Origin of the sequence: Pseudomonas sp. GV085 (assembly GCF_003050925.1) — a bacterium.
In the GTDB taxonomy this organism is placed as follows: Bacteria; Pseudomonadota; Gammaproteobacteria; order Pseudomonadales; family Pseudomonadaceae; genus Aquipseudomonas.
Window position 1 is genome coordinate 1 of the sequence record NZ_QAOV01000019.1, and the last position, 57671, is coordinate 57671.

The 57671-nt window shown below is 61.4% G+C and carries 47 protein-coding genes and 1 pseudogene; 30 read left to right on the top strand and 18 right to left on the bottom strand.

All coding sequences use genetic code 11. From position 1 onward, the window contains the following. The first annotated feature begins 342 nt into the window (after positions 1 to 342). On the top strand, positions 343 to 1230 hold the full coding sequence (rhtA, locus tag C8K63_RS27560; RefSeq protein ID WP_108219566.1) for a threonine/homoserine exporter RhtA: 888 nt from the start codon (positions 343 to 345) through the stop codon (positions 1228 to 1230). Between the two features lie 169 nt (positions 1231 to 1399). After that, positions 1400 to 1681 carry a hypothetical protein gene (locus tag C8K63_RS27565; RefSeq protein WP_108219567.1) on the top strand — a complete coding sequence of 94 codons (282 nt, stop codon included), beginning with the start codon at positions 1400 to 1402 and terminating at the stop codon, positions 1679 to 1681. A gap of 14 nt (positions 1682 to 1695) precedes the next feature. Here C8K63_RS27565 and C8K63_RS27570 read toward each other — a convergent pair whose 3' ends face one another. Next, complete coding sequence (locus tag C8K63_RS27570) at positions 1696 to 2256, bottom strand: TetR/AcrR family transcriptional regulator (protein ID WP_108219568.1); 561 nt, start codon at positions 2254 to 2256, stop codon at positions 1696 to 1698. A gap of 93 nt (positions 2257 to 2349) precedes the next feature. Between C8K63_RS27570 and C8K63_RS27575 the strand changes: the two genes are divergently transcribed. Next, positions 2350 to 3078, top strand: coding sequence for an SDR family oxidoreductase (locus tag C8K63_RS27575; RefSeq protein ID WP_108219569.1), 729 nt, complete (start codon positions 2350 to 2352; stop codon positions 3076 to 3078). 36 nt (positions 3079 to 3114) lie between these two features. Continuing rightward, on the top strand, positions 3115 to 3705 hold the full coding sequence (locus C8K63_RS27580) for a 2-hydroxychromene-2-carboxylate isomerase (RefSeq protein ID WP_108219570.1): 591 nt from the start codon (positions 3115 to 3117) through the stop codon (positions 3703 to 3705). On the opposite strand, the gene C8K63_RS27585 is transcribed toward C8K63_RS27580, so the two are convergent. After that, on the bottom strand, positions 3702 to 4700 hold the full coding sequence (locus tag C8K63_RS27585; RefSeq protein ID WP_108219651.1) for a zinc-dependent alcohol dehydrogenase family protein: 999 nt from the start codon (positions 4698 to 4700) through the stop codon (positions 3702 to 3704). The two genes, C8K63_RS27580 and C8K63_RS27585, sit on opposite strands and share 4 nt — an antisense overlap. Positions 4701 to 4804: 104 nt before the next feature. Here C8K63_RS27585 and C8K63_RS27590 point away from each other — a divergent pair, with 104 nt between their 5' ends. Then, entirely contained in the window at positions 4805 to 5725 is a 921-nt protein-coding gene (locus C8K63_RS27590) for a LysR family transcriptional regulator (RefSeq protein ID WP_177413313.1), read from the top strand. Between the two features lie 45 nt (positions 5726 to 5770). Here the strand turns inward: C8K63_RS27590 and C8K63_RS27595 are convergent, their stop codons facing one another. The 4 genes from C8K63_RS27595 to C8K63_RS27610 all read right to left on the bottom strand — a co-directional run bounded on the left by C8K63_RS27595 (position 5771) and on the right by C8K63_RS27610 (position 9993). Next, the gene (locus tag C8K63_RS27595) at positions 5771 to 7579 is read right to left on the bottom strand and encodes an aminopeptidase P family protein (RefSeq protein WP_108219572.1); all 1809 of its coding nucleotides are present in this window, start codon (positions 7577 to 7579) and stop codon (positions 5771 to 5773) included. 65 nt (positions 7580 to 7644) lie between these two features. After that, a complete protein-coding gene (locus tag C8K63_RS27600; protein ID WP_108219573.1) occupies positions 7645 to 8802 on the bottom strand; it encodes a cysteine desulfurase family protein in 1158 nt (385 codons plus the stop codon). A 205-nt stretch (positions 8803 to 9007) separates the two neighbouring features. Then, complete coding sequence (locus tag C8K63_RS27605; RefSeq protein ID WP_108219574.1) at positions 9008 to 9622, bottom strand: LysE family translocator; 615 nt, start codon at positions 9620 to 9622, stop codon at positions 9008 to 9010. Positions 9623 to 9723: 101 nt separating this feature from the next. Beyond that, complete coding sequence (locus C8K63_RS27610; RefSeq protein WP_108219575.1) at positions 9724 to 9993, bottom strand: hypothetical protein; 270 nt, start codon at positions 9991 to 9993, stop codon at positions 9724 to 9726. A gap of 291 nt (positions 9994 to 10284) precedes the next feature. On the opposite strand from C8K63_RS27610, the gene C8K63_RS27615 reads away from it, so the two are divergent. The 9 genes from C8K63_RS27615 to C8K63_RS27655 all read left to right on the top strand — a co-directional run bounded on the left by C8K63_RS27615 (position 10285) and on the right by C8K63_RS27655 (position 17287). After that, complete coding sequence (locus tag C8K63_RS27615; protein ID WP_108219576.1) at positions 10285 to 10743, top strand: VOC family protein; 459 nt, start codon at positions 10285 to 10287, stop codon at positions 10741 to 10743. A gap of 287 nt (positions 10744 to 11030) precedes the next feature. Continuing rightward, positions 11031 to 12233 carry a PepSY domain-containing protein gene (locus C8K63_RS27620; RefSeq protein ID WP_108219577.1) on the top strand — a complete coding sequence of 401 codons (1203 nt, stop codon included), beginning with the start codon at positions 11031 to 11033 and terminating at the stop codon, positions 12231 to 12233. After that, positions 12230 to 12772: a thiamine pyrophosphate-binding protein gene (locus tag C8K63_RS27625; protein WP_108219578.1), complete on the top strand. Its 543-nt coding sequence runs from the start codon at positions 12230 to 12232 to the stop codon at positions 12770 to 12772. Before C8K63_RS27620 ends, C8K63_RS27625 begins: the two co-directional genes overlap by 4 nt. Beyond that, a complete protein-coding gene (locus C8K63_RS27630; RefSeq protein ID WP_108219579.1) occupies positions 12769 to 13098 on the top strand; it encodes a hypothetical protein in 330 nt (109 codons plus the stop codon). The genes C8K63_RS27625 and C8K63_RS27630 overlap by 4 nt, the downstream gene beginning before the upstream one ends. After that, positions 13095 to 13667: a DUF6162 family protein gene (locus tag C8K63_RS27635; protein WP_108219580.1), complete on the top strand. Its 573-nt coding sequence runs from the start codon at positions 13095 to 13097 to the stop codon at positions 13665 to 13667. The genes C8K63_RS27630 and C8K63_RS27635 overlap by 4 nt, the downstream gene beginning before the upstream one ends. A 34-nt stretch (positions 13668 to 13701) precedes the next feature. Beyond that, the gene (locus C8K63_RS27640; protein ID WP_108219581.1) at positions 13702 to 14628 is read left to right on the top strand and encodes a metal ABC transporter substrate-binding protein; all 927 of its coding nucleotides are present in this window, start codon (positions 13702 to 13704) and stop codon (positions 14626 to 14628) included. Then, positions 14625 to 15485, top strand: a complete 861-nt coding sequence (locus C8K63_RS27645; RefSeq protein ID WP_108219582.1) for a metal ABC transporter ATP-binding protein — start codon at positions 14625 to 14627, stop codon at positions 15483 to 15485. Before C8K63_RS27640 ends, C8K63_RS27645 begins: the two co-directional genes overlap by 4 nt. After that, positions 15485 to 16384, top strand: coding sequence for a metal ABC transporter permease (locus tag C8K63_RS27650; protein WP_108219583.1), 900 nt, complete (start codon positions 15485 to 15487; stop codon positions 16382 to 16384). The genes C8K63_RS27645 and C8K63_RS27650 overlap by 1 nt, the downstream gene beginning before the upstream one ends. Beyond that, the gene (locus C8K63_RS27655) at positions 16385 to 17287 is read left to right on the top strand and encodes a metal ABC transporter solute-binding protein, Zn/Mn family (RefSeq protein WP_108219584.1); all 903 of its coding nucleotides are present in this window, start codon (positions 16385 to 16387) and stop codon (positions 17285 to 17287) included. It begins immediately after the preceding gene. Positions 17288 to 17489: 202 nt separating this feature from the next. Here C8K63_RS27655 and C8K63_RS27660 read toward each other — a convergent pair whose 3' ends face one another. The 4 genes from C8K63_RS27660 to C8K63_RS27675 all read right to left on the bottom strand — a co-directional run bounded on the left by C8K63_RS27660 (position 17490) and on the right by C8K63_RS27675 (position 21411). Then, the gene (locus C8K63_RS27660; protein ID WP_108219585.1) at positions 17490 to 17717 is read right to left on the bottom strand and encodes an MbtH family protein; all 228 of its coding nucleotides are present in this window, start codon (positions 17715 to 17717) and stop codon (positions 17490 to 17492) included. An 81-nt stretch (positions 17718 to 17798) separates the two neighbouring features. Further along, complete coding sequence (locus tag C8K63_RS27665) at positions 17799 to 19199, bottom strand: aspartate aminotransferase family protein (RefSeq protein ID WP_108219586.1); 1401 nt, start codon at positions 19197 to 19199, stop codon at positions 17799 to 17801. A gap of 209 nt (positions 19200 to 19408) precedes the next feature. Continuing rightward, positions 19409 to 20734: an ATP-binding protein gene (locus C8K63_RS27670; RefSeq protein ID WP_108219587.1), complete on the bottom strand. Its 1326-nt coding sequence runs from the start codon at positions 20732 to 20734 to the stop codon at positions 19409 to 19411. Next, a complete protein-coding gene (locus C8K63_RS27675) occupies positions 20731 to 21411 on the bottom strand; it encodes a response regulator (RefSeq protein WP_108219588.1) in 681 nt (226 codons plus the stop codon). The genes C8K63_RS27670 and C8K63_RS27675 overlap by 4 nt, the downstream gene beginning before the upstream one ends. Positions 21412 to 21565: 154 nt before the next feature. On the opposite strand from C8K63_RS27675, the gene dsbD reads away from it, so the two are divergent. Genes dsbD through dsbG form a run of 3 tightly spaced genes read left to right on the top strand, consistent with a single transcriptional unit; the run spans position 21566 to position 24899 of the window. After that, a complete protein-coding gene (dsbD, locus tag C8K63_RS27680) occupies positions 21566 to 23302 on the top strand; it encodes a protein-disulfide reductase DsbD (RefSeq protein ID WP_108219589.1) in 1737 nt (578 codons plus the stop codon). Beyond that, positions 23302 to 24156 carry a TlpA disulfide reductase family protein gene (locus tag C8K63_RS27685; protein WP_108219590.1) on the top strand — a complete coding sequence of 285 codons (855 nt, stop codon included), beginning with the start codon at positions 23302 to 23304 and terminating at the stop codon, positions 24154 to 24156. The genes dsbD and C8K63_RS27685 overlap by 1 nt, the downstream gene beginning before the upstream one ends. Then, complete coding sequence (gene dsbG / locus C8K63_RS27690; protein WP_108219591.1) at positions 24132 to 24899, top strand: thiol:disulfide interchange protein DsbG; 768 nt, start codon at positions 24132 to 24134, stop codon at positions 24897 to 24899. Before C8K63_RS27685 ends, dsbG begins: the two co-directional genes overlap by 25 nt. Positions 24900 to 24993: 94 nt before the next feature. Here the strand turns inward: dsbG and C8K63_RS27695 are convergent, their stop codons facing one another. Continuing rightward, entirely contained in the window at positions 24994 to 25806 is an 813-nt protein-coding gene (locus tag C8K63_RS27695; protein ID WP_108219592.1) for an alpha/beta fold hydrolase, read from the bottom strand. A gap of 114 nt (positions 25807 to 25920) precedes the next feature. Beyond that, positions 25921 to 38919: a non-ribosomal peptide synthetase gene (locus C8K63_RS27700; protein WP_108219593.1), complete on the bottom strand. Its 12999-nt coding sequence runs from the start codon at positions 38917 to 38919 to the stop codon at positions 25921 to 25923. 380 nt (positions 38920 to 39299) lie between these two features. Between C8K63_RS27700 and C8K63_RS27705 the strand changes: the two genes are divergently transcribed. Continuing rightward, a complete protein-coding gene (locus tag C8K63_RS27705) occupies positions 39300 to 39848 on the top strand; it encodes an RNA polymerase factor sigma-70 (RefSeq protein WP_108219594.1) in 549 nt (182 codons plus the stop codon). 132 nt (positions 39849 to 39980) lie between these two features. Here the strand turns inward: C8K63_RS27705 and C8K63_RS27710 are convergent, their stop codons facing one another. From C8K63_RS27710 to C8K63_RS27720, 3 genes are all read right to left on the bottom strand, one after another. Beyond that, complete coding sequence (locus C8K63_RS27710) at positions 39981 to 40994, bottom strand: GNAT family N-acetyltransferase (protein ID WP_108219595.1); 1014 nt, start codon at positions 40992 to 40994, stop codon at positions 39981 to 39983. A 75-nt stretch (positions 40995 to 41069) separates the two neighbouring features. Then, positions 41070 to 41888 (bottom strand): ABC transporter substrate-binding protein, encoded by an 819-nt coding sequence (locus C8K63_RS27715; RefSeq protein WP_108219596.1) that lies wholly within the window; start codon positions 41886 to 41888, stop codon positions 41070 to 41072. Between the two features lie 93 nt (positions 41889 to 41981). After that, positions 41982 to 42608: a TetR/AcrR family transcriptional regulator gene (locus C8K63_RS27720; protein ID WP_108219597.1), complete on the bottom strand. Its 627-nt coding sequence runs from the start codon at positions 42606 to 42608 to the stop codon at positions 41982 to 41984. Between the two features lie 177 nt (positions 42609 to 42785). On the opposite strand from C8K63_RS27720, the gene C8K63_RS27725 reads away from it, so the two are divergent. From C8K63_RS27725 to C8K63_RS27760, 8 genes are all read left to right on the top strand, one after another. Then, positions 42786 to 44588, top strand: a complete 1803-nt coding sequence (locus tag C8K63_RS27725; protein ID WP_108219598.1) for an acyclic terpene utilization AtuA family protein — start codon at positions 42786 to 42788, stop codon at positions 44586 to 44588. Between the two features lie 12 nt (positions 44589 to 44600). Beyond that, on the top strand, positions 44601 to 45470 hold the full coding sequence (locus C8K63_RS27730) for an SDR family oxidoreductase (RefSeq protein WP_108219599.1): 870 nt from the start codon (positions 44601 to 44603) through the stop codon (positions 45468 to 45470). 3 nt (positions 45471 to 45473) lie between these two features. Continuing rightward, positions 45474 to 47090 carry a geranyl-CoA carboxylase subunit beta gene (atuC, locus tag C8K63_RS27735; RefSeq protein WP_108219600.1) on the top strand — a complete coding sequence of 539 codons (1617 nt, stop codon included), beginning with the start codon at positions 45474 to 45476 and terminating at the stop codon, positions 47088 to 47090. A 25-nt stretch (positions 47091 to 47115) separates the two neighbouring features. Beyond that, entirely contained in the window at positions 47116 to 48273 is a 1158-nt protein-coding gene (gene atuD, locus C8K63_RS27740; protein WP_108219601.1) for a citronellyl-CoA dehydrogenase, read from the top strand. Beyond that, complete coding sequence (locus C8K63_RS27745) at positions 48270 to 49067, top strand: enoyl-CoA hydratase/isomerase family protein (protein ID WP_108219602.1); 798 nt, start codon at positions 48270 to 48272, stop codon at positions 49065 to 49067. Before atuD ends, C8K63_RS27745 begins: the two co-directional genes overlap by 4 nt. Before the next feature lie 108 nt (positions 49068 to 49175). Continuing rightward, the gene (locus C8K63_RS27750) at positions 49176 to 51137 is read left to right on the top strand and encodes an acetyl/propionyl/methylcrotonyl-CoA carboxylase subunit alpha (RefSeq protein ID WP_108219603.1); all 1962 of its coding nucleotides are present in this window, start codon (positions 49176 to 49178) and stop codon (positions 51135 to 51137) included. A gap of 70 nt (positions 51138 to 51207) precedes the next feature. Beyond that, a complete protein-coding gene (locus C8K63_RS27755) occupies positions 51208 to 51750 on the top strand; it encodes an exonuclease domain-containing protein (RefSeq protein WP_108219604.1) in 543 nt (180 codons plus the stop codon). 69 nt (positions 51751 to 51819) lie between these two features. After that, on the top strand, positions 51820 to 52104 hold the full coding sequence (locus C8K63_RS27760; RefSeq protein ID WP_108219605.1) for a pyrimidine/purine nucleoside phosphorylase: 285 nt from the start codon (positions 51820 to 51822) through the stop codon (positions 52102 to 52104). Between the two features lie 84 nt (positions 52105 to 52188). Here the strand turns inward: C8K63_RS27760 and C8K63_RS27765 are convergent, their stop codons facing one another. After that, on the bottom strand, positions 52189 to 52995 hold the full coding sequence (locus C8K63_RS27765; RefSeq protein ID WP_108219606.1) for an MOSC domain-containing protein: 807 nt from the start codon (positions 52993 to 52995) through the stop codon (positions 52189 to 52191). 216 nt (positions 52996 to 53211) lie between these two features. Next, entirely contained in the window at positions 53212 to 54147 is a 936-nt protein-coding gene (locus C8K63_RS27770; protein ID WP_108219607.1) for a chemotaxis protein CheV, read from the bottom strand. A gap of 463 nt (positions 54148 to 54610) precedes the next feature. Between C8K63_RS27770 and C8K63_RS27775 the strand changes: the two genes are divergently transcribed. The 3 genes from C8K63_RS27775 to C8K63_RS27785 all read left to right on the top strand — a co-directional run bounded on the left by C8K63_RS27775 (position 54611) and on the right by C8K63_RS27785 (position 57026). Next, a complete protein-coding gene (locus C8K63_RS27775) occupies positions 54611 to 55081 on the top strand; it encodes a hypothetical protein (RefSeq protein WP_108219608.1) in 471 nt (156 codons plus the stop codon). A 395-nt stretch (positions 55082 to 55476) separates the two neighbouring features. After that, positions 55477 to 56370, top strand: a complete 894-nt coding sequence (locus C8K63_RS27780; RefSeq protein WP_108219609.1) for a sensor histidine kinase — start codon at positions 55477 to 55479, stop codon at positions 56368 to 56370. Beyond that, complete coding sequence (locus C8K63_RS27785; protein WP_108219610.1) at positions 56367 to 57026, top strand: response regulator transcription factor; 660 nt, start codon at positions 56367 to 56369, stop codon at positions 57024 to 57026. Before C8K63_RS27780 ends, C8K63_RS27785 begins: the two co-directional genes overlap by 4 nt. On the opposite strand, the pseudogene C8K63_RS31310 reads toward C8K63_RS27785, so the two are convergent. Further along, positions 56988 to 57133 (bottom strand): annotated as a pseudogene (locus tag C8K63_RS31310) (lipid kinase YegS); the annotation flags it as partial. The gene C8K63_RS27785 and the pseudogene C8K63_RS31310 sit on opposite strands and share 39 nt — an antisense overlap. A gap of 173 nt (positions 57134 to 57306) precedes the next feature. On the opposite strand from C8K63_RS31310, the gene C8K63_RS31055 reads away from it, so the two are divergent. Continuing rightward, entirely contained in the window at positions 57307 to 57621 is a 315-nt protein-coding gene (locus tag C8K63_RS31055; protein WP_223530299.1) for a hypothetical protein, read from the top strand. Positions 57622 to 57671: the final 50 nt, after the last annotated feature.

A 57671-nucleotide genomic window follows, 5' to 3' on the forward strand; every position in this document is an offset into this window, starting at 1 on the left:
TTGCGCTTCAGATCTCTCGTCAGCGGGAGGCGAATTCTACAGCGTTACACGCTGCTGTCAACACCTCTTTTTCAACTCCCTTTTGGCTTCGATGACCTGAAGCGACCTGCTGCCGAAAACTGCGTAACTCTTTGTTTACCAAGGAGTTTTCCGTTTCGACTGCGCCGGAAGTGGGGCGAATTATAGGCCTCCAGAATCTGCCGTCAAGCGCCGATTCTGGTTTTCTACCGATATGTACAAAAACACTGCATATATATAGACGCGCCCGCGGGGAATGCGCAGTATATTGCCCAACACAAAAAGAAATACCCTTGATTCCTATATTTCGGACGATGCCACGTAATGAATGATCAGCCTCGCAGCCTGGCCTCTACCCTGTTCTCGGTTGGGCTGCTGCTCATAGCCATGGCATCGATCCAGTCCGGAGCCTCCCTGGCCAAAAGCATGTTCTCCGTTGTTGGCCCTCAGGGGACGACAACATTACGACTGATTTTTGCCAGCGTGATCATGATGCTGATACTGCGTCCATGGCGGGCAAAACTCACCGCAAGATCCCTGCGCACCGTCATCGTCTACGGGATGGCGCTGGGCGGCATGAACTTCCTCTTCTATATGTCATTGCAAACCGTCCCGCTGGGCATCGCGGTGGCGCTTGAATTCACCGGCCCACTGGCCGTGGCGATCTACGCCTCGCGTCGCGCGATCGACTTTTTGTGGATCGCCCTGGCTGCCGTCGGCTTGCTGTTACTGATACCAACGGGAGAAGCGACCGCAGGAATCGATCTGGTAGGCGCCGGTTATGCCTTGGGTGCAGGGGTCTGCTGGGCACTGTACATTCTGTTTGGCCAAAAGGCCGGGGCCGATAATGGCGTGCAAACCGCCGCACTGGGGGTAATGATCGCTGCGCTCTTTGTAGCCCCTATCGGTATTGTCCATGCTGGCTCCGCATTGCTGACCCCGTCACTGATCCCCGTGGCGCTTGGCGTCGCCGTCTTGTCCACTGCCCTCCCCTACACCCTGGAGATGGTCGCTCTGACTCGCATGCCGGCCAGAACCTTCGGCACATTGATGAGCATTGAGCCTGCCTTCGGTGCGTTATCGGGCTTGCTGTTCCTGCATGAATACCTCTCACTGTCGCAGTGGATGGCAATCCTGTGCATTATCCTGGCCTCCGTCGGCGCAACCATGACCATGAGCACTGCCGCCAGGCCAGCAGTAGCGGCAGATTGAGCGCGGATATGACACGGGTCTGGTATTTGCCGCTCAACTAGGCCATGTTTAGCCCCGCAACCCAAGGTCATGCCATGGACAAATCCAGATAGGGACATCGGTACGCGTCAAGCGAAAGCGAATGCAGCCAGACCCGGGCACAAGATCCGGGGACGCTATAAGGACAGTAATGAAACGATTTTTGATACTGGTCGCCGTACTTGCAATTGCAGGCTGCGCAGCGACCTCGAAAACACAGATCAAGCACGGCAAGAAAGGGCTGCACATCAACTGTTCCGGATTGTCTTCATCCTGGGACAAGTGCTACGCCAGCGCCGCCAACTCCTGCGCACCCAAGGGATACAAGGTCATCGCCAAGTCGGGAGATGCCGTGGAAGAGCCTGGTGATTATCCGTTTGGCCTCAATCCTGCTGGTTATACCAGCCGCAGCATGATCGTCATCTGCAAATAGGCAGGGTCGTCGTGTCAGGTTCTCGGACTTGCGATCTGACGGCCGATTTCCTCGTAGCTGGACTTCAGCACTGTGCGCTGGATATCCGGGCTAGCCAGCATGCGCGCCACGACCAGCGCGCCAATACATTGCGACAGAATCGCCCACGCCAGGCTGTCGCTTTGCAAAACACCCGCCCAACTTTCCTGAAGCCGACAAATCCAGTGCTCTGCCTGTTGGCGGACAGTCAGGTCGGAACGGGCAATTTCCGCGCCCAAGGCCGGTAGCGCACAACCGGTTTCCGGACTCTCGACGTGAGACATGCTCAGGTACTGTTTCAAGCAGCGCTCAAGCTTGTCACGATCCTGCCCGTCCCCCAGTCGCGCCAGACTTTGACCCAACTCACGTTCAACAATGGTTGCGAACAACTCGTCTTTCGACGAGAAGTGGCTATAGAAGGCGCCGCCACTCAAGCCAATCGCTTTCATCAGGCCGTCCACGCCCACCGTTGAAAATCCGGACTTCTTGGCCGATACCGCACTGCTTTCCAGCAGCCTTTGCCTGGTTTCCAGCTTGTGACTGGCCGAATAACGCATTGCCCTTCCCCTTGAATTGCTCACCTTGACGTCTGTCGAATCATAGCATAACGTTCGTTTAGTTAACGATCGTTTACCAAAAGGGATCTACCCATGAATAACAAGAAGGTCGTACTGGTCGTCGGTGCAGGTGATGCCACGGGCGGCGCCATTGCCAAGCGTTTTGCCCGGGAGGGTTTTGTCGCCTGCGTCACCCGCCGCAGTGCGGACAAACTCCAGCCACTGGTGGATGCCATCAGGGCCGATGGTGGCGAGGCCCACGGTTTTGCCTGCGATGCACGCAAGGAGGAAGACGTGATCGCGCTGGTCGAGCGGATCGAAAGCGAGATCGGTCCCATCGAGGCATTTGTCTTCAACATCGGCGCCAACGTGCCGTGCAGCATTCTCGAAGAAACCGCCCGCAAGTATTTCAAGATCTGGGAAATGGCCTGTTTTTCCGGTTTTCTCAATGCACGTGAAGTGGCCAAACGCATGGCCAGGCGCCAGCGGGGAACGATTCTGTTCACCGGTGCTACCGCCGGCCTGCGCGGTGCCGCCGGCTTTGCCGCATTTGCCGGTGCCAAGCACGGCATTCGTGCACTGGCGCAAAGCATGGCCCGAGAGCTCGGCCCCATGAATATTCACGTTGCCCATGTCGTCGTCGACGGCGCCATCGATACCGACTTCATCCGTGAAAGCTTCCCGGAAAAATATGCCACCAAGGATCAGGATGGCATCCTCGATCCCGAGCATATCGCCGAAAATTACTGGTACCTGCACAGCCAGCCCCGCGATGCCTGGACCTTCGAGCTGGATCTTCGCCCCTGGAACGAACGCTGGTAATTCCCCCAAAAAAACAACAAGACGAGCGCCTTGACCATGAGCAAAACCGTGGAGTTCTACTTCGACCTCGGCAGCCCCGCCACCTATCTGGCCTATACCCAGCTACCGAAAATTTGCGCACAGACTGATACCCGGTTGATCTACATTCCGTTCTTGCTGGGCGGAGTGTTCAAAGCCACCGGCAACGCCTCTCCGGTGACTATCCCGGCCAAGGGCCGCTACATGTTTCAGGATCTGGACCGCTACGCCAAACGCTACGGCGTGCCCCTGAAATTCAATCCGCACTTCCCGATCAACACCTTGATGCTCATGCGCGCCGTGACAGGCATGCAACTGCGCCACCCTGAACGCTTTGCCGCCTTCATCGACTGCCTGTTCAACGCCATTTGGGTCGACGGTCGCAGCCTGGATGAACCGGCAACCGTCGCGGCAGTATTGAGCGAAAACGGATTCGATCCACAAGAGGTGCTGGCCCTGAGCACCGATGAGGAAGTCAAAGCCCTGCTCAAGGACAACACCGAAAAAGCCGTGCAGCGAGGAGTGTTCGGTGCGCCAAGCATGTTCGTCGATGACCAACTGTACTTCGGCCAGGATCGACTGGACTTCGTACTCGAGGCCCTGAGTTAAACCTCGACCACCAACCGCCCCTTTGCCGCTCCTGACAAGAGCAGTACATGGGCGGCTTCTGCCGATTCCAGCGTGAACGAGTGCGGGTCAAGCAATGGCGCGATCTTGCCAGCTTCAATCAACTGCGCCGCCTCGTGCAGAATCTCGCCGTGATGCTCACGCCCCTTGCCGGTCAGGAGCGGCAGTAAAGTGAAGACACCGGAGTAAGTCGCCCCGCGAAAGGAAAGCGGTGCCAGGCTGTGCTGCCCCCACCCCAGGCAACTGAGCACATGACCGTGATACATCCGTGCCGCCTTGAATGACGCATCCAGCGTTTCACCCCCCACTGTGTCATAGACAATGTCGAAGCCCTCACCGGCCGTATGCTCGGCCACATAGTCTTCAACCGAAGACTTGCGGTAATCGATAAACGTCGCGCCGAACCCTTCGATAATCGACTGCTGCCCGGCAGAGCCCGTGGCAAAAACTTCTGCGCCAAAAGCGCGGGCGATTTGCACCGCGACATGGCCAACGCCACCGGCGCCACCATGGATCAATACCTTCTGCCCGGGCCGAACGCGAGCCCGGTCGACCAGACCTTCCCAAGCGGTGATCAGCACCAGCGGCAAACCGGCAGCCTCACGCATGCTCAAGTTGTGTGGTTTGCGAGCCAACAGTCGCGCGTCGACCACCGCGTACTCGGCCAATGAACCTTGAATACCACCGATACCGGTGGCCATGGCATATACGTCATCTCCCGGCAGCCAGCCACTGACGCCCTCCCCCAACGCCTCTACAGTCCCGGCCAGATCCATCCCCACTATCGCCGGTAATGGTTGAGCCGCATGGGTCGCCTGCCCGGAGCGGATTTTGCCGTCCAGCGGATTGACACCGCTGGCCTTGATCCTGACCAGTACCTGTCCCGTCTGCGGCACGGGCCGTGCAATGGAAACCAAACGTAACGGCGCATTGGCCGAGTCGACCATCAGAGCGCGCATATTCAGTGAGTCAGTCATTTCGCCATGTCCCATCAGAAGTGAATACAGGATCAATCTTGCCTCGCCCTATTCATGCCGATAAGACGCCATATCGCTATAGTGATCATGCCGATACAGCATCAATGAGCAATCCCGTGGACAAACTCAATGCAATGGCGATTTTCGTGCGGGTGGTCGAACGGGGCAGTTTTTCCGCCGTTGCCCGGGAGTTGCAGACCAGCCAGCCGACCATCAGCAAAATATTGCAAACACTGGAAACCCGATTGGGCGGAAAGCTGATTGCCCGCAGCACCCGCAAGCTATCCCTGACGGACGAAGGTCAGCGCTATTACAACGAATGCCGGACCATCCTCGCCGCCGTGGATGCGGCAGAACATAGCTTCCAGTCCGGTCGGGAAAAGGTCGCCGGACCTCTGAAAATCGGCTCGTCGGTGAGTTTCGGACGCCTGCAGATCGCACCCCGGTTGCCGGACTTTCTCAAACACTACCCTGACGTACAGATAGACCTGCAACTGAGCGATCAAAACCTGGATCTGGTCGGCGAAGGGCTGGACGTCACATTCCGGATCGGTGCCCTGAACGACAGCGGCCTGATCGCTCGCCATGTCGGCAGTACCCACCGTGTGACCGTCGCATCACCTGACTACCTCAGGCAAAACGGCCAACCGCAAACACCACAGGAACTGGGCAGGCACAACTGCCTGATGTTCAACCTGCTGAGCAGTCAAAACCTGTGGGTGTACACAAAAGACGCCCAACGCCACGAAGTGCGGATCAAGGGCAATGCGCAGAGCAACAATTCCGAGGCGATCCGCGAAATGGTGCTGGGGGGATTGGGGATTGCACTGTCACCGGTGTGGCTATTCAGCGAAGACCTGAGCGCCGGCCGGGTGAGCGCGATTTTGCAGGACTACAGTACGTTGTCGCTGCCAATTTATGCCGTATCCCTGGCGAATCGTCGCCAATCCGCCAGGGTCAAAGCCTTTGTCGACTATATGGCTCAGGCGCTGGATAAAGCGCCTGAGCTGCACAGGAACCAATAGCTGCGCACAAACAAATAGCTACACAGGAACCAAAGCTGCACCCGATCAGATAGCCGCAGTGCGAGTGTTCAGCCACTCAAGTGCAGCACCCTCGACCAACGGACTCAGACGCTCACGCACTTCGGCGTGGTAGGCGTTGAACCACTGTTTTTCCTCGTCCGACAGCAACGATGTTTCCAGGCAACGTGTGTCGATCGGGCACAGGGTCAGGGTTTCGAACTTCAGGAACTCGCCGAATTCGCTCTTGCCTGCCTCACGGTTCATCGCCAGGTTTTCGATCCGCACACCCCAACGACCCGGACGATAGGTGCCTGGCTCAATGGAGGTGATCATGCCGGGTTGCATCGCGGTTTGCGGTGCAGGTGCGGCCTGATAGGCAATGACTTGCGGACCTTCGTGGACGTTCAGGAAGTAACCGACGCCATGACCGGTGCCGTGACCGTAATCGACACTTTCCGCCCAGATGGGCGCGCGGGCGATGGCATCGAGCAGCGGCGACAGAATGCCTTTGGGGAACTGCGCGCGGGACAAGGCAATCACGCCCTTGAGTACGCGGGTGCAATCGCGTTTTTGCTCATCGGTCGGTGTGCCCACCGCCACCATCCGCGTGATGTCGGTAGTGCCGCCCAGGTACTGGCCACCGGAGTCGATCAGCAGCAGGCCGTCCCCTTCGATCACCGCGTGTTCTTCTTCGGTGGCGTGGTAGTGCGGCATCGCGCCATTGGCGTTGAACGCGGCGATGGTGTTGAAACTCAGCGACACATAATCCGGACGGCGCTCACGGGCGGCGGTAAGTTTTCCGTCGATGGTCAATTCGGTGATGCGCTCGCGCCCCAGCGCCGAGTCCAGCCAGGCGAAGAATTCGCACAGCGCTGCGCCGTCCTGCTCCATGGCCTGACGGATGTGTTCGGCATCGGCCAGGCTTTTTTGCGATTTGGCCAGGGTAGTCGGGTTCAGGCCTTCGATCAGCTTCACCCCGCTGTCGAGGTTGTCCAGCAACCCCGCCGTGACCCGCGCCGGGTCGACTTGCAGGCTCGCACCGCTCGGCACGACACGCAGAGCGGCGGCGACCTCGCTGTAATCGCGCAAGGTCACGCCGTCCTGTTCGAGGATGGCGCGCAGTTCGCTGCTGACTTTGCTCAAGGCAACGAACAGCGTGGCCTGTTGCTGATTGATCAAGGCGAAGGAAACAAACACCGGGTTGAACGACACGTCGCCGCCACGCAGGTTGAACAGCCAGGCGATGTCATCCAGGGTGGCGATGAAATGCCAGTCGGCACCCCGCGCCTGAAGGGTTTCACGCAGTTTGGCGAGTTTTTCGCCACGGCTGACGGTCGCCTGTGGTGGCAAGTGCTGATAGATCGGCTCGTTCGGCAGGCCTGGGCGGTCGTTCCAGACTCCGCTCAGCAGGTCGATGTCGGTGCGCAGACGGGCGCCACGTTCTTCAAGCTTGCTGCCCAGGGTCCGTGCCGAAGCCACGGCCATGACCGCGCCATCGACCGCGACAACGCCACCCTCGGGGGTTTGCTCGGCCAGCCATTCCAGCGGTCCGGGTTGACCCGGTTGCAGCTTGACCAGATCAATGCCGCTGCCCTTGAGCTCCTTGGTCGCCTGCTCCCAGTAACGGCTGTCGGCCCAGACGCCGGCAAAATCCGGGGTCACGATCAGGGTGCCGACCGAACCATGGAAACCCGACAACCACTGGCGCCCTTGCCAATAGCCCGGCAGGTATTCGGACAAGTGCGGGTCGGCCGACGGCACCAGCAAGGCGTGAATGCCCTCCCGGCTCATCAATTCGCGGGTTTGCGCCAGGCGCTGAGGCACCGATCCATTGATCGAAAGCTGCGTATTCATCGAGTCTCCTGCTAACCACTTCATCATTATTGTTGGGTGCCGATCAGCGCCGGCGCTTCGTCGCCTTATTGCCAGAATGCCGGAGCACTGGCGCAGGCTGCCTTGATCAGTTGAACCGCCTGGTCGATGTCCTGCTCGGTGGTGAAGCGCCCGAGGCTCAAGCGGATGGTGCGACTGGCCGAGCGGGCATCATGCCCCAGGGCCAGCAGTACATGAGATGGGGTATTGCTCGCGGAATTGCAGGCCGAGGTCGCGGAAAACGCGATCGAGGCCAGCAACGCTGCCGAGTTGAACTCACCTTCGCCGAAGGTCAGGCTCAGCGTATGGGGGATGCGCCGGGTCGGGCTGCCATTGAGCCGCACACCGGGAATGCTCAATAACTGGTCGAGCAAGCGTTCACGCAAACGCACGATGACTGCTTTCTCTTCATCGAAGGACGCTGCCGCCAGGGCGAAAGCCAAGCCCATGGCCACGATCTGATGGGTCGCCAGAGTGCCGGAACGCAAACCGCCCTCATGCCCGCCGCCATGGATCTGCGCCTGCAAACGCTGTTGTGCGCGCGGACCGACGTACAACGCACCAATGCCTTTGGGCCCGTAGAGCTTGTGCGCGGAAAACGACATCAGGTCCACCGGCCACTGCCCGAGATCGATCGCCACTTTGCCCGCGCCCTGTGCGGCGTCGACATGGAACAACGCCCCGCGATCACGCACGACCTGACCGATGGCGGGAATGTCGTTGAGGGTGCCCAGTTCGTTGTTGACCAGCATCAGTGACACCAGGAAGGTGTCTTCGCGCATGGCTTGGCTGACCGCTTGCGCTGTGATCAGGCCCTCGGCGTCCGGCACCAGATAAGTCACCGCGACACCGGCATCCTGCAGTTGCTTCGCAGTATCGAGAATGGCTTTGTGTTCGATCTGGCTGGTGATGATATGGCCGCCGCCAATGCCGCGGGCCTGAGCCACGCCTTTGAGCGCGAGGTTGTTGGATTCGGTGGCGCCGGAGGTCCAGACAATCTGCTCGGGCGTCGCGCCGACCAGTTCGGCGACCTGGCGTCGCGCCTGCTCCACCGATTGCCGGGCCTGCTGGCCGAATGCGTGGGAGCTGGAGGCCGGGTTGCCGAAATTACCGGTAAAGCCCAGACACTCGACCATCACCTTGATGACCCGCTCATCCACCGGCGTGGTGGCGGCGTAATCGAAATACAACGGACGTTTATTCATAAAAGACTCGCAGAGCGTGTTCCGGGATCAGGAAGCTCGTGACTGCAAACGGCAAAGCGCAGCCTTGTGAGCTGCGCGCTGTTTTCAGAACGTACCAATACCTGATCGGATGCCGTTAAAGAAGAACTACTTCATTTAATAGTGCGTAGGAACGCTCCTGAAAAGTCAGCTTAACAGGCATCGGGCAACCGGTTGAAGCAATGCATCAGCTAAAGCTTTCGAGCAACAGCGGGTACAGCGAACCCACGAGCAGCGCAGCCATGCCCCAATTGAACAGGCGCAGCCAGCGGCGATCCTTCAGAACGTTGCGCAACAGCGTGCCGCAAGCGGCCCAGACACCGACACTCGGCAGGTTGATGATGGCAAAAACCGCCGCAATCACGATCACATTGGTGAAGTAACCCTGCATCGGTGTGTAGGTGCTGATGGCACCAATGGCCATGATCCAGGCTTTGGGATTGACCCACTGGAACGCGGCGGCGCCCAGATAACTGATCGGTTTCGCCTCGCCCTGCTGGCTCTCCGAGATTGGCCCGGAATGGGCGATTTTCCACGCCAGATACAGCAAATACGCCGCCCCCACATAACGCAGTACGGTGTAGAGCAAAGGATAAGTCTGGAACACCGCGCCAAGGCCGAAACCAACCGCCACCACGAGTACAAAGAAGCCACAAGTGATGCCGAGCATGTGCGGAATCGTGCGGTTGAAGCCGAAGTTCACCCCGGATGCCAGCAACATGGTGTTGTTCGGGCCGGGTGTGATCGAGGTGACGAGGGCAAACAGGGCGAAGCCCAGCAGCAGGTCGAGAGAAAGCGTCATGGGTGGTAGTCCGTCAGGGTCGGTCAGGTGTTGACCCTATCGCACACCCAGGGCGAAACCCATGGACAGTTACGCGAAACTTGGAGCAGTACAGTTTCGCCTCAGCTTGGACGACCGTGAAGCTGTACAGATCGCCCGGCGTTCATTTCACCCTGGTTGTCGAAGTTGAACGACTTTTGCGGCTGGCCGAGCAGCTCGGCTTTTTTCGCGTGGTATTCGTCGAAGGACAGACCGCGGCGGTTCAGCGCCTCCAGTGCCAGTTCCTGGCTTTCTTCAGCGGTGTAAGGCCGAAGCTCAGGGGAAACATGGCTGGCACATCCGGCGAGTACGGAGACGGCGAGTATCAGCATCGTTGCGATCATCGGTTTCATTTCTGGCGTCCTGGCGACTGGGTTCGAGGCAATGAACACAGGCTACCCGCGCCTCCCGGGCAGCAGAAATCAACGCTTTCAATAGTGGCTATCAAGAAATGGCGATCATTGTCGATGTGCCGGGGGAACGCGGGCCGGAGACGCACCGGTGGGAGCCGGCTTGATGGCAGTTGAATGGCATTGCTGCTCGTCGGACACTCGCTGAGTACGAAACAGGCTGGCCTATATTTATTCGGTCGTATAACGGCAGAGGTACTTTCTATTCACACATCCGGAACAGGGAGATCCATCATGAGCGTCAAACCCATTCCAGAGGGGTATCACAGCATCACCCCCTACCTGGGCATCAACAAAGCCGCCGAAGCCATCGCCTTCTACAAAAAAGCCTTCGGCGCCATTGAAGTCATGCGCCTGAACATGCCCGATGGCGGTGTCGGCCACGCCGAACTGCGCATCGGCGATTGCCCGATCATGCTGGGCACACCGTGCGATCAAGGGCCGCTGAGCAACCCGGACAATTCCCCGTCCGTGGGTCTGCATTTGTACGTGCAGGATGTCGACAAGTCCTGCAAACAGGCGATCGATGCCGGCGCAACCGTTGTATCTGAGGTCAAGGATCAGTTTTACGGCGACCGTTCAGGGACCTTGAAGGATCCCTACGGGCACCTGTGGTTCCTGGCCACGCGCAAGGAAGACCTGACCCAGGCGCAGATCGAGCAACGGGCGAAGGAGATGTTTGCCCAGAGTTGAAATCCCTGGTGTTGGAGCGGGCCTCTTCGCGAGCAGGCTCGCTCCCACAGGCCCCGCCTTCAACAGCACCGTCGACTGGCTAATCACTTGCGCAAGCATGCCCGCCCCTGACCTGCCGGCAATGCGAAACATTTTCTTTCATTTCCCCTTTCGGGATTTCCCCTGCTCATCCGTCCTACCTAGATGCAGTCCTGTCGCGCAGGCAAAAGCCACGACCGGACCTTCAGGGCGCTCATCCCTGCGAAGCCCGCAGCCGAGCGGCCTCTCATCGAGCCAAGACCTTCAACATGTCAAAGAAGTCCCGTTCAAAAATCTGGTTCCTGATCCATAGCTGGCTGGCATTGCCGATCTGGTTTTTCGTGCTGATCGTCTGTGTGACCGGGACCCTGGCCGTCATCAGCCAGGAAATCGTCTGGCTGGCCAATCCGCCAATGCGCGCCAGCCAGCCCTCGGACGATGCTCCGCTGCTCAGCTATCAGCAGGTCATCGAGGCCATCAACAGGGCCGAACCGCAGACCGTGGTGCAGAGCATCAGTCGCCCCGACGAATCGCACTTCGCCCTGGATGTCGAAGTCAGCTACCCCGACGGGCGCTCGGTGGTGATTTATGTCAATCCGTACAGCGGCGTGATCCAGGGTGTCGCGCCGCCATTCAACTTCCGCGCCTTCACCCGCGCCCTGCACGCTTGGTGGCTGGTGCCTTTTACCAATGGCTATAGCTGGGGCTGGTACCTGGTGTCGTTTCTCGGCTTGCCATTGCTGGCGTCGCTGATCACCGGGCTAGTGGTCTACAAACGTTTCTGGAAAGGTTTTTTCCGCCCGACCCTGCGCATTCGCCACGGCGCGCGGATTTTCTGGGGCGACTTTCACCGCTTGAGCGGTATCTGGTCGATCTGGTTCATCGCGGTGATTTCCATCACCGGCACCTGGTTTCTGATCCAGGCATTGCTGTCCGATAACCAGATTTCAATTTCCACGGAAAAGATCATTCCGGCGATGGCCCGCGAAGCGGTACCGCTGTCGCCCGATGGCTCGCCCCCGCCACGTATCGACCTGGACCGCGCGGTTGAAATCGCCACGCAGAAAATCTCCGGGCTGGAGGCCAGTTTCGTCAGCCTGCCGGGCAATGCCTATAGCCATCTGGATGTCGGGGGACGCGGTTGGTATCCGTTGATGTTCCAGACCGCGACCCTCAACCCGTACAACGGCGAAGTCGCCGCCTCGCGCCTGATTTCCGACCGTTCGGCCCTGGAGTTCATCACCGAGTCCATGCGCCCGCTGCACACCGGCGATTTCGGCGGACTGTGGATCAAGCTGATCTGGGCGTTCTTCGGTCTGCTGCTGAGCATGATGGTGCTCAGCGGTCTGCTGATCTGGACCAAGCGCACGGCACTGGCCACGGCCAGTGCCTTCAAGCGCAGCAACAAGAAACCGCGTGGCACCACGGTGCAACCGGCCACGAGCAACGAAGTGTCGGAGGTCAATCTGTGAGTAAAGACACTGCGGTCTCACAACCTTCGCGCCTTAGCCTGTTCTGGCATAAATGGCGCTATCACCTGAACGTCCTGTTGCTGCTGATTCCTCTCGGCTTCATGCCCAGGTATTTCGCCGACGAGTCGCTGATGCGTGGCGACAGTGGCTTGGGCGAACGGGAAGTCGGCGAAGTCCAGGTCGGTCCCTGGAGCCTGCGCCTGGCGGAGTTGCGTAACGCCGCACCCATGCTCGATGGCCCGGCCGGTTACATGAAGGGCTTCAACGCCGCGCTGTGCGAAGCCTGTATCGGCCAGGTCAAGGCCACTTACCTGCGCATCGGCAAGCCCCGCAGCCTGCGCGCCGCCGGGGTGATTTTCTTTGGCACCCCGTACCGCATGGGCGCTTCGCTGCCCGTCCCGGAAAAGACCACGGCCGACGCCGAACTGTGGATCACCATGGAAGGTTGGGATGGCGCCATGCATCAGGCATCCATTCCTTTGAGCCAGGCCTCCCCCGCCACCATCGCCTGGTTGAACAAACAAGGAGGCAAACCATGATCAACCCTCTTCGCTCACTCAACGCCCTGTTGTTGGTGCTCTGCGCCGGCTTCAGCGCCAGCGCCCTGGCCCACAACCCGATGTGCGAATGCAAGGCCATCGACACGGAGCAGATCAAGTGCACCGGCGGTTTTTCCGACGGCAGTGGCGCGCCGGGCGTGACTCTCGATGTGATCGGCTACGACGAAACCATTCTGCTGCCGGGCAAGCTCGGGCCTGATTCGACCCTGACCTTCAAGAAACCCGGCGCCGAGTTCTATGTGCTGTTCGATGCCGGCCCCGGTCACGTCGTGGAAATCGACCAAGCGGACATCGAGGCACCATGAGCACTCCAACGACCCAAGTCGTGCGCCCGGCGGGTGCCGGGCACGAAACCCTCTACGTTCTGCTGCTGTGCCTGATGATCCTGGCGGTGGCCGGCTCGGTGGTGCTCTGGCGCGGTGAATCCCCTGAGGTGAGCAGCGTCGGTAGCCATCAACTGGATGCGCGGCGTGACCTCAGTGCCTCCGAGCAAGGTATCTACGCCGATTTGCGGGTGACGCTGGACGAAATTCATTTGCTGCGCCAGGAACAGCAAACGCTGCCGACGCCCGAGGTGCTCGCCGAGGAAGGTCTTGCGCCGTTTGCCCGGGACGCCAGCGCCGTCAGCCGTGGCGGTCATGCCTGGCAGTTGCTCGAGGCCAAGGCCTATTTCGGCCAGAGCCAGACCCCAACGGTCGCCGGTTCATTCCTGATGCGCTTGACCGCAACCGATGACGCCCCGGACATCTGGCTCAACCGCGCCGGCACGCTCACGGCACCGACCGACCTTAGCGACGCCGCGCTCGAAAGCGCTGGCTGGCAACAGATCGTCGCGCAATTCGATGCCGGCGTGACCCGCCAGCACCGGCACTGAACCCTCGCCTTCACCCGAGAGAAGCCCGCTTCCCATGCCCATTTCATCTCAACGTTCTCACTTGCGCCGGCTGCTGATCGGTCTGCTGGCCTGCCTGCTGCCATCACTGGCCAACGCCGAAGAGGCCAAGCGCCTGCGCATCGGCATCACCCTGCATCCTTACTACAGCTACGTGGCGAACATCGTCGGCGACAAGGCCGAGGTGGTGCCGCTGATTCCGGCCGGTTTCAACCCGCATGCCTACGAGCCCCGCGCCGAAGACATCAAGCGCATCGGCGGGCTGGACGTGATCGTGCTCAACGGCGTCGGCCATGACGACTTCGCCGACCGCATGATCGCCGCCAGCGAAACCCCGAATGTGCCGGTGATCGAGGCCAACGAAAACGTGCCGCTGCTGGCCGCCACCGGCGTCGCCGCCCGCGGTGCCGGCAAAGTGGTGAACCCGCACACCTTCCTGTCGATCAGCGCCTCCATCGCCCAGGTCAACAACATCGCCCGGGAGCTGGGCAAGCGCGACCCAGCCAACGCCAGGACCTACACCGAGAACGCCCGCGCCTACGGCAAGCGCCTGCGCAAGATGCGCGCTGACGCCCTGGCCAAACTGACCCAGGCACCGAACGCCGAACTGCGGGTGGCCACGGTGCACGCTGCCTACGACTATCTGCTGCGTGAATTCGGCCTGGCAGTGACAGCCGTGGTCGAACCGGCCCATGGCATCGAACCGAGCCCGAGCCAATTGAAAAAAACCATCGATCAACTGCGCGAGCTGGACGTGAAGGTGATCTTCTCGGAGATGGATTTTCCTTCCACTTACGTCGAGACCATTCAGCGCGAGTCCGGGGTGAAGCTGTATCCGCTGTCGCACATCTCCTACGGGGAATACACCGCCGACAAGTACGAAAAGGAAATGACCGGCAACCTCGACACCGTGGTGCGGGCGATTCAGGAGTCGGGGGCATGACATCGAAAGAAACCATCCTGGCCGATACAGAATCCCCTGTGGGAGCGACGGTGCGACGATTCGACCTGCTCGCGAAGGCGGTGGGTCAGTCAGCATCATCGCCAGATGACAGTCCGCTATCGCGAGCAAGCTCGCTCCCACAGGTTCTCGGGCCGACGCTGGATTTTGCCGACGTCAGCCTGATCCTCGGACGCACGACGATCCTCGACAAGGTGACCTTCCAGGTCCGCCCCGGCAGCGTGCACGCACTGGTCGGCCCCAACGGCGGCGGCAAGAGTTCGCTGATCAAGACCCTGCTCGGGCAAATGCCCCATCAGGGCCGCTTGAGCCTGCAATGGCCGGGTGAACCCGGCACCATCAGCTATGTGCCGCAGGCGCTGGAGTTCGACCGGGGCTTGCCGATGACGGTCGACGATTTCATGGCCGCCATGTGCCAGCGTCGCCCGGCCTTCCTCGGTTTGAGCAAAAACTACGCGACGGCGATTGGCGAGGCCCTTGAACGGGTTGGCATGCAGGACAAACGCAAACGCCGCATGGGCGCGCTGTCCGGCGGCGAACGGCAACGGGTGTTGCTGGCCCAGGGGCTGATTCCACCCCCGCAATTGCTGGTGCTCGATGAGCCGATGTCGGCCCTCGATGAGGCCGGCATCCGGGTGTTCGAACGCCTGCTCGGTGACTGGCGAGCGGCGGGGATTACCGTGCTGTGGATCGAGCACGACCTGGAAGCGGTCGGGCGCCTGGCCGATCAAGTCACCGGGCTCAATCGCCGGGTACTGTTCGACGCCACGCCGCAACAGGCGCTGACGCCGGAGCGTCTGTTGACGCTGTTCTCGACTCACCCACGGAGTCTTGCCTGATGAGTTACGAAGCCTTTCGCCTGATGGTCCAGAGCTGGGCGTCGTCGGGTTATCTGCCCGAGGCGCTGGCCTATGGGTTCGTGGTCAACGCCTTGATCGCCGGTCTGCTGATCGGCCCGGTGCTAGGGGGCCTGGGCACGCTGGTGGTGGTCAAGCGTTTCGCGTTTTTCTCCGAAGCCGTCGGCCATGCCGCACTGACCGGCGTGGCCATCGGCATCCTGCTCGGTGAACCCTACACCGGGCCTTACGGCAGCCTGTTCGGCTACTGCCTGCTGTTCGGGATCCTGCTTAACTACCTGCGCAACCGCACCGGCCTGGCGCCGGACACCTTGATCGGTGTGTTTCTCTCGGTGTCGCTCGCCCTGGGCGCGAGCCTGCTGTTGATTCTGGCGGGCAAGATCAACGTGCACATTCTGGAAAACGTACTGTTCGGCTCGGTGCTGACGGTCAACGGCAACGACCTGCTGGTGCTGGCCATCGTCGGTTCATGGGTGATGGCCCTGGCCTTGCCCCTGTACAACCGCATCATGCTCGCCAGTTTCAATCCGCAACTGGCGGCGGTACGCGGGGTGGCGGTGAAGACCCTGGATTATCTGTTCGTGATTCTGGTGACGCTGATCACCGTCGCCGCCGTGAAGGTCATCGGCGCGATTCTGGTCGGTGCCCTGCTGGTGATTCCGGCCGCGGCGGCACGCTTGCTCAGCCAGTCGCTGAAAGGCTTTTTCTGGTGTTCGGTGCTGATCGCCACCGTCAGCACGCTGTGCGGGATTCTCGCGCCGATTGTCTTCGACCTGCCGATTCCGTCCGGTGCCGCGATCATTCTGGTGGCCGGTATCGCCTTCGCCCTGGCCGCCCTCGCGCGCGGCGTTGTCCCCAGCCTGAAAGGGAACCTTGGATAAATGAATTTTTCACTGCGTCAACTGACCCTCGCCGTTGCCTTGTGCGGGTTGACCACCACGACCTTCGCCGCTGGCAGCGGCAAATCGCTGCGCGTGCTGGCCTCCTTGCCCATAACTTATGGTCTCGGTGAGGTGCTGCTCAAAGGCACCGATGTCAGCCTTGAACGCGCAGCCCCGGCCAATTTGCCCGGCAGCCGCCAGACCGCCTACTTCACCGGCCGGGGTGCCCCGGCGCTGGCCGGACTGGCGAACGATGCCGACGCGGTGATCGGCCTGCGCTCACTGTGGCCGGATGACCCGCTGTACCCGATCTCCCGGCGCAGCAATATCCGCATCGTCGAAGTCGATGCCGCCCGCCCGGTGGATGGCGCCCTGCCCGGCATTGCCGTGCAGCCCGACAACAAGGTCGACGGGCTGAACAGCCAGCCGTGGTTCTCCAGCAATAACATGGGGCGCATGGCCGATGTGATGGCGGCGGATCTGGTACGCCTGGCTCCCGAGGCCAAGCCGAAAATCGACGCCAACCTGGCAGCGCTCAAACAGCGTTTACTCAAGCTCAGCGCCGACAGCGAAGCGCGGCTGGCCAATGCGGATAACCTCAGTGTGATGAGCCTCAGCGATCATTTCGGCTATCTGATCGGCAGCCTCAACCTGGAATCGATTGGCCAGGACACACGCCCGGATGCCGAATGGACAGCCGAAGCACTCGAGCAACTGGGCACGACGCTCAAGGACAATGACGTGGCGGTGGTGCTGCATCACCGGCAGCCGTCGGATGCGCTGAAAGCGGTGATTGCCGGGTCGGGTAGCCGGTTGGTGGTGTTGAGTACCGATGCCGAGGATCCGGTGGCGGAGCTGGAGGGGAATGTGGACTTGCTGATCAAGGGGCTGAGTGGCGCGTAATCCTGTAGGAGCTGGCTTGCCAGCGATGGGCTCATAGGCACCGCGTTCATCCATCAAGTACTTGTCTTCGTTAACGTCCTTCGCTGGCAAGCCAGCTCCTACAGGATTGCGCGCCGCATACAAGTTTCCTGTGCACAAACTCCAGACCTGAAAAAGCCCGCTGACTGTCACCAGTCCAGCGGGCTTCTTTTTGCATGACGAATCAGCGCGCCACAGCCGCCTGCTCATCCATTTTCTGCCGCAGGCTCAATGGGCGCATGTCGGTCCAGGTTTCTTCGATGTAGGCCAGGCATTCTTTTTTCAGCCCGCTTTTGCCCACGGTGCGCCAGCCTTGTGGCACGGCTTTGTAGTCGGGCCAGATCGAGTACTGCTCTTCGTGGTTGACCACGACCTGAAAGAGGATGTCCTCGCGGTCGAATACTGACGTCATGGTGTCTCTCCATCGTTATCGGGCGGGCTGCGCCGTGTGCACAGCCGTTATGTAGAAGGAACGGTCCGCAGGGCGGAAAATTTAAAGAGTGGTGGCGGCGGCGGTCAGGGCCCGGCCGAAAATCTCGGCCACACGATCGATTTCGGCTGCGGTAATCACCAGTGGCGGCAGGAAACGCACCACCGCGCCATGGCGACCACCGAGTTCCAGGATCAAGCCACGCTTGAGGCATTCGCGCTGAACCAGCGGTGCCAGGCGGGCGAAAGCCGGCGGATGACCTTGGGCATCCAGCACGCCCGTCGGGTCAACCAACTCGACACCGAGCATCAAGCCACGACCACGAATGTCGCCCAGTTGCGGGAAGTCTCGCTGCAGGATGCGCAGGTGTTCGGCCAGCCGATCGCCCATGGTGGCGGCATGTTCGCAGACCTTGTGTTCGACCAGATAACGCATCACCGCGGAACCGGCGGCCATGGCCATCTGGTTGCCACGGAACGTCCCCGCATGGGCACCCGGCAGCCAGGTGTCGAGCCAGTCACGGTAGACCACCACCGCCAGCGGCAGGCTGCCGCCGATGGCTTTGGACATCACCACCACATCGGGGATGATCCCGGCGTGTTCGAAGGCAAACATCTTGCCGGTGCGGGCGAAGCCACTCTGGATTTCATCGACGATCAGCGCAACACCCGCCTGCTCAGTGATCCGCCGCACACCGCGCAACCAGTCCAGATCCGCCGGGATCACCCCGCCCTCGCCCTGCACCGCTTCCACGATCACCGCCGCCGGCAATTGCACGCCGGCCTCGGGATCGTTGAGCAGGTTTTCCAGGTAACTCAGGTTGGCCTTGACCCCTTGCGCGCCGCCGAGCCCGAACGGGCAGCGGTAATCGTATGGGTACGGCATGAACTGCACGCCGCTGCCGAGCAAGGCGCCCAAGGGCTTTTTCGGCCCGAGGCTGCCCATCAGGCTCAACGCGCCCTGACTCATGCCGTGATAACCGCCCTGGAACGAGATCACGGTGCTTCGGCCGGTGGCGGTGCGCACCAGTTTCAGTGCAGCTTCCACGGCGTCGGTGCCAGTGGGGCCACAGAACTGGATCTTCGCTTCGCCAGCCAGCGCTGGCGGCAACAGGCCGAACAGGTCCTGAACGAACTGGTCTTTGACCGGCGTGGTCAGGTCCAGGGTATGCAGCGGCAGTTCATCGGCCAGCACTTGTTGAATGGCTTCGATCACCACCGGGTGGTTATGCCCCAGGGCCAGGGTCCCGGCACCGGCCAGGCAGTCGATGAACGTGCGGCCTTCGACATCCTCGACGTAAATGCCCTTGGCGCGCTTGAGCGCCAGGGGAATGCGTCGCGGATAGCTGCGGGCGTTGGATTCCTGCCGGCTCTGACGCGCGAGCAATGGCGATTCGTTGAATTGATAAAGCGTCTCGGCGGGCGTCACCGGCTGCTCTTCGATAAGGCTGGTAGCGACTGACATCTCTCGACCCCTCAATAAGGTTTTCCTGTTCTGGAAACGCATCAGCGCTTGAGGGATTTAGGCGGTAACACGGATACCTTGTAGGAGCGAGCTCTGCTCGCGATGGACTCAAGAACACCGCGTGCATTCAGAAAGCACGCGTTATCGTTATCGACCATCGTCGGAACGCCGCCCGGAGCAAGCTCGCTCCTACAGGGGGGTGGTGTTTTTCAGACGGGTTGCAGCGGCATCGTCAGCTCGACCCGCAAGCCGTCTGGCCGGCTATCGAATTGCAACGTACAACCGCAACGCTGAACGATGGCCTGGACAATCGCCAGCCCCAGACCACAACCGGTGCTCTGGCCGTTGCGCCAGAAACGCTGGGTCAGGTGTTGCAGATCTTCTTCGGCAATCCCCGGCCCATGGTCGCGCACCACGAACTGCACACGATTGCCGGTGGTTTCCAGGCTCAACTCCACCGCTTTGTCGGCGGGTGTATGGCGCAGTGCGTTGTCGAGCAAGTTGCGCAGCGCGGCAATCGACAGCACGGCGGGCATTTGTACCGGCGCGGCGGAAACCTTGCCCGGGGCCTGAAACCTGATGCGTTGGCGATCGCCGCTTGCCGCGTCCTGGATCGCCAATTTCGCCACTTGCTCGGCGTTGCATTGCACACCGTCGTCAAATGACAGACTGCCCTCGACGCGCGCCAGCAACAGCAATTGTTCGAGGGTCCGGTGCATGCGGTCGGCGCCCTCTTCGGCCCGGGCCAGGGACTGGTCCCGGGCGCTGCCGTCAGTCATGCGCGCCACTTGCAGGTGGGTCTTGATCGCGGTCAGCGGGCTGCGCAGTTCGTGGGCCGCGTCCCCGGTCAGGCGACGTTCGCGCTCGATGGTCTTGCCGATGCGCTGGAGCAACTGGTTCTGGGTTTCCAGAAGGGGTTGCAACTCGCTGGGCAACGGCTGGATCTGCAAGGGTTCGAGGGAGTCGGCGCTGCGGCGCATCAAGGCGTCGCGCATGCGGTTGAGCGGCGCCAGTCCCTGGCCGATGCCCAGCCAGAGCAAACACAGGCAACCGAGCAGCGCCACGCCCACCGGCACCGAAGCGGCCAGCAGGATCGACATGTTCAACGCCTCACGCTCGATCTGCCGGTCGGCGGTGGTGATGCGCAGATCGCCCCGGGCCAATGTGAAGCTGCGCCATGGCGCGCCGTCGATCATCTGATCGTGAAAACCGAGTTTCTCGGCCTCCAGGGCCTGCTGCGGTTCGGTGTGACTGCGGGCAAGGATTTCACCGCGCAACGAGCTGACCTGGCACGCCATGCCACCTGGAATGTTCAACTGTTCGGCACTGAAGTGGGTGCCCTCGCCCTTGCTCGGCACGGGCGGCAGTTGCTCCATCAGGCCGGCGACCATGCGTGCCGACGCCACCAGGCGCTGGTCGAGGGAAAACATCATTTGATTGCGCAGATCACTGAGCATCCAGGCCGCGGCCAAGGCCCAGATCAAGGCAAATGCGGCGCCGAGCGTCAGGCTCAGGCGCAAACGCAGACTCATCACTTCGGTTCTTCTCCGCCATCAGCCGGCCCCAGGCGATAACCCAGGCCGCGCACGGTCTCGACAATGCCATTGCCGAGTTTACGCCGCAGGTGATGGATATGGACGTTGAGGGCGTTGCTTTCCAGTTCGTCGTTGAAGCCATAGACGCTGTCCTTGAGTTGCTCGGTGGACAGCACCCGCCCACGGTTGTGCAACAAGGCTTGCAGCAGCGATTGTTCGCGGCGCGACAGGTCCACCGGCTGTCCTGCGAGCGTGGTTTCGCGGCTGCTCGGGTCGTAGGTCAGGGCACCGTGTTCGATCAGGTTGACGCTGCGCCCCGCCACCCGTCGCAACAGCGTGTGCAGGCGTGCAGCGAGTTCACGCAAGTCGAACGGCTTGAGCAGATAATCGTCCGCGCCGGCTTGCAGGCCATCGACGCGGTCGGTGACCGAGTCCCGGGCGGTGAGGATCAAAACCGGCAACTCCAGGCCTTGATGGCGCAACTGTTGCAGCAGTTTGAGGCCATCTTCGTCCGGCAACCCGAGATCGAGCACCATGACATCGAATTCCGCCACCTTGAGCATCGCCCGGGCGGCGGACGCCGTGGCGACGTGCTCCACGGTCAGACCCTGGGCGGTCAGGCCAGCGACAATGCCGCTGGCGATCAGCTCATCGTCTTCGCAAACCAGTACGTGCATGGGGAGCCTCGTAGAAATAAAGCCTATTAAGCCGTTGACCGATTAAGTCGACATTATGCCGCAAGCGCCACCGCCACAAGGCCGGGGCGGTTAATCATCGGTTAATCGCCACCCGCCACTGTGCACCTCATTAGCACAGGGCAAAGGCTTATTCATGCATCGTCTGTTTTTACTTTTTACCCTCTTGATCGCGGGCCTGGCCCAGGCGGGAACCAATCCGTTCGACACCAAACCTGAATTTCTCCCGGTTGATAAAGCATTCACGTTTACCTCCGAACGTCTGGAATCCGGTGAAACCCAGCTCTATTGGCAGATCTCCGACGGCTATTACCTGTACCAGAAACGCTTGAAGTACGACGGGTTGCCTGTCGGGCAGCATCCCGCGTTGCCGGAAGGTGAAGCTCACAGCGACGAGTTTTTCGGTGAACAGCAAGTCTACCGTCAGGGTCTGGAACTGAAGATTCCGGCGGGTGCCAGCGGCACGGTCAAGGTCAGTTACCAGGGTTGTGCCGATGCCGGTTTGTGTTATCCGCCGCAAACCAGAGTCGTGGACCTGGGCAATGCCAATGCGTTGAATACGGCCACTGAAGCACCGGACCAGGCGCTGGCCAGCAGCCTGCAACAACGGGCGCTGGGCTGGAGCCTTTTGCTGTTCTTCGGCCTGGGCCTGCTGCTGGCCTTCACGCCATGTTCGTTGCCGATGCTGCCGATTCTGGCCGGGTTGATCGTCGGCAGCGGCGCCACGCCCAAACGCGGTTTCGCCCTGGCCAGCAGTTACGTGGTCAGCATGGCGCTGGTGTATGCGGCGATGGGTGTGCTGGCCGCCTCCCTCGGGGCCAATCTGCAAGCCTGGCTGCAGAACCCTTGGTTGCTGGGCAGTTTCGCGGCGGTTTTCGTGGTGCTGGCGCTACCGATGTTCGGCTTCTTCGAATTGCAACTGCCGGTGGCCGTACGCGATCGCCTGGAAAACGTTTCGCGCAATCAACGTGGCGGCAATCTGATCGGCGCCGGGGTGCTGGGGGCGCTGTCCGGCCTGCTGGTCGGCCCATGCATGACCGCACCGCTGGCCGGTGCCCTGCTCTACATCGCGCAAAGCGGTAACGCGTTGCATGGCGGATTGATTCTGTTCGCCATGGGCATCGGTATCGGCGTGCCGCTGCTGTTGCTGGTGACCGTCGGCAATCGCTTCATGCCCAAACCCGGCGCCTGGATGAACCTGGTCAAAGGCATTTTTGGCTTTCTGTTCCTCGCCACCGCGTTGCTGATGCTGCGTCCGGTGCTGGACGAATCCCTGTGGGTCGGATTGTGCGGGGCGCTGCTGTTGATCACGGCCTACAGCGCCTGGAAACAGTCGGAAGATTTCGGCCGTATCGCGCACCTGTTTGGCGCCAGCTCGTTGCTGCTCGGTTTATGGGGTGGCCTGTTGGTGATCGGTGCGGCCGGAGGCAGTGACGATCCGCTCAATCCGTTGCAGGTCTACCGCGCCTCGAACCAGGCGGTGGCCGCCGTGCCGGTTGGCCACGATGCCTTCACCACCATCAAGGATCCGCAGGCACTGCAACGGGAACTCGACGCCGCGCAGGCTCAGGGCCAATGGGTGCTGCTGGACTACTACGCCGACTGGTGCGTGTCGTGCAAGGTCATGGAAAAACAGGTATTCGGCAAAGCCAATGTCATGGAAGCCCTGAGCGACGTGCGCTTGCTCCGACTGGACGTCACCGCCGACAATGCCGCCAGCCGCGAACTGCTCGGCCGTTACAAAGTGCCAGGGCCACCCAGCCTGTTGTGGATCGGTGCTGACGGTGAAGAGCGTCGCAGCCAGCGCATCACCGGCGAGGTCGATGCCGATACTTTCCTGCAACGCTGGACCAACACCCGAGACGCCCGTTAATGCTGACCTTCACCCTCGGCACCTTTGCCATTGCGCTTAATCACCTGCTGCTGATCAGTGCGCTGGCGCTGGCCACGTTTGTCGGCTGGCGGGTGGCCAAACGTGGCGGTGACAACCCCGAGTCGGTACTGTTCAGCCTGTTTCTACTGGGCATGCTGGCGGCCCGAATCGGTTTCGTGGTGGCCTATTGGGCCCACTATCGCAACGATCCGTGGCAGGTCATCGACCTGCGCGATGGCGGTTTCCTCGCCTGGCCGGGGGTGATTGTGGTTTTGCTTGCCACGCTGTATCGCGGCTGGCGTCGCCCGGGTTTGCGCCGTCCATTGGGCATTGGCGTGGCCAGTGGCCTGGCGTTCTGGTTGTTGGCGACGTTCTCCCTGTCGATTTATGAACAAGGCACACGCCTGCCGGAAATCGCCCTGCGCAACGCCGCCGGCGAAACCGTGCAACTGACCGACTACAAGGGCGGCCCGTTGGTGATCAATCTCTGGGCCACCTGGTGCCCGCCGTGCCGCCGGGAAATGCCGGTACTGGAAAACGCCCAGCAACACCGGCCAGACCTGACCTTCCTGTTCGTCAATCAGGCGGAAAGCATGCAAAGCGTCGCGACCTTTCTGGAAACCCAAGGCCTGAGCCTGTCCAACGTGCTGTTCGACGGCGGCGGGCGTCTGAGCCAGGCCGTCGGCTCCATGGCGTTGCCGACTACGCTGTTCTACAGTCCCGAAGGTCGCCTGCTGGGCAGCCATTTGGGCGAGTTGTCGGACGCCAGCCTGGCCCGCGCACTGGAAAACTTCGATACCGTACCTGCCACCTCCTCAAGGAAATTGCCATGTCCCGCCTCCGCCACCTGCTGACCCTGAGCCTCGGTGCGGCCCTGATTCACCTGCCAACGGTGCAGGCCGAAGAGTTGCCCGATGCCATCAAGAAAATCGAGGCCAAGGGCGCGAAAATCGTCGGCCAGTTCGACGCCCCCGACGGCTTGCGCGGTTATGCCGCGCAATACCAGAGCCGCGGCATGGCGCTGTACCTGACCCCTGATGGCAAACACGTGTTGCTGGGCAATCTGTATGACGCCGAGGGCAATGACCTGAGCAGCGCACCGTTGCAGAAACTGGTGTATGCCCCGATGGCCAAGGAAGTCTGGGCCAAGTTCGAAACCAGCAACTGGATCGGCGACGGCAAGAAGGATGCGCCGCGCGTGGTGTACCTGTTCAGTGACCCGAACTGCCCGTACTGCAACATGTTCTGGGAACAGGCCCGGCCGTGGGTCAAGGCCGGCAAGGTGCAGTTGCGCCACATCATGGTGGGCATCATCCGCGAGGATAGCCCGGGGAAATCCGCTGCACTGCTCGCCGCCAAAGACCCGGAAAAAGCCCTGCAGGATCACGAAGCCGCTGGCAAGGGCAGCTCGCTCACGGCCTTGAAGGAAGTGCCGCCGGTGATTCAGGCAAAGCTCACGGCCAACATGCAATTGATGGAAGATCTGGAGTTGCAGGCGACACCGGCGATTTTCTACATGGACGACAAGGGTAATCTGCAACAGCAGCAAGGTGCGCCGTCGCCGGACAAACTGGCGAAGATCCTGGGGCCGAAGTGACTTCAGCGCCCCCATCGCGAGCAGGCTCGCTCCCACAGGGAAAGGTGATTACCTGTGGGAGCGGGCCTGCTTGCGATGGCGTCGGTAGATTCAACTAAGCTCTGTCGGCCAAAAACGCCAGCAAGCTTTCGGTCACAAACCCGGGGTTCTCCAGATTGGAAATATGCCCCGCCTTCGGCACCAGCACACACGGGCAGCCAATCAATTCAGCCATTTCACGGGCTTCACCCGGTGGTCGGGGCTTGTCCTGATCTCCGCACATCACCAGCGTGGTCGCTGCGTCCAGTTCGCCCAGTCGTGGCAATAGATCATCCCTCCCAAATGTAATCCGCCCCATCGGCACGATGCTTTCACGCAGGCGATCCGAGGGTAGAGCCGCCAGGGAAGCACGAAAATCCCGGTAGAGCGCCGACTGCGGATCAATGCCCGGCCGGAAGAAAATCGGCACCACGATATCCAGCAGCGCTGGAGTGATGACACCCGCCTCTTCGATCTGCTTCAACAGTGAAAAATAATACTGGCGAGTCGGCTCCGGTTCGGCGCCGACGTAGGTGTCCATCAGCACCAGCCCATTGACCCGCTGCGCAGCCGATAAGGCCAGGCGCGCGCCCCACATGCCTCCGACCGACAGGCCGACCAGCGTAACCCGGTCGATGTCCAGATGGTCGAGCAAGACCAATGCCTGACGCGCCACGTCATCCAGCGATGCAGTACCGACAGGCAACGTCCCGGATTCACCGTGCCCCCACAGGTCCAGGGCTATCACTCGATACTGTTGCGACAGCGCGGCAATCTGCGGCGCCCACATGGCCTGGTCCCACAGGTAACTACCGGCCAGCAGTACAGCCGGGCCGGTACCTCGATCGATGTAGTGAAGGGCTTGTCCGTCTATCGTTACGAAGGGCATCGACTGTCTGCGCAAATAAAAATGGAACCGGAAGACTGAGCGGCAGACAGTCCCTCGTCAATTGCTGGAGTGTGTGCGTTTGTGCCACCGCCTTCGCGGGCAAGCCGCTGGTGATTACACCCCCTCCAGCTCCGCCATCAGGTCATTCAAGCGATCCACCTTCTCCTCGGTGATCTCGCTCACCGCCAACCCCTCGATGTACCCGGCCAATTCTTCCACCGTGCTGCACTCGAACATCGCCCGCAACGGCACATCCCGTTGCAGGGTCTTCTGCACCCGCGAGGCGATTTGCGTGGCCAGCAGCGAATGCCCGCCCAATTCGAAGAAGTTGTCGCGAACGCCCACTTGCTCGACCTTCAACACCTCGGCCCAAATATCGGCCAGGGTCTGCTCAAGTTCATTGCGCGGCGCCTGATGGTCCTGGCTTTGCAACTGGCCGATTTCCAGTGCCGGCAGCGCCTTGCGATCCAGCTTGCCATTGGCATTGAGCGGCAGCTTGTCCAGCCACAGCCAGTGCAAAGGCACCATGTACTCCGGCAGTTCGGTGCGCAGGCGTTGCTTGATGCGCTCCAGGCGTTCGGTGGAATTGAGCGCTGAATCGACCGCCACCAGATAGCCAACCAGATGCTTGCCGTTCGCCCCGTCCTGTACACCCACTGCAGCATCGCGGACTTGCGCTTGTTCATGCAGGCGAGCCTCGATTTCACCCAGTTCGATGCGGTAACCACGGATCTTCACCTGATGGTCGACCCGGCCGACGTATTCCAGCACGCCGTCACTGCGACGGCGGGCCAGGTCGCCGGTGCGATACAGGCGCTCACCCGGTGTGCCGAACGGGTTCGGCACAAACACCAGGGCGGTGCGCAGCGGATCGCTGACATAGCCGCGGCCGACCCCGGTCCCCGCCACGCACAATTCACCCACCGCACCCAGCGGCACCAGTTCCAGCACTGCGTCGAGCAGGTACAAACGATTGTTGTCGGTCGGCGTGCCGATCGGCAGGTAGCTGCCGCGAGTCGAAGCCATATCGACGCGGAAGAACGCCACGTCATCCGAGCACTCCGCCGGACCGTAGGCATTCACCAACCCGATCTGCGGATAGCGCAACAGCCATTGATGCGCCAGTTCCGGTGGCATCGCCTCGCCGGTCGGCAGCATCCAGCGCAGGCCGTCGAGGCTCATGCGCTCCTGGGCGAGCATGCCCTGGATCAGCGACGGCACGCTTTCCAGCACGGTAATGCCCTGGCTCTGCACATGGGCCAGCAAACCCTGGGGATCGTGGGCGATGGTGTTCGGCACGATGTCCACCTGTGCGCCGAACAACGGCGCGGCGAGGAACTGCCAGACCGAAATATCGAAGCTTTGCGACGCGGTCTGGGCGATCACGTCGGCGTCGCTCAGGTTCAGGTACGGCACCTTGCTCAACTGGTTGTTCAGCATGCCGCGCTGTTCGACCATCACGCCTTTGGGCAAACCGGTGGAACCGGAGGTGTAGATCACGTAGGCGAGGTTGTCCGGGCCGCTGTAGACGCCAGGATTGTCCGCCGACAGCGCAAGGGCCTGGACTTCCTCCCAGACCAGCAGCCGTGGCCGACTGGCGCAGGCGAACTCGTCGAGCAAGGCCTGCGCCTGCTCTCGGCACGCTTGCGTGCACACCAGCAATGGCGTGCGGCTCAGATCGATGATCCGGCTCAACCGCTGACCCGGCAAACCCGGGTCCAGCGGCAGGTAACCCGCTCCCGCCTTGAAGCTGCCAATGATCATGCCCAGTAATTCGAGGCTGCGCTCGGTCAGCAAGGCTACCGGTTGATCGCGCCCGACACCGGCGGCGATCAACGCATGACCGAGACGGTTACTGCACTGGTTCAGCTCCAGATAACTGTACTGCCGGTCCAGACAGCTGACGGCAACCCGCTGCGGGTGCCGGGCGACTTGGGCTTCAAACAATGCAACGTAGCTCTGCTCCAGCGGGTAATCCTGTTCGCTCTGGTTGCAGCCATGGATGAGAAAATCCTGCTCCTCGGCCCCCAGCAACGGCAGGTCGGCCATGTCGCCATGGAACCCGTTCACCAGCGTCAGCAGCAAACGCTTGAACTCGCCGAGCATGCGCTCGACCGTGGCCTCATCGAAGTAGCGCTGGTCGTAGGACAGGTGCAAGCCCAGGTCATCCCCCGGATAGCACACCGCCGTGAGCGGGAAGTTGGTATGGGTCCGGCCCGAATCCGAGGTCGCATTGAGGCTCTGCGCACGGTCCAGCACCGAGACTTCCACCGGGGCGTTTTCGAACACGAACAGGCTGTCGAACAGCGGCTGGCCCTTGGGCAGTTCGCTTTGCTCCTGGATGTTCACCAGCGGCAGGTATTCGTACTCACGCAGTTGCATGTTGCTGTCGAGCAGACCGGTGAGCCACTGGCGCACGCTGCAACGCTGACCGTCCTCGGGCATTTTCACCCGTAGCGCGATGCTGTTGATGAACAGGCCGACGGTGCGCTGCATCTGCGGCATGTCCACCGGACGCCCGGCCACGGTGACGCCGAACAGCACGTCGCGATCACCGCTCAAGCGTCGCAGCACCAGTGCCCATGCCGCCTGGGCGAAAGTATTGATGGTCAGCTGATGGGCCTGGGCCAGTTCGCGCAATTGCCCACCGTCACGGGCGTCGAGCCTGGTATAGCGGTCGCCGACGATCATGCCGCCGCTGTCGCCGGCATGTTCGCGCAGCAATGGCCGGTCGCTCGGGATCGGCGTGGTCCGTTCGAAACCCTGCAGGTTGGCTTTCCACCATTGCCGCGCTTCGGCCAGGCTCTGGCGTTGCAGCCAGCCGATGTAGTCGCGATAACGTGGCGGCACCGCCAGCTGCGCTTCCCGGCCTTCGCCGAGGGCGCTGTAGATCTCGAAGAAATCATTCATCAGCAGCGAACGGCACCAGGCATCGATGAGGATGTGATGGTTGCTCATCATGAACCAGTAGCGTGCCGCGCCCACACGGATCAAACGCAAGTGGAAGGGTGCCTGATTGAGCAGATCGAACCCCGCCTCGCGCTCGGTCTTGAGCAAGGTTTGCAACTTCGGCTCTTGCTCGGCTTCGGCGATGTCGCTCCAGTCGAGATACTCGATCGGCGTGCAGCCCGGTTTGTGGATCACTTGCAGCATCTCTTGGCCGACGTTCCAGCAGAACGACGCGCGCAACGCTTCGTGGCGGGCGATCACCGCTTGCCAGGCCTGGGCGAAACGCTGCGGGTCGAGTTCGCTGTTGATGCGGTAGCGGTCCTGCATGTAGTACAGGCCGGTGCCCGGCTCCAGCAAGGTGTGCAGCAGCATGCCTTCCTGCATCGGGGTCAACGGGTAGACGTCTTCAATGACGGCGGCCGGGACCGGCAGCGCATCCAGTTGCGCCTGGCTGAGATTCGCCAGCGGGAAGTCCGACGGCGTCAGGCCACCCGCGTCGTCGCGCAGGCAATGCTCGATCAGGCTGCTCAACTCACCGAGGTAGGCATCGGCCAACTCGTCGATGGTTTGCGAATCGAAGCGTTCGGCGCTGAAGGTCCAGCGCAGCACCAGTTCACCGCCATACACCTGACTGTCGACGCTCAGCTCGTTGGGTAGCGGAGCATTGGCATCGTGGGCCGCGCCGATGCCTTCATCCAGGGGATGGAACAGCGCGTGCGCCCCGAAACTCTGGTCGAACTGGCCGAGGTAGTTGAAGGTGATCGGCGCCACCGGCAACGGCGCCATGCCGTGGCGAATCTGATCATCGGCGAGATAGCGCAGCACGCCATAGCCCAGGCCTTTGTGCGGCACGGCACGTAGTTGCTCCTTGATTGCCTTGATCGACGCGCCCTGCCCGGCGGCTTCTTCGATGTTCGACGGGGTCAGGCGCAGCGGGTAGGCGCTGGTGAACCAGCCGACAGTGCGGGTCAGGTCGATGTCGTCGAACAGCGCTTCGCGACCGTGGCCTTCCAGTTGAATCAGCGTCGATGCGTGCCCGCTCCAGCGGCACAACACGCGGGCCAATGCGGTCAGCAGCAAGTCGTTGACCTGGGTGCGATAGGCACTCGGCGCCTGTTGCAGCAATTGCCGGGTGCGCTCGCTGTCGAGGCGCACGCTGACTGCTTGCGCATGCCGTTTCTGCCGGCCGCCGTCGGGGTGATCGCAGGGCAAGTCGGCAGCGGGCCCGGCCAGTTGCGTCTGCCACCAGCCCAGCTCTTCGCGCAGGGATTCGCTGCCGGCGTAGGCCCGCAAACGTGCGGCCCAGTCCTTGAAGGCGCCGGTTTTCGCTGGCAGCTTCACCGACTGCTGCGCGTCCAGTTGGCGATACACGGTTTGCAGGTCATCCAGCAGCACCCGCCACGACACGCCGTCCACCACCAAGTGGTGAATGGCGATGAACAAGCGCTGCTGACCTTCAGGACCATCGACCAGCAACACCCGCAGCAACGGCCCTGCTTCAAGGTCGAGACTGCGCTGGGCATCGGCGAACAAGGCCGCGCATTTGTCCATGGACGAAACATGCACCTGCCACAGCACCGGTGCATCGGAAATCGGCTGGTGCAAGGCCTGCCACTGGCCGGCAACGCGGCTGAAACGCAGGCGCAAGGCGTCGTGCTGTTCGATCACTGCCAGCAGCGCTTGCTCCAGACGATGAGGCTCCAGGGTGACAGTCGGTTGCAGCAACAACGCCTGGTTCCAGTGCTGGCGTTGCGGGATGTCAGTATCGAAGAACCAGTGCTGGATCGGCGTCAGTCGCGACTGGCCCATGATCAGGCCTTGTTCGGCGCTGACCTGCTCGCTGCGGGTGGCCACGGCGGCGAGGGTCTGCACGGTCTGGTGCTGGAACAGATCGCGAGGGCTGAAGTGAATGCCCTGCTGCCGCGCCCGGCTGACCACCTGGATCGACAGGATCGAGTCACCGCCCAACTCGAAGAAGTTGTCGTTGAGGCCGACCTGTCCGACGTTCAGCACTTCGCACCAGATCTGCGCCAGCGTGACTTCGAGTTCGTTGCCCGGCGCTACGTAATGTTGGCGATTCAACTCCGGGTCCGGCGCCGGCAGTGCACGGCGGTCAAGCTTGCCGTTGGCGGTCAGCGGCATGCTGGTCAGCAGAATCAGGTGCGTAGGCACCATGTAATCCGGCAATTGCGATTTCAAGTGTGCCTTGAGGGCTAGGCGCAATGTGGCGTGATGCACTTCGTCCTGTTCGGCGACGTCAGTGGCGAGGTAACCCACCAGTTGCTTGCCACTCGGCGCATCGACGGCCAGCACCACCGCTTCACGAATCGACTCGTGCTCCAGCAAACGGGTTTCGATCTCGCCCAATTCGATGCGGAAACCGCGAATCTTCACCTGATGATCGATCCGCCCGAGGTACTCCACCAGGCCGTCGGCGCGCTGGCGCACCAGGTCGCCGGTGCGGTAGATACGCCCGCCGCTGGCGACAAACGGGTCGGCCACGAAGCGTTCCGCGGTCATGCCCGGATGCTGGTGATAACCCTGGGCCAGGCCCGCACCACCGACGTACAACTCGCCCGTCGCGCCTGGCGGCACCAACGCCAGATTGGCGTCGAGAATATAGGCGACGCGAGCGCCGATCACGCTGCCGATCGGCACGCTGCCGGCGCCCTCTTCCAGCACTTCAGGTGCAAGGCTGGCCAGCGGCATGACCACGGTTTCGGTCGGGCCATAGGCGTTGAAGAACAGGCTCGGCTGGAACGCTGCACGAATACGCGCCAGGTGTTCCCCCGTCAGCGCTTCGCCGCCGGTGATGATCATGCGCACCGACAGGGTTTCCTTTTGCGTTGCCAGCCATTGCGCCAATTGACTGCCGTAGCTCGGTGTGAAACCGAGGACGTTGATGTGATGACGACGGATCAGCCCGCAGATTTCTTCCGCGTCCCACTGCCCTTGAGCTCGCAGCACTACTTGCGCACCGCTGAGCAATGGCACCAGCAAACGCTCGGTCGCGGCGTCGAAGTTGATCGAATAGAAGTGCAGCTCACAGTCGTCGGCGCGCATGCCGAAGCGCTCGATGACCGCGCGGCAGTGCATGGCGATTTCGCCGTGGGACACCACCACGCCTTTCGGTTTGCCGGTCGAGCCCGAGGTGTAGATCAGGTAAGCCTGATGCTGCGGCAGGCTGATCGATGGCAGCTCGGTGGCCGGGTAGCTGGCCAGCGCAGCGGCGTCTTCTTCAAGGCACCAGCGGCCGACGATCGCCGGCAACTCGCCCAAAGTCTTGAACATCGCCGCATCACTGAGCAGCAAACCGATGCCGCTGTCTTCGATCATGTAATGCAAGCGATCCAGCGGGTACTCCGGATCCAGTGGCACATAGGCGCCGCCGGCCTTGAGGATCGCCAGCAGGCCGACGACCATCTCCAGCGAGCGCTCCAGTGCCAGGCCCACGCGTACCTGCGGACCGACACCGCGTTCACGCAGCATCCACGCGAGGCGGTTGGCGCGGCTGTCGAGTTCGGCGTAGCTCAAAGTCTGCCCGGCGAAGGTCAGGGCCGGAGCGTCCTGGCGCATCAAGGCTTGCTCGGCGAACAGCTGATGAATGCACTGATCCAGCCGATGTTCGCCCGGCTCGACACCAAGGCTGTCGAGCAGATGTTGCTGTTCGCCACACGCCAGCAACGGCAGCTCGCTCAAGCGCTGCTGCGGATCGGCAATCAGCGCCTCCAGCAGGTTGCGCCAATGCCCGGCCATGCGCGCGATGCGCGGCTCGTCGAACAGATCGGTGCTGTAGGTCAGGCAGCAACCCAGGCGATGGTCGAGGTCGGTGACTTCCAGGTTGAGGTCGAACTTGGTCGCGCGGGCATCGTTGGCCAGGTACTCGACCGTCATGCCGGCCAGGCTGCGGCTTTGCTGGAACTCCCAGCGCTGCACGTTGCACATCACCTGGAACAACGGGTTGTAGGCCGCGCTGCGCGGCGGTTGCAAGGCTTCCACCAGATGATCGAACGGCAGGTCCTGATGGGACTGGCCTTCGATCACCGTGTGCCGCACCTGTTCGAACAACTCGCCCACGGACATCTGCCCGTCGAGCTGGCAACGCAGCACCTGGGTGTTGAGGAACGCGCCGATCAGCCCTTCGCTTTCCGGACGAATGCGGTTGGCCACCGGCGCGCCGATGCGCAGATCGGCCTGCCCGCTGTAGCGGTACAGCAGCGTAGCCAGGGCGGCGACCATGGTCATGAACAGGGTCAGGCCGTGTTGCGCATTGAAGGCGCGGACCCGTGCCGCGAGCTCATCGCTCAGGTCAAAGCGATACAACTCACCCTGATGGCTTTGCACCGGCGGGCGCGGCCGGTCGGCCGGCAACTCCAGCAGCGGGTGTTCGCGGCCCAGTTGCGTGGTCCAGTAATCGAGCTGGCGCTGACGCTCGCCGGACTCCAGCCACTGACGCTGCCACACGCTGTAATCCAGGTACTGCACCGGCAATGGCGCGAGCGGCGATTCACGGTCATCGACAAACGCTTCGTACAGTGCGCTGAGTTCCCGGGCAAAGATGTCCATCGCCCAGCCTTCGGTGACGATGTGGTGCAAGGTCAGCACCAGGTAGTGTTCCTGCTCGGCGGTCTTGACCAGGCATGCGCGCAGCAGCGGTCCGGTTTCCAGATCGAATGGCTTGTGCGCTTCGTCGTCGGCCAGTTGCCGGACCTGCCGCTCGCGGCCTTCGGCATCCTGCGCGGTGAAATCCTTCCACGCCATGCGCACACAGGTTTGCGTGTGCACCTGCTGGCGGGCGACGCCGTCGATGCTCGGGAACGTGGTGCGCAGGGTTTCGTGACGCAGGATCAGGGCTTGCAGCGCGGCCTCGAAACGCGCCACGTCGAGCACGCCGCGCAGCCGCGCCATGCCGCCGACATTGTAGGCCGGGCTGTCGGGCTCCATCTGCCAGAGGAACCACATGCGCTGCTGGGAATACGACAGTGGCACCGCCTGCCCGCGGTCGACTTTTTCAATCGGCGGCTGCTCGTTGGTACTGCCGCTGGCCTGGATCAGGCGAACCTGCTCGGCAAATGCACCGAGCTCGCTGTGTTCGAACAGCGTCCGCAGCGGCAACTCGACGTCGCAGGCCTGGCGGGTGCGGGAGATGATTTGCGTGGCCAGCAGCGAGTGGCCGCCGAGGGCAAAAAAATCATCGCGCAGGCCGATTTGCGCCAGGCCCAGCACTTCGCGCCAGATACCGGCGATGTGTCGTTCCAGTTCAGTCACCGGTTCGACGTGTTCGCGAACCTGCCATTGCGGCTCCGGCAAGGCGCGGCGGTCGAGTTTGCCGCTCGGGCCGAGGGGCATCGCGTCCAGGCGCATCAGTTGCACGGGGACCATGTATTCCGGCAGTTCGGCGGCCAGTGCGCTTTTCAGGCGTGCTGTTTGATCGGCTTCGTCCCCGGCATTGCCCGCCGTGGTGTAGTAGCCGATCAACTGTGCGCCGGCCACGGTTTCGCGCACCAGCACCACGGCTTGTGCAACGCCCTCCCGGGCCAGCAGACGCGCTTCGATTTCCTGCAGCTCGACCCGGAACCCGCGCAACTTGACCTGCTGATCGAGGCGACCGAGGTATTCGATCACCCCGTCCGCTGTCCAGCGCGCCCGGTCACCGCTGCGGTACAGGCGCGTGCCTGGCTCACCCAGCGGATCGACCACGAATCGTTCGGCGGTCAACGCCGGACGACCGAGGTAACCACGGGCCAGGCCAATACCGCTGATACACAGCTCACCCGACACACCGGCCGGAACCGGATTGAGATCGCTGTCGAGCACGCGGCAGATCACATTGCCTAGCGGCCGGCCAATCGGTGAGCGTTCGCCGTCGGCGCTGGAGCAATGCCAGTGGGTGACGTTGATCGCGGTTTCGGTCGGGCCGTAGCGGTTGTGCAGTTGCACCGCCGGTAGTTGCGCCAGCACGCGGTTGCGCAGTTCGGCGGGCAAGGCTTCGCCCCCGGAGAACACCCGACGCAGACTGGTGCATTCAGCGCTGAGCGGTTCGTCGATGAACAACGAAAGCAACGGCGGCACGAAGTGCAACGTGGTCACGCCATACGCTTGCACAAGCTGCGCGATGCGATGCGGATCGCGGTGTTCGCCGGGACCGGCGATCAACAGGCGTGCGCCAGTGATCAGCGGCCAGAAGCACTCCCACACCGACACGTCGAAACTGATCGGCGCCTTTTGCATCAGCACGTCGGTTTCGTTCAGTTGATAGGTTTGCTGCATCCACTGCAGGCGCTCGGCCAGCGCCGCGTGGGTGTTGCCGACACCTTTGGGCTGGCCGGTGGAACCGGAGGTGTAAATCACATACGCGAGGTTGTCACCGTGCAGCTGCAGCCCCGGCGCATGGCTCGGCCAGCTCTCCAGGTGCAAGGCATCCATGGCGATGACGCTGACGCCGTCGCTGGCCGGCAAACGATCGAGCAGTTCAGTCTGGCTCAGCAGCAGTTCAACGCCGCTGTCGCTGAGCATGTAGGCCAAGCGGTCAGCCGGGTAATCCGGGTCCAGCGGTACATAGGCACCACCGGCCTTGATGATCGCCAGCAGGCCGATCAGCAGTTGCGGCGAACGCTCGCAGGCGATCGCCACGCAGACGTCCGGACCGACGCCTTTGTCGCGCAGGTAATGGGCCAGGCGGTTGGACTGAGCGTGCAGTCCGGCGAAGTCGAGGCTGCCGCCGTCCCACAGCAACGCGGTGCGTTCCGGGGTCAGGCGTGCCTGTTCGTTGAGCTGTTCCGGCAGCCATTGTTGTGCTGGAGCGCACGGGGCAACACTCCAGTCTTTTTGCTGATCGTGCTCGTTGACGGTGAGCAGTTGCAGGTCGCCGATGGCTTGTTGCGCACGCTCGCAGACTTCACTCAAGAGGTTGGTGAAGTGCTCGGCCAGACGCTCGATGGTCGCGGCGTCGAACAGCTCGCTGGCATAGTCGAAGGACAGCGTCAGACGACCGTTTCGGTCTTCTTCGCTGTGCAGTTGCAGGTCGAACTTGGCTTCGCGACTGTGCCACGGCAGCTCTTCGGCGAGCAGGCCCGGCAGACGTTTGAGCGCACTCAGGTCACGTTGCTGATGGTTGAACATGACCTGGAACAGGCCCTGTTTGCGGGCCTGGGGGAAGGCTTCGAGCAGTTGTTCGAACGGCAGGTCCTGATTCGCTTGCGCGCCGAGTGCAGCCTGGCGGGTCTGGGCCAGCAGTTCGACAAATGGCAGGCGCGAATCGACTTCAGCGCGCAGCACTTGGGTGTTGATGAAGAAACCGATCAGGCCCTGGGTTTCCAGGCGCGGACGGTTTGCGTTGGGCACGCCGATGCGGATGTCGCGTTGGCCGCTGTAGCGGTGCAGCAGGCTCTGGAGTGCCGAGAGCAACAACATGAACGGTGTCGATTCGTGGGCCTGCGCAGTGTTGCGAATCCTATCGCTGAGGCTGACGTCCAGGCGCACAGTGTGTCGTGCGGCGCTGTGAACTTGCTGGACGGAACGTGGATGATCGGTGGCCAATTCCAGCGTCGGATGTTCTTCACCCAACTGTGCTTTCCAGTAAGCCAGCTGACGCTCGCCCTCACCTTGCGCCAGCCATTGGCGCTGCCAACTGCCGTAGTCGGCATATTGGGTCGACAGCGGCGCGAGATTGGCCGTCGCGCCTTGCGATGCAGCGGCGTACAGGCGCGAGAACTCGTCGATCAGCACATTCAGCGACCAGCCGTCCGCAATGATGTGGTGCAGGGTCACCAACAGTTGATGGTCTTCGTCATCGAGGCGTACGAGCGTCACCCACAGCAACGGGCCTTTTTCCAGATTGAACTGAGTGTGGGCTTCGTCTTCGCGGATCTGCTGCGCGCGGGCTTCTCGCTCGGCAGCCGGCAGGTCGCTGATGTCGATCATTTGCAAATTGAACTCAGCGGCCGGATCGACCTGTTGCAACGCCACGCCGTCACGTTCGAAGAATCGCGTACGCAGGGATTCATGGCGCTCGATCAACTGCTGAAAACTGATGCGCAACGCCTCTTCATCCAGCTCGCCGCGCAGACGCAAGCCACCGGGAATGTTGTAGGCGCTGCTGTGCGGGTCGAGCTGCCAGGTGATCCACAGACGGTTTTGTGCCAGGGATTGCGGCATCGGTTGCTGGCGCGACAGCGCCGTGATCGCGCCCTGGGCCAGGCCACCGTCCTGTTGCTGGCGAGCCACGACATCGGCGAATGCGCCGAGGGTCGGGGCTTCGAACAGCAGGCGCAGGCTCAATTCCAGACCCAACTCTTCCCGCAGGCGCGCCACTACCTGCGTCGCCGCGATGGAGTTACCGCCGAGCAGGAAGAAATGATCGTCGGCACCGACGTGTGCGACCTGCAACTGCTCACACCAGATTCGGCCGATCAGGCTTTGCAGCTCAGAGCCCGACTCGATCCGGCCTGCACTTTCAGTGGCGGCCGACGGGAACACCGCGTAGCTGTCGAGACTGCCGTCCGCCAGGCGATTGCGACACGCCGAGCGTTGTAATTTACCGCTGGACGTCTTGGGCAGCGCGCCCGGATTGAGCAGCAGCACCACGCTCGGTGCCTCCTGATAAACCTCGGCGACGGCCTGGCGAATGGCTTTGATCAAGGACTCCGGTGGCAGGATTTTCTGCACGCTGCGGCTGATTTCGGCGGCGATGCCGATGCCTTCCTGACCCTCGACCGTGACGGCGAAAGCGGCGACGCGGCCCTTGCGCACCACTTCCACTTCACGTTCGACGGTCTGTTCGATGTCCTGCGGGTACAGGTTGTGCCCGCGCACGATCAGCATGTCCTTCAGGCGCCCGGTGATGAACAGCTCGCCGTTGCGCAGGAAGCCCAGGTCCCCGGTGCGCAGCCAGGTCTGCCCGGCGTGCCGGACGAAGGTCCTGGCGGACGCCTCTGCATTGCACCAGTAGCCGAGGGCAATGCTCGGCCCGCTGGCCCAGACTTCACCGACGACATTGTCGGCCTGCTCGGTGAGCGAGACCGGGTCGACGATCAGCACGGCGTGATCCGGTTGGCTGATACCACAGCTCATGATCGGGCTGCCCTCGCCCGCTTCGACGCGGTTCTGCGCCAGGGCCTGATCGTTTACCCGCAGGTTGCCGATGCCTTGGCCGCGGGTTGTGCCGGCCACGAATAGCGTGGCTTCGGCCAGACCGTAGGAGGCCATGAAACTGTCCGAAGTGAAGCCGCAGGTCGCGAACTTCCCGGCGAAGCGTTCCAGGGTATCGAGGCGAATCGGTTCGGAACCGGAATACGCCACGCGCCAGCCACTCAGGTCGAGCCGTTCCAGGGCTGACTCGCTGACCCGCTCGCTGCACAAGCGATAGGCAAAATCCGGCCCGCCGCTGATGGTGCCACCGTATTCGCTGATCGCTTCCAGCCAGCGCAACGGCCGGCCGAGGAAGTATGAAGGTGACATCAACACGCAAGGCACGCCGCTGAAAATCGGCTGTAGCAGACCGCCGATCAGGCCCATGTCGTGGTACAGCGGCAGCCAGCTGACGATGACGTCGTCGGGGTTCAGGTCAATACCGAAACCGTGGCGAATCAGCAATTCGTTGGCCACCAGATTGCCGTGGCTGATTTGCACGCCTTTGGGCAGCGCGGTAGAGCCGGAGGTGTATTGCAGGAAGGCGATGTGATCGTTCTGCAAATCCGCCGCGACCCAGCGCTCGGCCAGTGCACTGTCGAGGGTATCGACACACAGCATCGGCGGCGCCCCTTCGATTTGTTGCAACGCATCGCGCAGCCCGGCGCTGGTCAGCAGCAAGCGCGGCTGGGCATCGCTGATGATCGACAACAGGCGTTCCTGGTGATGACGGCGTGTCGACTCCGGCGGGTAGGCCGGCACCGCGATCACGCCCGCGTACAGGCAACCGAAGAATGCCGCGACGTAATCAGGGCCACTGGGGAACAGCAATACGGCGCGGTCGCCGAAATCCGCTTGAGCCTGCAACGCGCCGGCAATCGTCCGCGCCCGTTGATCCAGCTCGCGATAACTGAGCACTACAGCCTGATCCGGGGTCTCGGCGAGAAAACGCAGGGCCACCCGATCCGGCGTCAGGGCCGCGCGGCGCTGAAGGGCCTGGACCATTGTGCTGGGGAGTTCGAACGCGTCGGTCATGAGGTTTCCTGCCTGATGTCGGCTGTAGGAGCGAGCTTGCTCGCGATGGGCTCACCAGCGCCGCGTTTATCCGATGACAATGCGTCATCGTTAACGTCCATCGCGAGCGAGCTCGCTCCTACAGGGTTATGAGAATTGCGCTGTTCCATTCACCAATGAGAACGGATGACGTCTTGAAATAATTAGGCGTCGACAGGAAGACAAGGCGCACTGAAGTGAGTCAGCGTGTCGCCGTTCTCACTCTGCACCGCTGCGGCGAATTAGTTATTTTTCTCATTTGACAATAATTATCATTAAGCCTAATTTGTCGCTCGATCTGTAGGACGGTTCCCCCGGTTTATCCACCGTCCCACTAACCTTTTGGCAGCAGGGTGATTTCCATGATGGAACCAGTATCCACAAGCAGGTGCGATACACCGCTACTTCAGGCATTCGTCGACAATCGATTGATTCTGGTGAAGATCGCAGCCCGAATTACCGGTTGCCGCTCACGTGCCGAAGATGTTGTGCAGGACGCATTCTTCCGGTTGCAATCGGCCCCACCCATCACCAGTTCGATCAAGGCTCAGTTGAGCTACCTGTTCCAGATCGTGCGCAACCTGGCGATCGACCACTACCGCAAGCAGGCGCTGGAACAGAAGTATTCCGGCCCTGAGGAGGAAGGGCTGAATGTGGTGATCCAGGGTGCGTCACCGGAAACTTCGCACATCAATTTCTCGACACTCGAGCACATTGCCGATGCGTTGACCGAGCTGCCGAGCCGCACCCGCTACGCCTTCGAGATGTATCGCCTGCATGGCGTACCGCAAAAAGACATCGCCAAGGAGCTCGGCGTCTCGCCGACCCTGGTGAACTTCATGATCCGGGATGCGCTGGTGCACTGCCGCAAGGTGTCGGGCAACCGGGGCGATAGGGCTGCTCGCCAATAAGATCCGATATTTCAGCGCCCCCATCGCGAGCAGGCTCGCTCCCACATTTCCCCTGTGTTCGCAGGACCCTGTGGGAGCGAGCCTGCTCGCGAAGGCTGACTCAAGACCACAACGAATCTTGAATCTGAAGCCTCAGGTCAGTGTGCACCGATCAAAAAACCGCTCCCGCCCCAACACCATCAACGCCGCGCGCTTGTGCGGGAAGTCGAACTCTTTCTCGCAGTGAAAGCGCTGCGCCTGCATGTATCCGATCATCTTCGCGTTATCGGCACGCGGCTCGGCCACCACGCGCTGCGTTCGCGGATCATCGAGAAACAGGTAATGCACCAGCGCCGATAACCAGCTCGCCACCTTGTGCGGACCGCGGTGGTTTTCTTCGCCCACCAGCATGTGGATGCCACGGTCGTAATCACTGGTCTCGTAGAACGGTGCGATGCGATCTTCCCTGGCCCAGTAGGCTTCGAAGTAGGCGAACGGCTGATCGTCGAAACACCCGATCAACGTCAGGGTGTGCGGGTCGGCTTCGAGTTTGCTCAGGTATTGGCGATGCTGTTGGAGACTGCCCTCCTCCTGCCAGGAACTCGCGACCCGCGGGTTGTTTTGCCAGCGGTTGAAGCGTGCCAGGTCTTGCTCGATTTCCACGGTACGCAGGGAAACCCAGGTGCCCAGTCGTGCATCGAAGCGTCGATACACTTCACCACCAGGTTTGACCGGCCGCCGTGGATGACGCTTGCCGTCGGTCATGAGCATTTGCTGCGGGTAACTGCCGGTCAATGAATGCCCCAGCCACGGCTGCGGCAACTGCCAGAACAAAGTGCGCTCGCAGAGATACTCGCCGCTGACGTGAGTCGCAATCAGCAGGCCGCTGAACAAGGCTTCGGTTGGCACGTCTTGCAGTTGCCAGACCAGGTGCTGACAGTCGGGGTCGCGAGCGAACAGCCAGTAACAGGCCGCCCACAATGCCTGCCCTTCAGGGCGACTGAAACGCTCCTCCAGTTGCACGTGCAACTCTGGGCCACGAGTCAGCCGCAGGGCGGGCAGCGGTTGCCCTTCCAGGCTCAGGCTCAGGCGGCAATCGGTTTCATCAGCGGCAAGACGACTGCCTGTCGGCAGATACAAGGCAGGCAGGTCATTCAGATTGGACATGGGTCGGGCTCACGATAGTCGTCGACAGTTCAACGAAGTGACGTGAGCCGTGGCAGGAAATTTAGCAAAAGACCGTCAATTGGCGAGTTGTGGCGCCGGTTTGTTGTGCGGGATCGGCACCAACGCAATCTTGTACGGATCGAAAATCTTCAGCATCTGGCCGTTGTCCCGCAAGCCTTGCAACAACTTGCCGAAGGCCTCACCAGTGATGGGCGCGGTCGGACGGAGAATGGCGTAGTGATGATAAATCTGGTCAACGCGCTGGGACACCAGCAACTCGTCAGCGACTTTTTTATTGCGTAACAAGTAGTCGAACAGATAAGAGCGCGTGACCAGGGCAATGTCGGCCCGGTCGCGTAACACCATCAGCAGATTGCTGTCGTGGGAATAGGTCAGCGTGGCGTTGTAGTTTTTCGCGAGGTACTGGGGGTCGGCATTGAAATTGGCGAATTCGTAGTGATAGCCACTGAACAACGCCAGACGCTTGCCGCTCAGGTCAGCAAAATAGCTTTGCTGTCGATCGGGCAGGCGTTGCGCGACAAAAATCTCGGCGTCTTCGAGCCCCATGTCGACGGCAGTATGGGGAATGTCTTCCCACCCCCAGGCCGGATTTTCGAAGATGGCCATGTCGACCCGACCCTGTTTGAAGTCACCGAAGCGCCGGGCAATGGACGTGGGCACCAGGGCAAACTGGTAGTCAGTTTGCGACGCATTCAGAGCCTCGACCAGTTGCGGCAGCAACCCGGTATCGGCCCCGGATTCCGGGCGCACGGTATAGGGCGGAAAGTGCGCGGCACCAATGCGCACCAGCTGCGCAGCCTGGGACGGCATCACCGTTGACGCTGCAAGCATCGCCAGCAAAAGCTGCGAGGCTGTCCGAATTGGCGAATCCATCAAAACAACCCCACTCCCCAATAAAACGACATCAATGCATTCAAGCTAGGCGGTTTTGTCCAGTTAGCCAGTTTAATGCTGGCCAATACAACTTTATTGCCGGTCTTCCAGCACCAGAATCAACGCTTCATCCGCCAACTGATCGAGGCTCATGTTGCCGTCGGCGCGAAACCAGGTGGTGGTCCAGGACAATGCGCCGGTCAGGAACCGCCGAGTGATGAACACATCGCCGCGGATAAACCCGGCGGTCTTGGCTTCGCCCAGTACTTGCAGCCAGATGTCTTCGTAGATATCGCGCAGCGCCAGGACTTTGGCCTGGCCCTCTTCGGACAGCGAGCGCCATTCGTAGACCAGCACGGCCATGGCCTCGCCGCTACCGCCCATGATCGACTGCAATTCACAGCGGATCAGCGCCAGCACCCGCTCGCGCACATTGCCGGCCTCGGCGACGGCCGCACGCATCAACGCGGTGTTGTAGCGTATGGTTTCCTCCATCACGGCGCGCAGGATTTCGTCCTTGCTTTTGAAGTGGTGGAAAATGCTCCCGGACTGAATACCCACGGCGCCGGCCAGATCGCGCACGGTCGTGCGTTCATAGCCTTTATTGCGGAACAGATGGGCCGCGACTTGCAGCAGCTTGCCACGGGCGCTGTCCGGGTCGGTCAATTGGCCGTCGTCCACCAATTCACGCATGACCCTCAGGGCTTTTTGCTCGTCCACCCGTTATCTCCTACAGTCGATCTATCAATAACGCCGATCCCCCGAAAACACCGGAGTTGCGCGGGCAATTTAAGCTCATGGATGCAACCAAGCAAGCGCTTGGGCAGAAGATAACCAAGTCATTTACAAACCAAGCGCTTGCTTGGTAATGTCGACGCACTTCGGTTGGAGGTGGCTATGGAATGGACTGCGCCTAAAACAATTCGCATCGGTTGCGCCAGCGCCTTCTGGGGCGATACCTCGACCGCTGCCGCGCAACTCGTGGAACACGGGCATCTGGACTACCTGGTCTTCGATTACCTGGCCGAAATCACCCTGTCGATCATGGCCGGCGCGCGGATGAAAGATCCTCAGGCCGGCTATGCGGGCGACTTCATCGAAGTGCTCGCGCCCTTGCTGCCACAACTCGCACAGCAGAACATCCGGGTCATCAGCAATGCCGGCGGGGTCAATCCCCAAGCCTGCGCCGCCGCCCTGCAAGCGGCCTGCGACAAGGCCGGGGTGGCGCTGAAGATCGCCGTGCTGCTGGGGGACGACCTTCAGCCGCAATTCAAACAGCTGCGCGACCTGGGCATTCATGAAATGTTCAGCGGCGCGCCCCTGCCATCGATGTGCCTCTCGACCAACGCCTACCTCGGCGCACCCGGTATTGTCGAAGCCCTGCGCCTGGGGGCGGACATCGTGATCACCGGGCGCGTGGTCGACAGTGCGGTGGTCAGCGCTGCGCTGGTGCATGAGTTCGGCTGGTCGTGGCACGACTACGACAAGCTCGCCCAGGCGGCATTGGCCGGGCACATCATCGAATGCGGCGCCCAATGCACGGGCGGCAACTTCACGGATTGGCGCGACGTCCCCGACTACGAACACATCGGCTTTCCCATCGTCGAAGTCAGCGCCGACAGCCAGTTCATCGTCAGCAAACCCGAAGGTACCGGCGGGCTGGTCACGCCACTGACGGTGGGCGAACAGATGCTGTACGAAATCGGTGACCCCCGGGCATATCTGCTGCCCGATGTGGTGTGCGACTTCACTCAGGTCAAACTGCTGCAACAAGGCAAGAACGCAGTGCAGGTGCACGGCGCCAAAGGCCTGCCGCCAACCGCACAATACAAGGTCAGCGCCACCTGCCCCGATGGTTTTCGCTGCACCGCCAGTTGCCTGATTGCCGGCATCGATGCCGTCGACAAGGCGCGACGAGTCAGCGATGCGATCATCAACAAGACCTCGGAAATGTTCCGCCAGCGTGGCTGGGCACCCTACAGCGACGTGAGTATCGAGTTGCTGGGCAGCGAGGCCACCTACGGCCCCCACGGCCAGCGTCAGGACACCCGCGAAGTGGTGATAAAGCTCGCGGTGCGCCATCCGGACAAGCAGGCCTTGATCGTGTTCTCCCGGGAAATCGCCCAGGCCGCCACCGGCATGGCGCCGGGGCTGACCGGCATTGTCGGTGGCCGGCCGACGGTGTATCCGCTGATCCGGCTGTTCTCGTTCCTGATCGACAAAACCGCCTGCACGCTGGACATTGATTGCATGGGCCAGCACCACCGGTGTGCCCTGCCCGCCCTCGATGTGCTCGACCCGCTGGACCTGCCAGCCGCGCTCGCACCACCGAAACCGACGGGCCTGGCCGACTCCAGCGTGGCCCTGGTCAAACTGGCGGTCGCCCGTTCCGGCGACAAGGGCAACCACAGCAACATCGGCGTCATGGCCCGCGAGCCCGAGTTCCTGCCATGGATCGCCGAAGCCTTGACCCCGGAAGTGATCGTCGACTGGATGGGCCACGTTCTCGATCCCATCCACGGGCGAGTCGAACGCTGGTACTTGCCCGCCAGCCACAGCCTGAATTTCCTGCTGGAAAACGCCCTCGGCGGCGGCGGTGTCGCCAGCTTGCGAATCGATCCGCAAGGCAAAGCCTTCGCCCAGCAACTGCTGGAAATCCAGATTCCGGTGCCGCAGCGCATCGCCGACCAGTTCAACTAGAGGATTGCCGCCATGGCCTACGATTCGATTTTCAAAGCCGATTTGTTTGCCGGCCAAAACATCATCGTCACCGGCGGTGGCAGTGGCATCGGCCGCTGCACCGCCCACGAACTGGCGGCCCTCGGCGCCCATGTGCTGCTGGTCGGGCGCAAGGCCGACAAGCTGAAAACCGTTGCAGCGGAGATCGCCGAAGACGGCGGCAAGGCCGATTGGGCGGTTTGCGACATCCGCGAGGAAGAACCGGTGGAGCACCTGGTCAGCGAATTGATTCGCAAGCATGGCCCCATTCATGGCCTGGTCAATAATGCGGGCGGGCAGTACCCCTCGCCCCTGGCCTCGATCAATCAGAAGGGGTTCGAAACCGTGATGCGCACCAATCTGGTGGGCGGTTTCCTGATGGCCCGGGAAGTGTTCAACCAGTCCATGAGCAAGCACGGCGGCGCGATCGTCAACATGCTCGCCGACATGTGGGGCGGCATGCCCGGTATGGGTCACTCCGGCGCGGCACGTTCGGGCATGGACAACCTGACCAAGACCGCTGCGTACGAATGGGGTCATGCCGGGGTGCGGGTCAACGCCGTGGCGCCGGGCTGGATTGCCTCCAGCGGCATGGACACCTACGAAGGCGCCTTCAAGGCTGCGATTCCGACGTTGCGCGAACACGTGCCGCTCAAGCGCATCGGCACCGAATCGGAAGTCAGCGCGGCGATTGTATTCCTGCTCAGCCCGGCAGCAGCGTTCGTCAGCGGCGCCACCTTGCGCATCGACGGCGCCGCCAGCCTCGGCGGGCGCGCCTGGCCGATTCACAAGGCAACCAACAGCACGTCGTATAACGGCTTCCATCGCGCCTACGTACCAGACGTGTTGAAGGACAAGGAATAACCCATGCCGGTGATTCAGTCGTTACTCGATCCCCACAGCGAGCCGTTCGCCCGGAACCGCGCGGCGATGCTGAGCGCCATCGAGCAAGTTCGCGTGCTCGAACAGAACCTGCTGAACAAGGCTGCCGAAGCCAAACCCAGGTTCGAAAAACGCGGTCAATTATTGCCCCGTGAACGCCTCAATCTACTGTTGGACCCCGGCGCGCCGTTTCTTGAACTGGCGAGCCTGGCCGGCTACAAGCTGCACGACGACAAGGACGGCAGCTGCGCCGGTGGCGGCTTGATCGCCGGTATCGGTTACGTATCCGGCGTGCGCGTGCTGGTGGTGGCGAACAACAGCGCGATCAGGGGCGGAACCATCTCCCCCAGCGGTTTGAAAAAATCCCTGCGCCTGCAACAGATCGCCATGGAAAACAAACTGCCGGTGATCACCCTCGCCGAAAGCGGCGGTGCCAACCTCAATTACGCGGCGGAGATTTTCGTCGAAGGCGCACGCAGCTTTGCCAATCAGGCGCGGATGTCGGCCATGGGGTTGCCGCAGATCACTGTGGTGCACGGCTCGGCCACGGCGGGCGGTGCCTATCAGCCGGGGCTGTCGGATTACGTGGTGGTGGTGCGCGGCAAGGCCAAGCTGTTTCTCGCCGGCCCGCCACTGCTCAAGGCCGCCACCGGAGAAGTCGCGACCGATGAGGAACTGGGCGGCGCCGAGATGCACGCACAAACCGCCGGTACCGCCGAATACCTGGCTGAAAACGACGCCGACGGTGTGCGTCAGGTGCGCGAGATCGTCGCCTTGCTGCCGTGGAACGAGCAGTTACCCCGACTCCCCGAACGTCGCTGGGAGGAGCCGCTCTACCCTATCGACGAACTGCTGGGCCTGATCCCGGATGACCCGAAAAAACCCTACGATGTGCGCGAAATCATCGCCCGGATTGCCGACGCTTCAAACTTTCTTGAGTTCAAGGGCGAATTCGATCATCAGACTGTGTGCGGTCATCTGAAAATTCAGGGCCGCGCCTGTGGCTTCATCGGCAACAACGGCCCGATCACGCCAAAAGGCGCGAGCAAGGCCGCGCAGTTCATCCAGCTGTGCGACCAGAGCCGCACGCCGCTGCTGTTTTTCCACAACACCACCGGGTTCATGGTCGGCACCGAATCGGAACAGCAAGGCGTGATCAAGCACGGCGCGAAGATGATCCAGGCAGTGGCCAACGCCCGGGTGCCGAAGCTGACCATCGTCGTCGGTGGCTCCTATGGCGCGGGCAACTATGCGATGTGCGGACGCGGCCTTGACCCGCGCTTCATCTTCGCCTGGCCCAACAGCCGCACCGCCGTGATGGGCGGTGCACAAGCGGGCAAAGTGCTGCGCATCGTCACCGAGGCCAAACAGGCCAAGGACGGCCTGGTGCCCGATCCGAAAATGCTCGACATGCTCGAACAGGTCACCGCGCAGAAACTCGACAGCCAGTCCACGGCGCTCTACGGCAGCGCCAATCTGTGGGACGACGGATTGATCGACCCGCGCGATACCCGGACTTTGCTCGGTTACTTGCTGGACATCTGTCACGAGGCCGAGGTGCGGCCATTGCAAGCCAACAGTTTTGGCGTAGCCCGCTTCTAAGGGCGATCAGAGGAGAACAATAAAAATGATCTTCACCCAGGAACACGAAGCACTGCGCCGCACCGTGCACCAATTCGTCGAGCACGAGATCAACCCGCACGTCGAGGAATGGGAAAAGGCCGGGCGCTTCCCCATCCACGACATCTTCCGCAAGGCCGGCGACCTCGGTTTGTTGGGTATTTCCAAACCGGAAAAATTCGGCGGCATGGGGCTCGACTACAGCTATTCGATCGTCGCGGCCGAAGAGTTCGGCACCATTCATTGCGGCGGCATCCCGATGTCCATCGGCGTGCAGACCGACATGTGCACACCCGCCCTGGCACGGTTCGGCTCCGATGAGTTGCGCGAGGAATTCCTGCGCCCGGCCATCAGCGGCGAGCAGGTCGGCTGCATCGGTGTCTCCGAAGTCGGCGCCGGTTCTGACGTTGCCGGATTGAAAACCACTGCGCGCAAGGACGGCGACGATTATGTGATCAACGGCAGCAAGATGTGGATCACCAACTCGCCGAGCGCCGACTTCATCTGCCTGCTGGCCAACACCTCGGACGACAAACCGCATATCAACAAGTCGCTGATCATGGTGCCGATGAACACACCGGGCATCAGCCTCAGCTCGCACCTGGACAAGCTCGGCATGCGCAGCTCGGAAACCGCCCAGGTATTTTTCGACAATGTGCGTGTACCGCAGCGCAACCGCATCGGTCATGAAGGTGCGGGGTTCATGATGCAGATGCTGCAGTTCCAGGAGGAACGCCTGTTCGGTGCGGCCAACATGATCAAAGGCCTGGAGTACTGTGTCGACAGCACCATCGAATACTGCAAGGAGCGCAAGACCTTCGGCAACGCGCTGATCGACAATCAGGTGATCCACTTCCGCCTGGCGGAACTGCAAACCGAAATCGAATGCCTGCGGGCACTGGTCTATCAGGCCACCGAGCAGTACATCAAAGGCCAGGACGTCACGCGCCTGGCCTCCATGGCCAAGCTCAAGGCCGGGCGGCTGGGCCGCGAAGTCAGTGACAGTTGCCTGCAATACTGGGGTGGCATGGGCTTCATGTGGGACAACCCGGTGGCCCGGGCTTACCGTGACGTGAGGCTGGTATCGATCGGCGGCGGTGCCGACGAAATCATGCTGGGGATCATCTGCAAACTCATGGGCATTCTGCCGGGGAAAAAGAAATGAACAACCTGCCGGTTTGCCAGACCTTGTTGCTGGAACTGCACAACGGTGTGTTGCACATCACCCTCAACCGCCCGGAATGCCGCAATGCGATGAGCTTGCAGATGGTCGCCGAGTTGCGCTCGGTGCTGGCAGCCGTGCGCGATGACCGAGGCGTCCGAGCCTTGGTGATCGGCGGTGCCGGCGGTCACTTTTGCGCTGGCGGCGATCTCAAGGATATGGCCAACACCCGTACTCAGGGTTCGAGCGCACACCGCGACTTGAATCGGTTGTTCGGTGCACTGCTGCAAGAGGTGCAACACGCGCCACAAGTGGTGATCACGGTGTTGCAAGGCACGGTGCTTGGCGGTGGTTTCGGCCTGGCCTGTGTCAGCGACATCGCCATGGCCGATCACCAGGCGCAATTCGGCCTGCCGGAAACCAGCCTCGGCCTGCTGCCGGCGCAGATCGCGCCGTTCGTGGTGCAGCGTATCGGTTTGACCCAGGCCCGAAGACTGGCCCTGACCGCGGCCCGCTTTGATGGCAACCAGGCGCGCCGCATGGGGCTGGTGCATTTTGTCGAGCATGATCCGCAGGCCCTGGCCGAGCGTCTCGATGAGGTGTTGGCCCATGTGTTGTGTTGTGCGCCCGAGGCGAATGCGATGACCAAGAAACTCTTGCTGGCAAGCGCTGGGCAGCCCTCGGATGAGTTGCTGGATCAAGCGGCTCAATGGTTCAGCGAAGCGGTGACCGGGGCGGAAGGCGTCGAGGGAACGATGGCTTTCGTGCAAAAGCGTAAACCGGGGTGGGCCATTTAAAAACTTCGCGAGCAGGCTCGCTCCCACATTTGAAATGCATTCCCCTGTGGGAGCGAGCCTGCTCGCGAAGAGGCCAGCACTTTCACCGCACAATTCGAGAGACGCCCCATGCCCGGACTCAAGAAAATCCTCATCGCCAACCGCGGTGAAATCGCCTGCCGCATCCAGCGTACGGCCCAGGCGCAGGGCTATCGCACGGTCGCCGTGTTCAGCGACGCCGACGCCGATGCACTCCACGTGCAGATGGCCGACGAGGCGGTCAACATCGGTCCGGCCCCGGTGCACCAGTCTTATTTGAACGTCCAGGCCATCCTCGATGCGGCCCGGCGCACGGGCGCGGATGCGATCCATCCGGGCTACGGCTTCCTCTCGGAAAACGCCGGGTTTGCCCTCGCGTGCCAGGACGCCGGCATCACCTTCATCGGCCCCAGCCCCGCGGCCATCGAACTGATGGGCAGCAAGCGCCTGTCGAAGATTGCCATGCTCGAAGCCGGCGTGCCCTGCATCAAAGGCTATCAAGGCGCCGAACAGGACGACACCACCCTGAGCCGCGAAGCCGGGTGCATCGGCTATCCGTTGATGATCAAGGCCAGCGCTGGGGGCGGTGGACGCGGCATGCGCCTGGTGCACAACGCCAGCGACTTGCTGGAACAGATTCGCACCGCGCGCTCCGAAGCCATGAACGGTTTTGGCAGCGGCGAACTGATTCTCGAACAGGCATTGGTCGAACCCCGTCACGTCGAGGTCCAGCTGTTCGGTGACCGGCATGGCAACCTGATTTACCTCGGTGAGCGCGACTGTTCGGTGCAGCGCCGGCATCAGAAAGTCATCGAGGAAGCACCCTGCCCGGTGATGACGCCTGAACTGCGGCAGGCCATGGGCGAAGCGGCGCTCAAGGCCGGGCGCGCGGTGCAGTACGTCGGTGCAGGCACGGTGGAGTTTTTGCTGGATGCACGCGGGCAATTCTATTTCCTGGAGATGAACACCCGGCTGCAAGTGGAGCACCCGGTGACCGAACTGATCACCGGCCTGGACCTGGTGGCCTGGCAGTTGAATATTGCCGAAGGGCAGCCGCTGCCCTTGCGCCAGGAGCAGGTGCAACTCCACGGGCACGCCATGGAAGTACGCCTGTATGCCGAAGATCCGGCTCAGGGTTTTCTGCCGCAAACCGGGCGCGTCGTGGCCTGGGAACCGGGATTGCAGGACGGCGTGCGGATCGACCACGGCCTGATCGAAGGCCAGGTCATCAGCCCCTTCTACGACCCGATGCTCGGCAAGCTCATTGCCCACGGCGCCACCCGCGAGCAAGCCCGACGCAAATTGCTGCGGGCGGTACAAGACAGCGTGCTGCTGGGCGTGCAAAGCAATCAGCGTTTGCTCGCCAGCCTGCTGGAACACCCGCAGTTCGCCGGCGGGGACTTCAGCACCGGGTTCATCGCGCAGCACTTTTCCGAGCATGCCTGCCTGCAATCCCATGCCCCGGGCGCGCATCACCTGGCCATCGCCACCGCCCTCTTCTATCAGGCCTCAGCGCAGGCTCATCCGGCCGCGCTTTGCGGTTGGCGCAACAACGCCAGCGTACCGCTGCACTATCGCATCGGTCTTGAGGATCAGGATTGGCCGGTAGCATTGCGGGCAATCCCCGGCGAGCCGTTGCACATTCAGGTCGCCGGGCACAACCTCGCTCTGCAGATCATCCACAACGACGGACGCTGGGCCACCCTTGAGATCGATGGCATCCGCCAGCGCCACGCTTATCGCCTGGAGGCCGGGCAGCTCTGGCTGTTTACCCGCCCAGGCAACCTGCAGTTTGAGGATCGCACCCAGGCACAGGTGACCGGCCAGGCCGGTGTCAGCTCCGGCACCCTCAAGGCACCGATGGACGGGGCGATTGTCGACGTCCTGGTCAATGAAGGCAGCCCCGTGAGCAAGGGCCAGTTGCTGGTGGTACTGGAGGCGATGAAAATGGAGCACCCGTTGAAATCGGGCATCGACGGTGTGCTCAAACGCCTTCAAGTCAAAGTCGGGGATCAGGTAAAAAACCGGCAGATTCTGTTGGAGGTCGAATAAGCCGCTAGGCGGAACCGCCGGGTTTGGCTACGCTCAAACCCTACAGGACGCGGATACCAGGAAACCTGCAATGCCTCACTGGCTGGTCATTGATCTGGAGGCCACCACCGATGAAGGTGGTTGGCCCGTAACGGATATGGAAATCATTGAAATCGGCGCCACCCTGGTGGACCGCAAGGGACGCGAACTGGACCAGTTCCAGCGCTTCGTCCGGCCCTCGCGACGGCCGTTGCTGACGCCGTTTTGCCGCGAGCTGACGCACATTACCCAAGCCAATATCGATGCCGCGCAACCGCTGGGCGAAGTCTGGCCGGCATTTGAACGCTGGCTCGGCCAACACCACACACGACTTGAGGGCTGGGCCAGTTGGGGCGATTACGATCGCAAACAATTGCTTCAGGATTGGCAGCAACTGGGACTCGCCAGCATGCTGGCCAACGTGCCGCACATGAACCTCAAACAGCGCTTTGCCAAGGCCCGACGCCTGGAACGTCCGCTGGGGTTGAACGGCGCCTTGCAACTGGCCGGCCTGCAGTTCACCGGCCAGCAACACCGGGCGCTGGAAGATGCGCGCAATACCGCACGCCTGCTGCCGCTGGTTCTGCCGCTTTAGACAGGTGACGACGCCAAGAGCCTTGTGCATACTGGCCGGCCCTTTTTAGCCCTTTTCGAGGAATCGCCCATGTTTAAAGTCAACGAGTACTTCGACGGCACCGTCAAGTCGATCGCCTTTGGCACCGCAGAAGGTCCAGCGACCATCGGCGTCATGGCTCCGGGCGAGTACGAATTCGGCACCAGCCAGCGTGAAATCATGCACGTGGTCAGCGGTGCACTGACCGTCAGGCTGCCGGACAGCAGCGACTGGGAAACCTTCGCTGCCGGCAGCCAGTTCAATGTGCCGGCCAACAGCAAGTTCCAGCTGAAAGTGGCCGTCGACACTGCCTACCTGTGCGAATACCGCGGCTAAGCCTGCGCGGCCTCAACCAAAAAAAGTCGCCGCAATAAAAATGCCCGTGTTTTTCGACACGGGCATTTTTATTTCTGCGCAAAGTTACTCGAGGATCTCCACCGGCATGCCGACTTCGAGTCGACCGTTGCCGTCGTTGACCAGGTTCTGGCCGAACATGGCGCCGTCCGCCTGGGCACGGTATTTCTGCAAGGTGGCCAAGGGTTCGCGGTCGTCACCGCGCTCCCCGGTTTGCGGGTCGATGGTGGTCAGGATGCAGCGTGAACAGGACTTGACCACGCGGAACTCGACCTCGCCGATACGAATACGCTTCCAGCCGTCCTCGGCGAACGCTGCACTGCCTTCGATCACCAGGTTCGGCCGGAAACGCAGCATCTCCAACGGACGCCCGACCCGTTGCGACAAGTCCTCGAGAGAGGCCTGGCCGATCAGCAACAGCGGATAGCCATCGGCGAACGCCACCTGATCGTCATCCTTGCCGTAGCCAGCCTCCGTCATCCGCGCCCGTTCGAGCGGCACTTGCACCAGGCGTGTCGGTTTGCCGATGAACTGGCTGACCCAGGCACCGGCTTCATCGCCTGCATCGGGCACTCGCAAGGTATCGCGCCAGATCGTCACGCCTCGCAATTGTGCATCGCTACCTGGCAAGGCAATGTCGATCGGCGAATGGCCGGGCGCACTGAGGGTCAAGCCACCTTCGACATTCCACAACGCCGACAACTGGCTCATCTGCGCCACCGCACGCTGGGTCAGGAAGCGCCCGCTGGCCTCGTCCACCAGCATCCAGCGTCGATCGCCGTCCAGCCCGAGTTTATCGAGACCGGTCTGTTGCAGCGTCTCGCCTTTGGCGGATTTCAACGGATAACGATACAGCGCGCTCAGACGCAACATGGCCAGCTCCCTGATAGGCAAAAACGCCACCCTATACGAGCTTGAAGGCCGAATCAAAGACCAAAAACCCTGTAGGAGCAGCCGGTCGACGCTCGATTGCTCGCGAAAAACCCAAGGACGCCGCTGGGCATCTGGTTTTACGCGTTATCGTTCAAGACCATCGTCGGAACGCCGCCCGGAGCAAGCTCGCTCCTACAGTAGTTGACCATGGCCTGATCAGGCCGGTACGTCGTCAAGCATCAGGCGCTGGCGCACCACGTCGACGAGTTTGTCCGGCTGGAATTTGGAGAGAAAGTTGTCGCAGCCGACCTTTTTGACCATCGAGTCGTTGAAACTACCGGACAAAGAGGTGTGCAGCACCACGTACAAGCCGCGCAGGCGTGGATCGTTGCGAATTTCGGTGGTCAGGCGATAGCCATCCATTTCCGGCATTTCCGCATCGGTGAAGACCATCAGCAGTTTGTCGGTCATGTCCACGCCGGTATCGGCCCAGGCCTTGAGCATGTTCAAGGCCTTCAGCCCGTCACTGGCGATGTGCATCTTCACGCCGAGCTGTCCCAGGGTATCGCGCAATTGCGCCAGGGCCACGTTCGAGTCGTCCACCAGCAGCACCTCACGACCACGGGCACGTTCCAGCACCGGATCTTCGAGCTTGTCGCGGGAGACTTTGGCGTTGTACGGGACGATTTCGGCCAAGACCTTTTCGACATCAATGATTTCCACCAGTTGATCATCGACTTTGCTGATGGCCGTCAGGTAGTGCTGGCGGCCGGCACTGCTCGGTGGCGGCAGGATGGCTTCCCAGTTCATGTTGACGATCCGGTCCACGCCACCGACCAGGAAGGCCTGCACCGAACGGTTGTATTCGGTGACGATAATCGTGCTGCCAGGCCCCGGCACCAACGGGCGCATACCAATGGCCTGGGACAGGTCGATCACCGGCAGGGTCTGGCCACGCAGGTTGACCACGCCGCACACAAAAGGATGGCGCTGCGGCATCAGCGTCAACTTTGGCAGTTGCAAGACTTCCTGTACTTTAAAGACGTTGATCGCGAACAATTGCCGTCCGGCGAGCCGGAACATGAGAATTTCCAGGCGATTCTCACCCACCAATTGCGTGCGTTGGTCTACCGTGTCGAGAATGCCGGCCATCAATGACTCCTGGTCTTGTTCGGATGATTTCACTCAAGGAAGGTTATCGGCTGTTTTTGCCGAAGCTTGACCCTCTCTGAAATGCCACGCCCGGCCATTGATGTCATATTAACATCATGCTTTACTGGCGCCGTTATCACATCCGCCGCACTTCTGCGCCACACGACCTTTGCGCGTGCGAAAGGTTCCCCTGCGTAAGGGATTCCCCTATCAACAATCAGGCGCAACCTGATATTCGCAATATCCAATAGCCATTAATGTGACGCCATTCTCATTGCATGAACGGAGTCAGGCTTGTGTGTGCGATCGCAAGTAAGTGGCCAACCACCCTCTCGTGTTCCCCAGCCTGCCTGCGGGCCAGCCGCAGCTCGTTCACCCGACGACTCGACAATGCCGGGGTCCCGACCGCCCTCGTCGACACACTCGATATCCCCTCATTTGACATGACGTTGTGGAGATAAGTATGCCGAACGACCGTAAAGAGTGGGCCCGGCGGCTCCCGGAATTCCTCGTCGAGGCTGAAACACTCCTGGCTAAAACCGAGGAATGCCTGAGTCATCTGCAGCTGATCAGCAATGACAAGGACGCCATCGACTGCCTGCTCAGCACACTACTCAAGCTGGCCAACAAGGCCGATGCCCTGGCGTTGGCGACCGTGTCTGAATTTTCCCTGCATATTCATGGCCTGCTGAACCACGCACAGAACACCATGAGCCTGCACGACGAGGCACTGAATGCCCTGAAAGACTGCCTGACCCTGATTGCCTGGCAACTCGAACTCATCGACCAGACCACCGGACAGCTCAGTCTCGACGACAGCGAACAGGCCACCCTGATCGAAGCCTTTGCCTTTCAGGTCGGGCAAAGCCGGTTTCAACCACCGGTCAACTCCAGGCCGTTCACCCTCGTGTCCTATTCGCAGCGACAGGCCTGAACTTGCCGAACCACGCCCCATGGCGTGTTTCGGTTATCAATACCGCGCTGTAACTTGAGTGCGCACATGTCGCAATTGATTTTCTCAACGCTATAAACGACCTCTTTTAACAAACACATCAACCAACTTGTTCCTTTATGGAACCATCGCCGAACGACTGGACTCCTGACTTTTCGGACATATATACGGACGCGACCAACGGTATCTTAAGTGCTACTATGCCGCCTGTTAGTTGACGCCAATTAGTGGCAGTGTGGTTGCAGCCGGACGGTTTGGGGCTGATTTCTCCAAATAAGTACACCCCGTTGAAGTCGACGCTCCAGATTAAAAAACAGGGGCCTGTCAGCCAGCATGACCGGCCTGCCCGCAGCGAACATCCATTGGCTCCATCCGCTATGCACGCCAGCCTCAAGTCAATCGCCACGTGGCCACCCTCTCGAGAAAGTGCACGCACATTCACGCTGTTGTTATGCGCCTGCTCGACGCTCGGCAGTCTGTTGGCCTATGGCTTGTCCAACCCGTTGCCCCTGCCATTGCTGGTGCTCAACGTTGCGGCGCTGACCAGTGCGGCCGTGCAGTACTGCCTCTCGCGCAAATCCATCAAATTCCAGCCCCAGGAACTGGCCGACCGACTGTTGCAGGTTCAGGAAAACGAGCGTCACCGGCTGAGCCGGGAACTGCATGACGACATCGGTCAATTGCTGACCGCCGCAAAACTGCAAAGTGACTGGCTCAAGCGCCGGATGCCCGAAGAACTCCAGGAGCAATGCTCGGTCCTCTGCGACACGCTGGAAGAAACCCTGACCAAAGTTCGTGACGTATCCGCCATTCTCAATCCCCGGCAGTTGACCAGCCTCGGGCTGGAGGCCAGTCTGCGCGCGCACCTGCTCAAGACCCTGACCAACACCCCGGTGCACTGGAGCCTGGAATGCCAGCAGCGCCTGACCGGCATACCGGAGGAAATGGCCTTGGCGGCTTTCCGCATCACCCAGGAAGCGGTCACCAACATCCTGCGACATGCCCAGGCCAAGAACCTAGTGGTCTGCCTGCAGCGCCTGCCACAAGGCCTGAAGTTGCAGGTCAGCGATGATGGTCAGGGCTTCGCGCCTGCAACCGACCCCGGTCGTGAAGGGCAACGTGGCATGGCCGGGATGTCGGAACGGATCGATCAACTGGGTGGCACGCTGACCGTGACCAGCGAGCCGGGCAAAGGCACCCAGATCGAAGCTCTTTTTCCCTGGGCGCCCCGTACGCTCGAACGGGCCAGTTCGAATAAGGTTATGCATTGACTTGTAATTTACTACTGGTGGATGACCACTCGCTGATCAGGGCTGGCGTGCGCGCTCTGGTAATGGATCTGCCGGGCTATGCCGTCATCGGTGAGGCCAGTGACGGCTCGCAGTTGCTGGAAATGGTCGAGCAGCTGTCCCCGGACATTGTCCTGCTGGATATTTCGATGCGCCAGACCGGCGGCCTCGAAGCCTTGCAGCAACTCAAGCGGGTGCGCCCGCAGAGCAAGGTCCTGATCCTCTCGATGCATACCGACCCGGCCCTGATCATGCAGGCGCTGGAATCCGGAGCCCATGGCTACCTGCTCAAGGACACCACGGCGACCGAGCTCGAGCACGCGCTGGAGGCCTTGCGCAACAACGAGCGCTATCTGAGCCCGGCCATTGCCCACACGGTGATCAACCAGGCGCTGACCCGAAACCAGAAGCACCCGCCCGAACCTGCCGACTCGCACAACCTGACGGCACGTCAGCTGGAAATCCTGCGGTTGATCGTTCGCGGAAAATCCACTCGAGAGATCGCAAATGGCCTGGGGCTGAGCGTCAAGACCGTAGAAACCCACCGTTCGCAGATCATGAAGCGTCTGCAGATCTACGACGTGGCCGGCCTGGTGCTGTTTGCCGTACGCGAACAAATCATCAGCCTTGACGACTAGCAGCGAATCCTCAAGCAGATGCACGAGTAACGCCGCCGGGCGAACCGAGAAACGCAAGTTGTCCCCTTCCAGGGCAGGCGCGCGCGAATAAACATGCTGTCGACGCCAGAAGCCTCCCCCCGTTAAAAGTCGCAAGAAAACGAATGACTTCCAGTCGGACAGTCTTATCCCCCCACACGGCAGGATTTTTCTTACAAAACGTGAGGAATCGGCTCAATTGACCGGAAACCTGAATTGGTAGACTTTTGGGGGCTAGAGCAGGACACCACAAGGACGTGCCATGCAAAGCCAAAACCTCGGATCGCCGGCCATTTCGTTCTTGCCGCTCACAGACAATAAAAATGCAGGCCATCGAGCTGAATACCGCAACAGCCCAAAAGCCACGGGAGAAGTTGATATGGAACCTCGCGTCACCGAGCTGGAAACACACCTCAAGAGCTTACGCAGGGACATGGACGAAGTCCTGGATGACGTCAAATCCATCAAGCACAGGCTTGCCTATTCCGCCTGCGGAACAGCCGTGATCCTCGGCCTCCTTGGCTGGATCGCCAATAGCCGTTTCGAGCAGGTTATTTCATTGCTTCTGGCGCATTGAGTGGCCCTCAACACAAAACCCGGTTCAATCAACCGGGTTTTGTGTGACCA

Coding starts and splice junctions, on each gene's coding strand:
- rhtA (WP_108219566.1), top strand. CDS start 343: ATGAATGATCAGCCTCGCAGCCTGGCCTCTACCCTGTTCTCGGTTGGG.
- C8K63_RS27565 (WP_108219567.1), top strand. CDS start 1,400: ATGAAACGATTTTTGATACTGGTCGCCGTACTTGCAATTGCAGGCTGC.
- C8K63_RS27570 (WP_108219568.1), bottom strand. CDS start 2,256: ATGCGTTATTCGGCCAGTCACAAGCTGGAAACCAGGCAAAGGCTGCTG.
- C8K63_RS27575 (WP_108219569.1), top strand. CDS start 2,350: ATGAATAACAAGAAGGTCGTACTGGTCGTCGGTGCAGGTGATGCCACG.
- C8K63_RS27580 (WP_108219570.1), top strand. CDS start 3,115: ATGAGCAAAACCGTGGAGTTCTACTTCGACCTCGGCAGCCCCGCCACC.
- C8K63_RS27585 (WP_108219651.1), bottom strand. CDS start 4,700: ATGACTGACTCACTGAATATGCGCGCTCTGATGGTCGACTCGGCCAAT.
- C8K63_RS27590 (WP_177413313.1), top strand. CDS start 4,805: ATGAGCAATCCCGTGGACAAACTCAATGCAATGGCGATTTTCGTGCGG.
- C8K63_RS27595 (WP_108219572.1), bottom strand. CDS start 7,579: ATGAATACGCAGCTTTCGATCAATGGATCGGTGCCTCAGCGCCTGGCG.
- C8K63_RS27600 (WP_108219573.1), bottom strand. CDS start 8,802: ATGAATAAACGTCCGTTGTATTTCGATTACGCCGCCACCACGCCGGTG.
- C8K63_RS27605 (WP_108219574.1), bottom strand. CDS start 9,622: ATGACGCTTTCTCTCGACCTGCTGCTGGGCTTCGCCCTGTTTGCCCTC.
- C8K63_RS27610 (WP_108219575.1), bottom strand. CDS start 9,993: ATGAAACCGATGATCGCAACGATGCTGATACTCGCCGTCTCCGTACTC.
- C8K63_RS27615 (WP_108219576.1), top strand. CDS start 10,285: ATGAGCGTCAAACCCATTCCAGAGGGGTATCACAGCATCACCCCCTAC.
- C8K63_RS27620 (WP_108219577.1), top strand. CDS start 11,031: ATGTCAAAGAAGTCCCGTTCAAAAATCTGGTTCCTGATCCATAGCTGG.
- C8K63_RS27630 (WP_108219579.1), top strand. CDS start 12,769: ATGATCAACCCTCTTCGCTCACTCAACGCCCTGTTGTTGGTGCTCTGC.
- C8K63_RS27635 (WP_108219580.1), top strand. CDS start 13,095: ATGAGCACTCCAACGACCCAAGTCGTGCGCCCGGCGGGTGCCGGGCAC.
- C8K63_RS27640 (WP_108219581.1), top strand. CDS start 13,702: ATGCCCATTTCATCTCAACGTTCTCACTTGCGCCGGCTGCTGATCGGT.
- C8K63_RS27645 (WP_108219582.1), top strand. CDS start 14,625: ATGACATCGAAAGAAACCATCCTGGCCGATACAGAATCCCCTGTGGGA.
- C8K63_RS27650 (WP_108219583.1), top strand. CDS start 15,485: ATGAGTTACGAAGCCTTTCGCCTGATGGTCCAGAGCTGGGCGTCGTCG.
- C8K63_RS27655 (WP_108219584.1), top strand. CDS start 16,385: ATGAATTTTTCACTGCGTCAACTGACCCTCGCCGTTGCCTTGTGCGGG.
- C8K63_RS27660 (WP_108219585.1), bottom strand. CDS start 17,717: ATGACGTCAGTATTCGACCGCGAGGACATCCTCTTTCAGGTCGTGGTC.
- C8K63_RS27665 (WP_108219586.1), bottom strand. CDS start 19,199: ATGTCAGTCGCTACCAGCCTTATCGAAGAGCAGCCGGTGACGCCCGCC.
- C8K63_RS27675 (WP_108219588.1), bottom strand. CDS start 21,411: ATGCACGTACTGGTTTGCGAAGACGATGAGCTGATCGCCAGCGGCATT.
- dsbD (WP_108219589.1), top strand. CDS start 21,566: ATGCATCGTCTGTTTTTACTTTTTACCCTCTTGATCGCGGGCCTGGCC.
- C8K63_RS27685 (WP_108219590.1), top strand. CDS start 23,302: ATGCTGACCTTCACCCTCGGCACCTTTGCCATTGCGCTTAATCACCTG.
- dsbG (WP_108219591.1), top strand. CDS start 24,132: ATGTCCCGCCTCCGCCACCTGCTGACCCTGAGCCTCGGTGCGGCCCTG.
- C8K63_RS27695 (WP_108219592.1), bottom strand. CDS start 25,806: ATGCCCTTCGTAACGATAGACGGACAAGCCCTTCACTACATCGATCGA.
- C8K63_RS27700 (WP_108219593.1), bottom strand. CDS start 38,919: ATGACCGACGCGTTCGAACTCCCCAGCACAATGGTCCAGGCCCTTCAG.
- C8K63_RS27705 (WP_108219594.1), top strand. CDS start 39,300: ATGATGGAACCAGTATCCACAAGCAGGTGCGATACACCGCTACTTCAG.
- C8K63_RS27710 (WP_108219595.1), bottom strand. CDS start 40,994: ATGTCCAATCTGAATGACCTGCCTGCCTTGTATCTGCCGACAGGCAGT.
- C8K63_RS27715 (WP_108219596.1), bottom strand. CDS start 41,888: ATGGATTCGCCAATTCGGACAGCCTCGCAGCTTTTGCTGGCGATGCTT.
- C8K63_RS27725 (WP_108219598.1), top strand. CDS start 42,786: ATGGAATGGACTGCGCCTAAAACAATTCGCATCGGTTGCGCCAGCGCC.
- C8K63_RS27730 (WP_108219599.1), top strand. CDS start 44,601: ATGGCCTACGATTCGATTTTCAAAGCCGATTTGTTTGCCGGCCAAAAC.
- atuC (WP_108219600.1), top strand. CDS start 45,474: ATGCCGGTGATTCAGTCGTTACTCGATCCCCACAGCGAGCCGTTCGCC.
- atuD (WP_108219601.1), top strand. CDS start 47,116: ATGATCTTCACCCAGGAACACGAAGCACTGCGCCGCACCGTGCACCAA.
- C8K63_RS27745 (WP_108219602.1), top strand. CDS start 48,270: ATGAACAACCTGCCGGTTTGCCAGACCTTGTTGCTGGAACTGCACAAC.
- C8K63_RS27750 (WP_108219603.1), top strand. CDS start 49,176: ATGCCCGGACTCAAGAAAATCCTCATCGCCAACCGCGGTGAAATCGCC.
- C8K63_RS27755 (WP_108219604.1), top strand. CDS start 51,208: ATGCCTCACTGGCTGGTCATTGATCTGGAGGCCACCACCGATGAAGGT.
- C8K63_RS27760 (WP_108219605.1), top strand. CDS start 51,820: ATGTTTAAAGTCAACGAGTACTTCGACGGCACCGTCAAGTCGATCGCC.
- C8K63_RS27765 (WP_108219606.1), bottom strand. CDS start 52,995: ATGTTGCGTCTGAGCGCGCTGTATCGTTATCCGTTGAAATCCGCCAAA.
- C8K63_RS27770 (WP_108219607.1), bottom strand. CDS start 54,147: ATGGCCGGCATTCTCGACACGGTAGACCAACGCACGCAATTGGTGGGT.
- C8K63_RS27775 (WP_108219608.1), top strand. CDS start 54,611: ATGCCGAACGACCGTAAAGAGTGGGCCCGGCGGCTCCCGGAATTCCTC.
- C8K63_RS27780 (WP_108219609.1), top strand. CDS start 55,477: ATGCACGCCAGCCTCAAGTCAATCGCCACGTGGCCACCCTCTCGAGAA.
- C8K63_RS31055 (WP_223530299.1), top strand. CDS start 57,307: ATGCAAAGCCAAAACCTCGGATCGCCGGCCATTTCGTTCTTGCCGCTC.